The organism is Acidovorax sp. GW823-FHT02H02 (assembly GCF_058797075.1).
On the sequence record NZ_JBXAJH010000014.1, the window covers coordinates 1 to 56,760 of the forward strand.

Here is a 56,760-nt window from a genome sequence, read left to right on the forward strand (position 1 = left end):
GTGTGAAAGTAGGTCATCGTCAGGCTCTTACAGCCCAGTAACGCCCCGCTCAAATTTTGAGTGGGGCGTTTCTGCTTTCAGCGCCGCTATCGCCGCCCGCCGCGAATCAATTCAAACCTTCTGTGCATGCCCAGTCCGGCAAAGGGGCAGCGGCCAGCAACAAGTGGGTTCTGTATTCGATGAGCGTGGCGTGGAAAAGCTAGCCCCTGCTCGCCTCGCTTCCCCCCGCAAACACCTTCAGTTCTCCCGAGCCGAACGCCTTCCATTCCTCATTGACCGTCAACGGCTCCGTCGCCAGCAATTGCACCTTGTCGGATGGTGTGGTGAGGGGGGCGAAATCAATGCAGAGATCTTCATCCGATAGCTGCGCAATGGCAAAAGGATGCCGCCTCTGCAGGTGATAAAGGTGGGTGGAGGCGTGGGCCCACAGAGCTTCGCCATTGGACAGCAGAAAATTGAAGGTGCCGTGCGCGGCAATTTGCGGTGTCAGCTCCCGCAGCGTGCGGGTGAGTTCGTCAATGCTGGGCATGCCCGCATGCGATTTGGCAAGCTCTTGCAGCAACCAGCAAAACGCATGCTCGCTGTCGGTATTGCCCACCGGGTGAAAATGCGCATGCAGGCGCGGGCGAAACTCCTTCAGATCGCCGTTGTGCGCAAAAACCCAGTAGCGACCCCACAGTTCACGCACAAAAGGATGGCAGTTCTGGAGGCTGACAGGCCCCTGCGTAGCCTTGCGGATATGGGCAATGACGTTGAGGCTCTTGATGGGGTAGTGCCGGATGAGCTCGGCAATGGGTGAATCGGCCGCGCGCAGATGGTCCACGAAATGGCGCAGGCCCCGGTCTTCGAAGAACGCAATGCCCCACCCATCGGCGTGATCGGCGGTATTGCCGCCACGTTGCGCAAATCCCCGAAAGCTGAAGGTGATGTCCGTGGGGGTATTGCTGTTCATTCCAAGCAGCTGGCACATGAGAGGACCCGGTGATGATGTGAAGGCATGCGGTCAGGGTTGCTGAGCCGCGGTGGCCTGGCCTGGCGCACCGCGCAATTGCCATGCCGCAATAAGCGCCAGCAGGCAGAGTCCTGCCAGCATCAGGAAGGTTTCGCCAAACGCTGCGATGCGTGCTGGGCTCGTGGCTGCGGTCGTCAATGAGTCTCCATGCACGCCCAGGCGCCATTCGAGCACGATTCCGCAAAGACCGACTCCTGCAGCGCCCCCCAGCATGCGCACGAAGCCGATGATGCTCGATCCCTGGGAAATGAGCGTCTTGTCCAGCGGCCGCATGGCGCCCAGATTGAGCGAGGGCAGGATGAAGCCCAGCCCGATGCGGCCCAGCACGGCAAACAGCACCAGCGTCCACAGTGCAGACTGCAGCCCCACCAGCTTCATCAGCACAAAGGAAATGCCCAGCAGCGCCAGGCCGGTGCCGACCAGCCAGTGGGTGGGAGCCCTGTCGGCCAGCCGGCCGACCAGAGGAATGGTGACCGCCAGCACGAGGCCAGAGGGCAGCATGATGGTGCCCACATGCGAGGCAGAAAGCTGCAACCCCAGTTGCATGAAAACCGGTAGCAGATACGTGGAGCCAAAGAGCGCAGTGCCGTAGATGAAGGCCACCACACTGCCCATGGCGAACTGACGGTATTCAAAGACCCTCAGGTCCATCAGGGGCTTGTGGCCGCGCCGCGCAATGCGCCGTTGCCACCACAGGAACAGTACCACGAACAGCATGGCAGTGCCCAGCAGCAGGGTCGCCTGGGCGTAAGGCCCGCTGTGCAGCGCCACCAGGCCATTGAGCAGGCACAGCGTGCCCAGGGTACCCAGCGCCAGCCCGCGCCAGTCCAGTGGTTCGCCGCTGCGGTTCGCCGGCATTCCGCCGGGGGCGGTGGTGGGCACGAATTTGTAGGCCAGTGTGATGGAGGCCAGGCAAAACGGCACGACCATGAAAAAAATCGAGCGCCAGCCAAACCAGTCCACCAGCAGGCCTCCCAGGCTGGGCCCGATGGCGGGCGCCAGTACGACCCCCATGCCGAAAATGCCGCTGGCGCGCCCCTGTTCGTGGGGTTGAAAAGCATACAGGATGATCACTGCGGGAATCGGCTGTACCACCCCGGCGGCCAGCCCCTCGGCCACACGGGCGGCGAGCACCAGTCCGAAATCCCCGGCGATGCCGCCGCCAACGCCCCCTGCGAGCAGCAGCACCATGGCGCCTACGTAGGTGGCCCGGTAGCCATACCGTGACAGCAGCCACGGCGTAGTGAGCATCGACACCGTGGTGGCCACCATGAAGCCCGACGTGACCCATTGGGCGCGCTCCTGGCCGAGCGCGAAATAGTGGCTCATGTCCGGAATCGCCACATTGACGATGGTGGACGACATGATGGACGCCATGGTCCCCACCATCACCGAAAGCAGTACCAGCCAGCGGTACCGCTCGCCATGGCGCTCGCGCAGCATGGAGGGCGAGCCGCAGGGCTGTGTCATGGTGCGGTGCTCAGGAGCGTTCGGTCCAGAGTGTGCCGCCGGTGGCCCAGTTTTCGCGCTTGACGTCGGTGATGAGGATATCCACCGATTCGGGCGAGCCGCCCAGGATCTCCACAGAAACACGCGTGATCTCGGCGACCAGCTTTTTCTTCTGCTCGATGGTGCGGCCTTCCATCATTTCAATGTGGTACGTTGGCATGTTCAATGGCTCCTTGCAATGCAATGCCTGATCATATCGGCGCCGCGGGTGGCGGCTGATCGGGGTTCTGTAGGGGCAAGGCCGCGCAAACCGGGCAGATGCACGCACGCCTTCGCAGCGCGTCCGGAACGGCCGCCAGGGCAGCGGCGGACAGGTGCGCCGACATGCACCAGCAGGTTTCGGCAGCTTGCCCGGCCACCACGGCGCACTGGTTGCCTTGCCCGCACAAAGGGCAGATGCTGGTATCAAGGGGTGGCTGGGACATAGGCAGATCATCAGGGCACGGGCCCGAAGGCAAGAAGACCAGTGTAAAGGTGCCGATCCCAAAAGAAAGGCACCCCGCAGGGTGCCCATGTGCATAGAAAATGCAGACTATCGCTTGTCCATAAAGCGCTGGAAGCTATGAATTAACTAGCGAAAACGTGCCAATGCTGCCGGCGCTCTTATGCGGCTGCCTTGAGCTTTAGGCGCCAGGCGTGCAGCAGCGGCTCGGTATAGCCGCTGGGCTGCTCGGTGCCCTTGGTCACCAGCTCCACCGCGGCGCGGTAGGCGTACGAGGTGTCGAAGTGGCCCGCCATGGGCTGGTACAGCGGGTCGCCGGCATTTTGCTGGTCGACCACCGCGGCCATGCGGCGGAAGGTTTCCTGCACCTGCGCCTCGGTCACCACGCCATGCAGCAGCCAGTTGGCCATGTGCTGGCTGCTGATGCGCAGCGTGGCGCGGTCTTCCATCAGGCCCACGTTGTGGATGTCGGGCACCTTGGAGCAACCCACGCCCTGGTCCACCCAGCGTACCACGTAGCCCAGGATGCCCTGGGCGTTGTTGTCCAGCTCCTGCTGCTTCTCGGCGTCGCTCCAGTTGGGGGCGGAGGCCACAGGCACGGTGAGCAGGCCGGTCAGCAGGTTGTCGCGCTCGGCATTGGCGTCGATCTTTTCCAGCGCGATCTGGATGTCGCTCACCTTCACCTGGAGGTAATGCAGCGCATGCAGCGTGGCGCCGGTGGGGCTGGGTACCCAGGCGGTGTTGGCGCCGGCCTGGGGGTGGGCGATCTTTTGCTTGAGCATGTCGGCCATCAGGTCGGGCATGGCCCACATGCCCTTGCCGATCTGTGCCTTGCCGCGCAGGCCGCACGACAGGCCGACCAGCACATTGCTGCGTTCGTAGGCGGGCAGCCAGGCGCTGGTTTTCATGTCGCCCTTGCGCACCATGGGGCCAGCGTGCATGGCGGTGTGCATTTCGTCGCCGGTGCGGTCGAGGAAGCCGGTGTTGATGAAGGCCACGCGGCTGCTGGCGGCGGCGATGCAGGCCTTGAGGTTGACGCTGGTGCGGCGCTCCTCGTCCATGATGCCCAGCTTGACGGTGCTGTCAGGCAGGCCCAGCAACTGCTCCACGCGGCCGAACAATTCGGCGGCAAAGCCCACTTCGGCCGGGCCGTGCATCTTGGGCTTGACGATGTAGACCGAGCCCTTGCGCGAGTTGCGGATGCCGTTCTTGCCGTGGCCTTGCAGGTCGTGCAGTGCGATCGCGGTGGTCACCACCGCGTCCATGATGCCTTCGGGAATCTCGCGCTGCCGGCCCTGGGCGTCGGTCCACAGGATGGCCGGGTTGGTCATCAGATGGCCCACGTTGCGCAGGAACATGAGCGAGCGGCCATGCAGGCGCACTTCGCCCTGGCCGCTGGCGGCCGTGTAGATGCGGTCCGGGTTCAGGCCGCGGGTCACGGTCTTGCCGCCCTTGTCGAACGACTCGGTCAGCGTGGCCTGCAGGATGCCCAGCCAGTTGGCGTAGCCCAGCACCTTGTCGTCGGCATCGACGGCGGCCACCGAGTCTTCGAGGTCGAGGATGGTGGACAGCGCCGCTTCCAGCACCAGGTCGCTCACGCCGGCGGCATCGGTCTGGCCGATGGGCGTGGCGCGGTTGATCTGGATATCGAGGTGCAGGCCGTTGTGCTGCAGCAGCACCGACGAGGGCTGGGCCGAGCTGCCCTGGTAGCCGGTGAACTGGGCCGGGTTCTTCAGGCCCGTGGTGCTGCCGTTCTTCAGGGCCACGACCAGCTGGCCACCCTCCACGCGGTAGCCCGTGGCGTCCTTGTGCGAGCCGGTGGCCAGCGGCGTGCTCTGGTCGAGCACATTGCGGGCGAACTCGATCACCCTGGCGCCGCGCACCGGGTTGTAGCCCTTGCCCTTTTCGGCGCCGTCGGTCTCGGGGATGGCATCGGTGCCATAGAGCGCGTCGTACAGGCTGCCCCAGCGGGCGTTGGCGGCGTTCAGCGCATAGCGCGCGTTCAGGATGGGCACCACCAGCTGGGGGCCAGCCTGGATGGCGAGCTCGTCGTCCACGTTGGTGGTGGTGGCCTGCACGTTGGCGGGCTGGGGCACCAGGTAGCCGATGGTTTCCAGGAACTTGCGGTAGGCCGCCATGTCGGTGATGGGGCCGGGGTGGGCCTTGTGCCAGGTGTCCAGCTCGGTCTGCAGGCGGTCGCGCTCGGCCAGCAGGGCGATGTTGCGCGGGGCCAGGTCGGACACGATGGCGTCAAAGCCTTTCCAGAAGGCGCTGCTCTGCACGCCGGTGCCGGGCAAGACCTTGTCTTCCACGAAGCGGAACAGGGAGGTGGCCACTTGCAGGCCGTGAACAGAGGTGCGTGCGGTCATGGTGCGATGCCTAAGGTAGAGAAATAAAGGGGAAAACCAGCCACTGGGCCCGCTGACGCGAACCATGGAAAGACTGTATTGCAATTGTTTGGTGGCATAAAGCCTTTGAATATCTCGAAACCAATGACTTTTTTGCAAAAATAGCGTGACTGTCTCATGCAAAAACAATAGCTATTAACGCCTGTTGAATAGGCGATAGAGGCATTTTTGACGGAAATTTCTCGATCGCCACCACCCGGTGGCGCGGTCGCTACTTGTCTCCATAATCAGCGCCATGGACAAACTCAAGGCCTTCGAATCCTTTGTGTCGGTGGCCACGCGCGGCAGCCTCACCGCTGCTGCCAAGGCCGAAGGCGTGGCGCCCGCCATCATGGGGCGCCGGCTGGATGCGCTGGAAGAACACCTGGGCGTGAAGCTCCTGGTGCGCACCACGCGGCGCATCAGCCTCACGCACGAGGGCAGCGCCTTTCTGGAGGACTGCCAGCGCCTGCTGTCCGACGTGGCCAATGCCGAGGCCAGCGTGTCGGAAGGTGGGGTGAAGGCCACGGGCCACCTGCGCATCACCGCCCCCGCCGGCTTTGGCCGCCGCCATGTGGCGCCGCTGGTGCCGCGTTTTCGCACGGCGCACCCCGACGTGACGATCTCGCTCAACCTCAGCGACCGCGTGGTGGACCTGGCCGGCGAGGGTTTCGATTGCGCCGTGCGCGTGGGTGACTTGCCCGATTCGTCGTTGGTGAGCGTGCGCATCGCCGACAACCGCCGCCTGTGCGTGGCCACGCCCGCCTATCTGCAGCGCCATGGCACGCCGCGCCATCCCAGCGAGCTGTCGGCGCACGATTGCCTCACGCTGTCGAGCGAGGCCTCGCAGACGCGCGGCTGGGCGTTTCGCATGCCCGCCGAGGGGGGCGGCAGCGAGGTGGTGCACCTCAAGCCGGGCGGGCCGCTCGATTGTTCGGACGGCCAGGTGCTGCACGACTGGTGCCTGGCGGGCTATGGCCTGGCCTGGCGCAGCACCTGGGAGGTGGAGGCGGAAATCGCCGCGGGCCGCCTGGTGGAAGTGCTGGAGGAGTTTGCCGCGCCGCCCAATGGCATCTACGTGGTGTTTCCCCAGCGCAAGCACATGCCGCTACGGGTGCGCCTGTGGATCGATTTCCTCAAGCACAATTACAGCCAGCCCGGTTTCTGGACGGCCGCGTAGCCCCCGAGCCGCCTTTTCTCTGGATCCGCAAGGCTTTCACAAGGAACTGACCCCATGACTCTCGAAGCCGTCCTGGCCGCCCTGCACCTGGTGGCCATACTGACCTTTGTGGTCTTTCTCTCGAGCCAGGCTGCGCTGTGCCGCATTGAATGGCTCAATGCCGCCGTGGTCGAGCGCCTGGTCCGGCTGGATGTGATCTATGCCGTGGCGGGGACGGTGATGATAGCCAGCGGCCTGGCGCGCCTCATCTGGGGCGTCAAGGGCGCGTCATGGTATCTGTCGCAACCGCTGTTTCACCTCAAGATCACCCTCGTTGTGGCCATGGTCGTGTTGTCGTTTGTGCCTTCGCTGGCGTTTCGCCGCTGGCACCGGACGCTCCGCAGCACCGGCGCCCTGCCGGATGCCGCGGAAGTCGCGCGGGTGCGCCGCCTCGTGATGATCCAGTCCCATGTGCTGCCGGTGGTGGCGGTGATTGCCGTCTTCTGGGCGCGCGGCTGGTAGGCTCGCCCAGCACCGGGCGGCGCAGTTCCTGGTTTCAAAAACTGGTGCGCAGCCGGCGTCCCCTGGAGCGTGCGTTACTTCATTCAACCAAGGCTTTGCTGTGAATCGATCCTATCTGGATGGCCGTGTGGGCACATCCATGGCCCCAGTGCGCAGGGGGCCGCAAGTGCCATTGGCCATGGCCGTGCTTTTGCTCCTGTTCGGCGCGGTATGGCTGTGGCATCTGGACAGTGTTGCCCTGAGTCCGCCTGCGGACAACATCGAGCAGCTGACCTGGATGCGATCGCTGGAGTGGGGGTACTACAAGCACCCTCCGCTGCCCACCTGGATCATGTGGGCGTTTGTGCAGTTGGCGGGCTGGTCCGCGTGGTCCAGCTATCTGCTGGGGAGCTTGTTCACGTTGGTCAGTCTCGCCATTTTCAGCGCGCTGCTGCATGACATCCATGGTCGCCACTATGCCTGGGTGGGTCTGTTGGCCGCCCTGGGAATCACGTTCTACAACGGGCGGATGAACTACTACAACCACAACATCGTGCTCATGCTCTGGGTCGCGTTGAGCGCATGGCTGTGGTGGCGCATCCTCACCCGGCCGCAACGGCGCTGGTGGCTGGCGCTGGGGGTGGTTGCCGGGCTGGGAATGCTCAGCAAATACCAGTATGCCGTGGCGGCGGTGTGCGGGCTGTGGCTGTTCGTGCGGCACGGACTGTGGCGCAGTCCGGCCCAGCGCCAGGGATTGCTGATGGCGCTGGCCATTGCGTTGCTGATCTTTTTGCCGCATGCGCTGTGGTTGCTGGAGCAGGAACGTGGGCCGATTGCCTACGCCATGCAGTCATCCCTGGGGGCACAGTTCGGGCCCGGCCAGCGGCTGACCGCCACGGCCCGGTGGTTGCTGGACTGGCTGTTCAACCGGTGCTTGCCCGCCGTCCTGCTGTTGCTGCTGGTGTGGTGGGCACAGCGCCACGTGCGCCGTGAATTGCCTTCACCGTCGGGGCCGCAAGAGCCGCATGGGGCCGCGGTGCTGGGGCAGTCGCTGCTGTGGTGCTGGGGCCTGTTGCCGCCGGCGTTCATGGCGGCCATGGGGGTGCTGTGGGGGGTGGACCTGCAACTGCAGTGGGGCACGGCGTTTGCCCTCTGGACGGTACCGGCCTGCATGGCCGTTTTGGGTTTGCGCGAGGCGACTTTGCGCGCAGGATGGACATTGCCCGTGGCGGGCGTGGCGTTTGTGGCGCTGCAGGGCCTGCTGGTATGGCAGTCGTACGACACCTCCGCTTTTGGCCGCCATCCCCCGCGCTCGGCGCACTGGCGCGAATTTCGGTCCCAGGCGCTGGCGGAGGCGGTGGCACAGCCCGCGCGGCAGGAACTGGGCGGCCCCGTGCGCATCATCAGCGGGCCGGCAGCCGCCAGCGGTGCGGTGGCGCTGTGGCTGCCGGAGCAGCCACGGGTGCTCATTTATGGCGACCCGGCGTTGAGTCCGTGGATCACACCGCGCGAACTGGAGCGCGGGGGCATCCTGGAACTGTGGCCTCCCGGCGAGGGTCCGGCGGATGCGCACCGGGTGCTCGACGGCTGGGGCTGGCGGGTGCGGCCGCCGGCCGCTGTCAGTGGGGGTGGCTCCTGACACGGCGCGCCCTATCGCCAGGCGCCCGGGGCGCCGCCAGCCTCTGGCAGACCCCTGCCGGTGCGCTCGTTCACCAGGCAGGCCGGGCGGCGCTTGACCTCTTCGTGGGTGCGTCCCACGTACTCTGGTGGAATCTCGACCCGACTGCACCAATGGATGAGCCGGTAAAACACGCGTGTCCACCGGGCTTGCAGGCGCGAGTGGTCGTCGTGGGTACGCCGCACGGCGTACACCACGTCGCTGTCTGGCGGCTATTCTGGTAGCGTTTCGGACAGCCTGGAGAAGGAGTGCGGGCCGTCGGCATCCAAGCACCACCTTGCCACGCGCGGCCTCCTTTCGCGGCTGCCATCGTTGACCAGAACTGCCTCGATCCTTGGGCGACAGGGCCTGCAGCGCCGCCAGCCCCTATGGCACGACAGTGGCCAGCTTGCGGCCCTCGTTGTAGGCCGGCATGACGCAGGAGACGGATGGTGTCTGGGCGGCGCGGGCAGCCATGGGAATCCAGCAAGGGTATGGTGCGCATCGCCGGTAGGGCATGGAGATGCGAGGTGGAAACATAAAAAACCCCGCCATGCTGGGCTGGCGGGGTTTGGGGCCGATGGCCGTGAGATCTTATTTCTTGAGGCATTCACTCATGAAGGCCTTGCGTTCATCGCCCTTCTTGCCGGCCGCTTCGGCGTTGCAGGTTTTCATCTTGCCTTGCTGCGTGGCCGGTTTGTTGCTCAGGCAGGTCTTCATGAAGGCCTTGCGTTCATCGCCCTTCATCTCGCCGGCATCCTTGTTGCAGGTCGCCATCCTGGATTGCTGCTTGGTAGGGGCAGGGGTGTTCTCTGCAGCGTGGGCGCTGAAACCCAGCGACAGAGCCAAACCGAGCGCGGTCAGGGAAAGAAGCTTTTGCATGGAATCTCCTGGTGTGAATGCGTTATGGGGGGTCCCGGCGGCATTGCACCATAGAACGTGTCGCGCGACAACGCGGACAAGCCATGAAAACAACCGCGCGAACTGCGACGGAGGGCTGTGCACGTTGATTTCTCGGCGCATGCGGGGTCTTGGCGCCGCTCTGCCCAGCGCCCCGGCGATACAAAACGCCACGAAAGCAGCGTACAAAAAGAATGCTGCGAAACAGGACGCATCAGCAGCGTGCAAGGTACCTGAAACACCAGGGTCCAGAGGCGTCGGTGCAGCCCGATGGGCTGGGGCGGCCTCCGCTCAATCTCCTCGGCAACGGGGGTGGGGCGCCATTCGGCCTGGGGGCACCGCCAGCCTGCGCGCATGCCCGCCGGGGTGCGCTGGCGCGGGTGTTCGATGGTCTGTGCCGGCCGCCCCGTAAAATCCGCCGATGCTCACAGCCAAAAATGAATTGCTCGCAGCGCTTGCTGCCGAGCTGGAAATCCTGTCGCCCGGCGCTGGCGCCAAGGCGGCGTTTGAATCCCCCAAGGTCGCGGCCCATGGCGACTTCGCCTGTACCGCCGCCATGCAGCTGGCCAAGCCGCTCAAGCTCAACCCGCGTGCTCTGGGCGAGCAGCTCAAGACCGCGCTGGAGGCCACGCCTGCCTTCCAGCGCTGGGTGGCCGCCATCGAGATCGCCGGCCCCGGTTTTCTGAACATCCGCCTGCAGCCCGCGGCCAAGCAGGAGGTGGTGCGCGAGGTGCTGGCCGCTGGAGCGCGCTTTGGTTACCAGGCCGATCGGGGCGAAAAGGTGCTGGTCGAGTTCGTCTCGGCCAACCCCACCGGCCCGCTGCATGTGGGCCATGGCCGCCAGGCGGCTTTGGGCGATGCCATCTGCAACCTGTTCGGCACGCAGGGCTGGAAGGTGCACCGTGAGTTCTATTACAACGACGCGGGCGTGCAGATCGACACGCTGACCAAGAGCACGCAGCTGCGCGCCAAGGGCTTCCAACCGGGCGATGACTGCTGGCCCACCGACAGCGACAACCCGCTGGCCAAGAATTTCTACAACGGCGACTACATTGCCGACATCGCCGAGGCCTTCAAGGCCCGGGCCACCGTGAAGGCCGATGACCGCGAGTTCACCGCCAACGGTGATGTGGAGGACTACGACAACATCCGCCAGTTCGCCGTGGCCTACCTGCGCAACGAGCAGGACAAGGACCTGCAGGCTTTCGCCCTGCACTTCGACGAGTATTACCTCGAATCGAGCCTGTACACCAGCGGCCGCGTCGAGGCCACGGTGAACAAGCTCGTCGCCAACGGCAAGACCTACGAGCAGGACGGCGCGCTGTGGCTCAAGAGCACCGACTACGGCGACGACAAGGACCGCGTCATGCGCAAGCAGGACGGCACCTTCACCTACTTCGTGCCCGACGTGGCCTACCACATCGCCAAGTGGGAGCGCGGCTTTACCAAGGTCGTCAACATCCAGGGCACGGACCACCACGGCACCATCGCCCGCGTGCGCGCCGGCCTGCAGGCGGCCGATGTCGGCATTCCCCAGGGCTACCCCGACTATGTGCTGCACACCATGGTGCGCGTGGTCAAGGGCGGCGAGGAGGTCAAGATCAGCAAGCGCGCGGGCAGCTACGTCACGCTGCGCGACCTGATCGAGTGGACCAGCAAGGACGCCGTGCGTTTCTTCCTGCTCAGCCGCAAGCCAGACACCGAGTACACCTTCGATGTGGACCTGGCCGTGGCGCAGAACAACGACAACCCGGTGTACTACGTGCAGTACGCGCATGCGCGCATCTGCTCGGTGCTGCGCGCCTGGCAGGAGGCGGGCGGTGGTGATGTGGCTGCGCTCAAGGATGTGGACTTGTCGGCGCTGGAAGGCCCGCAGGCCCAGGCGCTGATGCTGCAGCTGGCCAAGTACCCCGAGATGCTCACGGCCGCTGCCGAGGGCGAGGCGCCGCACGACGTGACCTTCTACCTGCGCGACCTGGCCGCCAGCTACCACAGCTATTACGATGCCGAGCGCATCCTGGTGGACGACGAGGCCGTGAAGAAGGCGCGCCTGGCCCTCGTCGCCGCCACCGCGCAGGTGTTGCACAATGGCCTGGCCGTGCTGGGCGTATCGGCTCCAGCCAGAATGTAAGCAGTTACTACCATGAAGAAAAAACAGACGGGTGGCACCATCATCGGGTTCATCGTCGGGGTCGTCGTGGGCCTGGGTGCCGCGCTGGCCGTGGCCGTGTATGTGACCAAGGTGCCTGTGCCTTTCCTGAACAAGGGCGGCCTGCGCGGCGTGGACCAGGATGCCGCCGAGGCACAGAAGAACAAGAACTGGGACCCGAACTCGCCGCTCTACGGCAAAAACCCCGCGCGCCCGCCTGCTCCGGCCGCAGCCGCAGCCGCGTCGGCCAGTGCCAACGGCACGGCCCCGGCCGCTGAGGCCACCGCTGCGCGCACACCGGCCAGCAAGCCTGCAACGGCCGAGGCCAAGTCCGCCACGAAAGCTGACGCCAAGCCTGCCGCCTCGGCGGACCCGCTGGGCGACCTGGCCAAGGCCAAGTCGGCGGCGGTCGATCCGTTTGACTATTTCGTGCAGGCCGGGGCGTTCCCTACCCAGTCGGGGGCCGATGCGCAGCGCGCCAAACTGGCCATGCTGGGCTGGGAAGCCCGCGTGAGCGAGCGCGAACAGAATGGCCGCACCATGTACCGCGTGCGCGTGGGGCCGTTTGCCAAGCGCGACGACGCCGAGCAGCTGAAGGAAAAGCTGGAAGGCGCCGGCGTCGAGTCCGCGATGGTGCGTGTCCAGCGCTAGGATGTCCATCGCCATCGTCTGAACTTTTTCGTGGGGGCGTTCTCACACCCCCAGACCAGAACAAGGAGTGTCCACGTCATGAAACGCCGCGAGTTTTCCCTGTCCACCGCTTCGGTGGTTGCCGCTTCCGCCCTGACCCTGCCGCTGGCCACGCCAGCCATGGCGCAGGCGCGCCAGTTCAAGGAGGGCAAGGACTACACCAGGCTCGCCAAGCCCCTGACGCCGGATGCCCCCGCCGGCAAGGTCGATGTGATCGAGTTCTTCTGGTACAGCTGCCCGCACTGCAACTCCTTTGAGCCGGCGCTCGATGCCTGGGTCAAGGCAGCCCCCAAGGATCTGAGCATCCGCCGCATTCCCGTGGCTTTCAATGCCAGCTTCGTACCCCAGCAAAAGCTGTATTTCACGCTCGAAGGCATGGGCAAGCTCGACACCTTGCACGCCAAGGTGTTCCGCGCCATTCACGTCGAAAAACTCAAGCTGGCCAAGGACGAGGACATCTTCGCCTGGGTGGCCCAGCAGGGTGTGGATGCCGCCAAGTTCAAGGAGGTCTACACCTCCTTCACGGTGTCCAGCCAGGTGCGCCGCGCCTCGGCGCTGCAGGAGGGTTATGGCGTGGAAGGCGTTCCTTCGATGGGCGTGGCCGGCCGGTTCTATACCGATGGCACCATGGCCGGCAGCATGCAGACCGTGCTGCAGGTGGTGGAGTATCTGGCGGGCGTGGCGCGCAAGGGCTGATGCCGCATTCGCCACCGTGCGAGAGGCCCGCGTTTGCGGGCTTTTTCATGGGCGCTGGCGCTGTGCGTGGCTACAATGAAGGCAAGATTTGTGCCTCATGAAAAAAAGATACCTCCCGATCCTGCTGCTCTCGGCCCTGGCTTGTGCCCCTGGCGTGGGCCATGCCGAAAAGGCTGATCGCAACAAGCCCATGAACATCGAGTCCGATGCGCTGCGCCACGATGAGCTCAAGCAGACCAGCGTGTTCACGGGCCGGGTGGTCATGACCAAGGGCACCATCGTGCTGCGCGGTGCACAACTGGATGTACGCCAGGATGCCGATGGCTACCAGTACGGCGTGGTGACGGCAGAGCCCGGCAAGCGCGCGTTCTTCCGGCAAAAACGCGACAGCTTGGCCGGCGCCCCGGACGAGTTCATCGAAGGGGAGGGCGAGGTCATCGAATACGACGGCCGTGCTGACAATGTGCGCTTCATCACCCGTGCCGAAATGCGCCGCTACCGGGAATCGGTGGTGACCGATGAGGTCTCGGGCGCCGTCATCGTCTACAACAACCTCACCGATGTGTTCACTGTCGATGGGCAAAAGAAATCGCCCGCCAGCACAGCGGGGGATGCACCCGCCCCCGGCGGGCGCGTGCGCGCCGTGCTGTCGCCCAAGGAGCAACCTCCTGCCGCTACCCCAGCCCCTGCTGCCAGCGGGCCGGTGCTGCGCCCCAGCAACACCCTCGGCGGCGCAAGCAAGTGAGTGCAGCGACCGTGAACACAAGCCCTGACACCCAGGCGGGCAGCCGCCTGGAAGTTGCGCACCTCGAAAAGTCCTATGGCAGCCGCAAGGTCGTCAAGGATGTGTCGCTGGTCGTGCAAAAGGGCGAGGTGGTGGGCTTGCTCGGTCCCAATGGCGCGGGCAAGACCACTTCGTTCTACATGATCGTGGGCCTGGTGCGCTGCGATGGCGGTGACATCCGCATCGATGGCCACTCGGTTGCGGACATGCCCATCCACCGGCGCTCGCGTCTGGGGCTGTCCTATCTGCCGCAAGAGGCGTCGATCTTTCGCAAGCTGAACGTCGAGGAAAACGTGCGCGCCGTGCTGGAGCTGCAGCGGGGCGACGACGGCAAACCGCTCGCCCGGAAGGAGATCGAAGCACGCCTCACAGCCTTGCTGCAGGAGTTGCGCGTGGACCATCTGCGCGATTCGCCGGCCCTGGCCCTGTCGGGCGGCGAGCGCCGCCGGGTCGAGATCGCCCGCGCGCTGGCCACCCAGCCGCGCTTCATCCTGCTCGACGAGCCCTTCGCCGGCATCGACCCGATTGCCGTCATCGAGATCCAGCGCATCATCGGTTTCCTGAAGGCGCGCGGCATCGGTGTGCTGATCACCGACCACAACGTGCGCGAAACGCTGGGCATCTGCGACCACGCCTTCATCATCAGCGACGGCCATGTCCTGGCCCAGGGCACGCCGTCCGAAATCGTTGACAACGCCGAGGTGCGTCGCGTCTATCTCGGCGAACACTTCCGGATGTGAGCATGGCCCCCACGCTTCCTCATTTCGTGTGGTCGCTGCCCCCCCAGGGGCACCGGCCCGCCTTCGGGCGGCCGGGCGACGGGCTGATTGGTGCCCTTGCGTTGGCAGTGGCATGAAGCCCGGCCTTTCGCTGCGCGTTTCGCAGCACCTGTCGCTCACGCCGCAGTTGCAGCAATCGATCCGGTTGTTGCAGCTGTCGACGCTGGAGCTGTCGCAGGAAGTCGAGCAGATGCTCGACGAGAACCCCTTTCTGGAGCGCACGGCCGATGAAGCGCCGCGCGAGGAGTTTGGCCTGGAAGCCGCCGACACGCCCGCACAGGCCGACGACTACAGCGCGGACGACGCTCTTTTTTCAGGGGCTGCCAGCGCAGGCAACACAAGCGCTGAAAACCCAAATGATGCTGAAACGGCCAGCGCCGGTGCGGACGAGCCCGACTGGAGCGGCGACGGCACGGTGGAAATGGCGCCCAATGACGCCGAGTGGGGCGGCGATGCGCCCGCCCGCAACCGCAACGACGCCGAAGGCGACGAGGCCGACGCCACCGAACTGGCCCGCTCGCAGGAATCACTGACGGCCTTCCTGCACCGCCAGGCGCTGGCGCTGCGCCTGTCCGAGCTCGACCGCGCCGCGCTGCGCTTTCTCATCGAATCGCTCAACGATGACGGCTACCTCGAAGAGCCGCTCGAAGAGCTCGCCATCGGCCTGGCCGGGCCCGACGACCTGGAGCAGATCGAAGAACTGGTGCACCGCTTCACGGTGGCCCAGCACCTGCTGCAAAGCCTGGAGCCTGTGGGCGTGGGCGCGCGCGGCCTGGCCGAGTGCCTGACCTTGCAGCTCAAGGCCCTGGCCGCCGACGAAGACAGCGAGATCGACCCCGATACCGTGCAGACCGCGCTGCGCATCTGCCAGCAGCCGCTGGAGATGCTGGCCCGCCGCGACATCCGGCGCCTGACGCAGCTGTGCGGCGATGGCGAAGAGCGCACGCGTGCCGCCATGGCGCTGATCGCCCGCCTGGAGCCGCGCCCCGGCCGCCGCTTTGCCGATGTGGAGCGCAACATCATCGTGCCCGACGTCATCGTGCGCAAATCCGGGCGCGCCAATGGCGGGGGCCAGCAGAACTTCATCGTGCAGCTCAACCCCGACGTCATGCCGCGCCTGCGCGTGCACGACATCTACGCCGGCGCCCTGCGCGGCCACAAGGGTGGCGAGGGCCACCAGGGCATGCAGCAGCGCCTGCAGGAGGCGCGCTGGTTCATCAAGAACATCCAGCAGCGCTTCGACACCATACTGCGCGTCTCGCGTGCCATCGTGGAACGGCAAAAGAACTTCTTCACCCATGGCGAGCTGGCCATGCGCCCGCTGGTGCTGCGCGACATCGCCGACGAGCTGGGGCTGCACGAGTCCACCATCAGCCGCGTGACCACCGCCAAGTACATGGCGACGCCGATCGGCACCTACGAGCTCAAATACTTCTTTGGCTCCGGCCTGGGCACCGAAACCGGCGGCAACGCATCGAGCACGGCGGTGCGCGCGCTGATCAAGCAGTTCGTGGCGGCCGAAAGCCCCGCCAAGCCGCTGTCCGACAGCCAGATCGCCGAAATGCTCAAGGAGCAGGGCATCGAGTGCGCGCGCCGCACCGTGGCCAAGTACCGCGAGGCGCTCAAGATCGCGCCGGCCAATCTGCGCAAGGCGCTGTAGCCTTTGTGGGCGCGCGCGCCTGCCGCAGCGTGCCCTGTTGGCTGTTTTTTCACCCATCACCCCGCTTTCCACGCCATGGCCCGCATCGTCTTCGACCTTCCCGCGCATTTCGGCTTTGCCACCGAGCTGCAGATCTACATCAGCCACGTCAACCAGGGCGGTCACCTGGACAACGCGCAGTTGCTCACCCTGGTGTCCGAAGCGCGGGTGCGCTTTTTTCAGTCCTTGGGCTACCCCGAGGCGGATGTGGGTGGCCTGTCCATCGTGGTGGGCGATATCGTGGCGCAGTACAAGTCCGAAGGTTTCCATGGCGAAACCATGCGGGTGGAGATGGCGCCGGCGGACTTCAACCGCTACGGCTTCGACCTGGTGTTCTGCATGACCGAGACCACCTCGGGCCGCGAAGTGGCGCGCGGCAAGATCGGCATTGTCTTCATCGGCAAGGCCAGCCGCAAGGTCGCCCCCATCCCGGACTCCATCCGCCAGCTGCTGCTGGCCCGCGCGGGTGAGCCCGGTTCCCCCGCCGTGCCCGAGCGCGTATCCTCCCCATCGACATGAACCACCTCCAACTTTTTCTCCCTTGCGCCGCTGGCGTCGAGGGCTACCTGGCCGACGAGGTGCACGCCATCACCGGCCTCACCGGGCAAGACCTGCTGGTGGGCCGGGGAGGTGTGCTGCTGCGCGCCTCGTGGCGCCATGCGCTGCTGCTCAACCTGCACAGCCGCCTGGCCCAGCGTGTGCTGGTACAGCTGGCGCACCGGCCCTACCGTTCCGAGAACGACCTCTATGGCATGGCCAGCGACGTGGCCTGGGAGATCTGGTTCACCACGCGCCAGACCTTCAAGGTCGAGGTGACGGCGCAGCACAGCCCGCTGCAAAGCCTCAATTTTGCGGGCCTCAAGGTCAAGGATGCCGTGGCCGACCGCTTCCGCCACAAGAGCGGCGTGCGGCCCGACGTGAATACGCAGTGGCCCGACGTGCGCATCCACCTGCACCTGACCACCGACGAGGCCACGATCTACATCGACACCTCGGGCGAGCCGCTGTTCAAGCGCGGCTGGCGCGAGGACAAGGGCGACGCCCCGCTGAAGGAAACCCTGGCCGCCGCCATGATCGCCGCCAGCGGCTGGGACCCGCTGGGCGACAACCCCCAGCCCCTGTACGACCCCTGCTGCGGCAGCGGCACCATCGTGGTCGAGGCCGCGCAGATCGCCTGCCGCATCCCGGCCGGCATGCTGCGCCGCTTTGCGTTCGAGAAACTGCTGCCGTTCCAGGCCCATGTCTGGACTGCTATCAAAAACGAGGCTGAAGGCGCCATACAGAAAAGCGCCGTGCCCATTTTTGGCAGTGATGTCGCCTTCCGCATGGTCGATTTTGCCCAGCGCAATGCCGAGCGCGCCGGCGTGGCCGATGCCGTGCAGCTGCGCGGTGGCGATGCCCTGCAGCGCATGCCGCCCTGCGAGCAGCCCGGCGTGATGCTGCTGAACCCGCCCTACGGCGAGCGCATCGCTGCCGCCGGCACGGCGGGCCGCAACGCCAGTGAGCGCGCGGCCGACCGCGCCCAGGGCCTGGCCGTGGGCCGCGAAGAGGCGCACACCGACGATGGTGGCGAGTTCTTCAGCCAGCTCGCCGCGCACTGGAAGAAGAACTACGCCGGCTGGCAGGCCTGGATGCTCACACCCGACCTCAAACTGCCCGGCAAGATGCGCCTGAAGGAATCGCGCCGCGTGCCGATGTGGAACGGCCCCATCGAATGCCGGCTGTTCCGCTTCGACATGGTCAAGGGCTCGGTGCGCGCGCCGCGTGCCGCCGATGGTGCAGCCCCCAAGGCCCATGGCGGCTAAGCCCCATCGCTGCGTGCTGCAGTGGCCCGAACGCGGGCAGAGTGATGCTGACGCGCGCCCGCTGGTGCTGGACACCAACATCGTGCTCGACCTGCTGGTGTTTGCCGACGCCGCCGTGGCGCCCGTGCGCCAGCTGCTGGACGCGCAGCGGCTGCGCTGGGTGGCCACGCCGCCCATGCGCGACGAGCTGGCGCGTGTGCTGGCCTATCCGCAGATCGTGCCGCGGCTGGCTTTTTATGGGCTCACCGCCGGCCAGCTGCTGCAGACCTACGAAGCCCAGGTGCGCTGGGTGGACGTGGCACCGCGCGTGTCCGCCGTGTGCAAGGATGCCGACGACCAGCATTTCATCGACCTGGCCGTGGCCCACCGCGCCATCCTGCTCAGCAAGGACAATGCCGTCCTTTGCATGCAAAAACGGCTGCTGGCGCTGGGTGCGCATGCGGCGACAGCGATTGTTTTTGAAGCAGACGAGCTGCTGGAAATTGCGCCGGGGAGCGCCGCCGCCACGCCTGCTGCCGTGCAGATGGCTTGACTTGCCGCACCGGCTGGCGGCTACACTGGCCGCCTTTGCCCGGGGCCGCGGGCAGCATCCCAGCCCCGAGGCCCCGCCGACTGGAGCCCTGCCATGAACAACACCCCCCACCCAGCACCCGCGGACGCCGCCGCCGCATTGGCCGCCCCGGCCCTGGGCCCCGATGAACTCGACGAGATCGACACCCTGCTGGACGACCTGCGCACGCGCGGCGAGGAGATCCCGCAGTGGGAGTTCTGTGATGGCTTCCTCACGGCGCTGATCTGCAGCCGCCGCCCCATTCCACCCTCGGAATACCTGCCCATGCTGCTGGGCGATGGCTCGGCCATCGACCTGGCCGAAGGGGAGCCCCTGCCGCTGCTGCCGGCGTTTGCCGATGCGGCACAGCAGGCGCGGTTTCTGGAGCTGTGGATGCTGCGCTGGAACGAGGTCGAGGCGCAGCTCGACGCCCCGGTCGAATCGCTGGACGACGACCGCACCTTCCAGCCCGAGGCCATGGACATGCGCGGTGCCGTGGCCAGCCTGCCCGAAGACCAGCGCGCCGAAATGGCCGGCCAGGAGATCCCCTCGTTTGGCCAGGTGTGGGCGCTGGGCTTCATGTTCGCCGTCGAAAACTGGCCCGAGGACTGGGCCGCACCGCGCGACAAGGAAGCCGCCAAGTGGCTCGACGATGCGCTGGACAGCATCGTTGCCCTGACCGAGGACGACACCGGCAAGCCCGAGGTCTGCATGTTCAGCGAGGACGGCCCGCCCAGCACCAGCCAGGCCCGCGTGGAAACCTTCGGCGAAGCCATCTGGGCCGTGTACGACCTGCGCCAGCTCTGGAAAAGCCTGGGCCCGCGCATCGAAACCGTGCGCAAGGTGGCCGAACCCGGCCGCAACGATCCCTGCTGGTGCGGCAGCGGCAAGAAATTCAAGAAGTGCCACGGGGCCTGACGCGGCGCTGCCGTACCGTGCGCGGGTCTCCCTGCGGCGCGAGCACGGCCCTGTTGCGCCCGCCATCCTGGGCTTGGTAGAGGGCCGCGTCGGCACATCGGACCCGTGTTGTGGGGCCGCCATGTGCGGGTGCCGATGCGCACCGTCCTGCGCCCCGGGCCGGGGAAGACTGCCTCATCAGCGATCGTGGGGCGAATCTTCTGGTCCGCGGCCAGGGCGCCTTCACCGTCTGGCGTATGCGGTAGCAGCATGGCGGATTCCTCGCCGCATAGCATGCCATGCAATCGACCGAGCGCGTGTCGACCGCGCAGACTCCGCAAGAGGGATACGCCGCGAGCGGCCATACGCTACCCCTTCCTCAGCAGCTGGATCAGTCGTGTCAGTGCATGCCGTGCCGTGGCCGTACGCACGGCGGCGCGGTGGCCCGGAAAGTGCCGCAGTTCGCTGTATATCTGTCCATCCACGCCCCAGGCCAGCCACACCGTGCCCACGGGCTTCTCGGCGCTGCCGCCCGTGGGCCCGGCCACGCCGGTCACGGCGACGCTGACCTGCGCGCGCGAATGCGCCACGGCGCCCTCGGCCATGGCGCGTGCCACGGGTTCGCTCACGGCGCCATGCGCTTCGATCAGCGCGGCGGGCACGCCCAGCATCTCGGTCTTGGCAGCGTTGGAATAGGTGACGAAACCGCGTTCGAACCACTGGCTGGAGCCCGCCAGGTCGGTGCAGGCGGCGGCGATCATGCCGCCGGTGCAGCTCTCGGCGGTGGCCAGCATCCAGCCGCGCGCCAGCAGCTGGGCGGAAATTTGAGCCAAAGTAGCCTCTGGCGCTTGTGCATCAGGCGCTGGCAGCGCATCTGTGGATCGTGATGACGGGCTCACCAGAAGAACCTCCACAGCGCGATCACCAGCAGGGTGCAGAACGCCGCCACGAAGTCGTCGAACAGGATGCCCCAGCCGCCGCGCCAGCCGAAGCCCTTGAACAGCTGGTCGGCCCAGCCCACGGGCCCGGGCTTGGCGGCATCCAAGTAGCGGAACAGGGCAAACGCCACGGCCTGGCCCCAGAACCCCATGGGCATGGCCAGCCACAGCACCAGCCAGAAGGCCACGACCTCGTCCCAGACGATGCTGCCGGGATCGGACACGCCCATGTGCCGCGCCGTGACGGTGCAGGCCCACCAGCCGACCAGCGTGCCCGCGCCGATCAGCAGGCCGATCTGCTGCGTGCCCAGCCAGTGCTGCAGGACCAGAAAGGCCAGCCAGGCCCACAGGGTGCCCACGGTGCCCGGCGCCTTGGGGCTCAGGCCAGCGCCAAAGCCCAGCGCAATGCAGTGCGCCGGGTGCTGCAGCATGAAAGTGGCGCTGGGCCGCCGTGGCGGCGGTGGCGTGCCGGGGGGGCGCGGCGTGGCATCGGTCACGTCGACCGGGTCAACCGGATCGCGCGGGGCGCCAGGGGGGGAGGGAATCACGCGGGGGCTCCGGGGCGTTGCATCAGGGGTGAGAATGCTAGCAGCCTGCCCCGCAGTCGCCTGTCTGCACGACTGCAGCGCCAGGAGCGTTCTCAGGCGGATGGGGCAGGCGCGGCCTCGGGCAGGCGCACCAGCAGCACCGGCACGGGGGAGGTGCGGGCGATCTGCTCGGCATCGCTGCCCAGGAACATGCGCGCCAGGCCGCGCCGTCCCTGGGTGCCCAGCACGATCAGGCGGGCGTCCCATTGCCGGGCCTCGTCGATCACCAGCGTGGCCACCTGGGCGTCCATGGCTTCCAGCAACCGGGTCTCGGCCTGGATGCCTTGCGCGGTGAGCTGCTCGCAGGCCTTGCGCAGCATGGTGTCAGCACCCTTCAGGGCCACGGGCAGGAAGTCGGTGCGATACACCTCGGGGCGCACGAAGCCAACCGCATGCGTCAGCGGATCGATGATGTGCAGCAGGCGCACCTGCGCACCCACCTTCAGCGCCAGGCCGGCGGCTTCTTTCAGCGCTTGTTCCGAGGTGGGGCTGCCGTCGAAGGGGACCAGGATTTTTTCGTACATGGAGAACTCTTTGTAAAAGTGGAAGGGTGAACTCAGTGGCCTGGCACGCTGACCAGCGCGAGGGCGCGCCAGGCGGCAATCCACTCTTCGTTGGTGGGCTCCACCGCCACGGGCACGTGGCTGGCGGCGTGGGAGATGAGGGGGGCGTTGCGTGCATTGGCATCGCCGTCGAGTGCCACGCCCAGGAAGGCCAGGTCGCGGCAAATGCGCTCGCGGATGGCGGCGTTGTGCTCGCCAATGCCGGCGGTGAAGACCAGCATGTCCAGCCCGCCCAGCACGGCGACCATGGCGCCGATCTCGCGCACGATGCGCCGCACATACAGCGCCAGCGCGGCCTGCACGCGTGCGTTGCCCGCCTCCTGCCGCAGCAGCACGCGCGGGTCGGACGACACGCCCGACAGGCCCAGCAGGCCCGACCCGTGGTACAGCACATGGCCCACCTGTTCGAGCGTGAGCTTTTCGATCTCCATCAGGTACAGCACCGCGCCGGGATCGAGCGCGCCGCAGCGCGTGCCCATCATCAGCCCGTCGAGCGCCGAAAACCCCATGGTGGTGGCCATGCTGCGCAGGCCCTGCATGGCGCACAGGCTGGCGCCGCTGCCCAGGTGGGCCACGATGGTGCGCCCGCGTGCGGCATCGCCATGGCGCTCGGCCAGCGCGACCGACATGAATTCATACGACAGGCCGTGAAAGCCGTAGCGGCGCAGGCCGCGTTCCCAGGCGCCGTAGGGCAGGGGCAGCATTTTTTCGACATCGGGCAGCGTGTGGTGGAACGCCGTGTCAAAGCAGGCCACCTGGGGCAGGCCGGGTGCCGTGGAAAGCAGCGCCTCGATGGCTTCGAGCGCAAACGGCTGGTGCAGTGGCGCCAGCGGGATGTAGGTTTGCAGGTCGGCCAGCACGGCGGCGTCCACGCGCACCGGGTCGAAGTACTTGGCGCCGCCGTGCACCACGCGGTGCGCCACGGCGGCGATGCGGTGGCCGCCCAGCCGGGCCAGCACGCGGGCGCGGATGTGCTCCAGTGCCGCGTGGTAGGGCTGGGCGGCGTCCAGCGCTATCGGGCCGGGCGCGCTGCCCGTCTCGCCAAAGGTGGGCGCGGGGCCGGTGATGCCATCGACCTTGCCGTTCCACAGGGGCTTGCGCGGCAGTGGGCGGGTGCTGGCATCGAACAGCGCGAACTTGATGCTCGACGAGCCGCAGTTGAGCACCAGGATGAGGTCGCTCATGGCGGCAGCACCTTGTAGCGGTGCGCCAGCAGCACGGCCACGGCGCACGAGGCGATGCGGGTTTCGCGCGAGTCGGCGCGGCTGGTGAGCACGATGGGCACGCGCGCGCCCAGCACGATGCCGGCGCTGGCCGCGCTGCCCATGAATTCGAGCTGCTTGGCCAGCATGTTGCCGCTTTCCAGGTCGGGCACCACCAGAATGTCGGCCCGGCCCGCCACCTCGGAGACGATGCCCTTGGTGTGCGCGGCCGCCATCGACACGGCATTGTCGAAGGCCAGCGGCCCGTCGAGCAGGGCGCCGGTGATCTGGCCGCGATCGGCCATCTTGCACAGGGCCGCCGCATCCAGCGTGGCGGGCATGTGCGGGTTGACGGTTTCCACCGCCGCCAGGACGGCCACGCGCGGCTCGGCCACGCCGATGGCATGGGCCAGGTCGATGGCGTTGCGCACGATGTCGGCCTTGTCGTCCAGCGTGGGCGCGATGTTGATGGCGGCGTCGGTGATGATGAAGGGGCGCGGGTAGGCCGGTGTCTGCATCAGGTAGCAGTGGCTGATGCGCCGCTTGGTGCGCAGGCCGGTGCCGCTGGCCACCACGGCAGCCATGAGCTCGTCGGTGTGCAGGCTGCCTTTCATGAGGGCCTCCACACGCCCTTTCGCCACCAGCTCCACCGCGCGTGCGGCGGCCGCATGGCTGTGGGGCACGTCTTCGATGGCGATGCCGGCAATGTCCAGCCCGCTCTCTTGCGCCACCGCCAGGATGCGCGCGCGCGGGCCAATGAGCACGGGCGTGATCAGCCCGGCCGCGCGCGCATCCAGCGCACCCGAAAGGCTGAGCGCGTCGCAGGGGTGCACCACCGCCATGGGGCTTGCGCCCAGCGGGCGCACATGGTCCAGCAGCCGGTGCAGGCCGTCGCCGTTGACGGTCAGGCGCACCTCGGGCAGCGTGGTGCGCGCGCGTTCGATGCGCTCGGTGGGGGCGATCACATCGGCTTCGCCGCTGATCACGGCCACGCCGTCCTGGTTGGTGCAGCTGCAGGCAAGCTTCAGGCGTTTCTTGGCCTCGTCGCGTGCGGTTACCGTCACGCCCACGCGCAGGGTGTCACCCACGCGCACGGGGGCGAGAAATTGGAGCGTCTGCCCCAGGTAGATGGTGCCGGGGCCGGGCAGGCGCGTGCCCAGCACCGCCGAAATCAGGGCGCCGCCCAGCATGCCGTGGGCAATGACGCCCTGAAAGCGCGTGGAGGCGGCGTATTCCGCATCCAGGTGCTGCGGGTTCACGTCGCCCGAGAGCACCGCGAACAGCTGGATGTCTTCGGTGCAGAGCGTGCGCTCGAACGATGCGGTGTCGCCCACCGCGATCTCGTCGAAGGTGCGGTTGCGCACGGTGCCCAGGTCGTTGCCGGCAGCGATCGCGGGGGGGAGAGCGGGCAGGGTGTCTGGCATGGGACTCCGAAGGATGGGAAAGATGGAGATCAGGCCATCTGGCTGATGGTCTTGCGAAAACGCGCCAGAGAGGCGGTGAACAGCACAGCGCCAATGGCCAGTATGGCCAGCCATTGTGGCCAGACCATGTCGAGGCCCGCACCCCGGTACAGGATGGCCTGCGCGGCCGCCACGAAATGCGTGGTGGGCGCGGCCAGCATCACGTATTGCACCAGCTCCGGCATGCTTTCGCGCGGGGTCACGCCGCCCGACAGCATTTGCAGCGGCAGCAGGGTCAGCACCAGCAGCATGCCGAACTGCGGCATGGAGCGGGCCACGGTGGCCAGGAAGATGCCCATGGAGGTGGTGGCAAACAGGTGCAGCGCCGCCAGCCCCATGAACAGCGGCACCGAGCCCTGCACCGGCACCTGGAGGGCGCCCTGCACCACGAACACCAGCGCCACCAATGCCGCCAGCAGCACCACCAGCCCCATGGACCAGACCTTGGCCAGCATGATCTCGCCGGGCGTCACGGGCATGACCAACAGATGCTCGATGGTGCCGTGCTCGCGCTCGCGGATCAGCGCCGCGCCGGTCAGGATGATGGACAGCATGGTGACGTTGTTGATGATCTCCATCAGCGAGCCGAACCAGGCCTGCTCCAGGTTGGGATTGAAGCGCATGCGCACGTTCAGCTCGACCGGCAGCTGCGCATCGCCGCGGTGGCGCTGCACGAATTCGCCCACCTCACCCGCCACGATCTGCTGGATATAGCCGCTGCCGGTGAAGGCCTGGCTCATGCGCGTGGCATCCACATTGAGCTGCACCACAGGGGCCAGCCCGGCCAGCACCTCGCGCTGAAAATTGGGCGGAATGTCGAGCACAAAGGTGTAATTGCCGTTGTCCATGCCGGCATCCATCTCGGCCAGCGTGATCAGGCGCGGGGTGGTGAAGTACGGCGGGTAGAAGCTGGCCACGATGCGCGCCGACAGCGGTGAATCGTCTTCGTCCACGATGGCGATGGCCGCCTTGTGCAGGCTCTCGGGCATGGCCGTGGCGGCCACGTAGATCGACACGGTGAAGGTGTAGGCGATCAGCACCAGCATCATGGGGTCGCGCACCAGGCTCCACAGTTCCTTGATGCCCAGGCGCCAGATGTTGGCAAGGGATGCGGCGTGCATGCTCAGGCCTCCTGCTTGCGCAGCAGCAGTATCGCCGCGCTGACGATCACCGGCGCCGCGATCAGCAAGGGCCAGAACGACGGCAGCAGGCTGCCCAGGTCCAGTGCCTTGCTGAAAACGCCCCGGCTGATGGTCAGGAAATGCGTGGCCGGGAAAATGCGGCCCACGAAGGCGCCCACGCCTTCGAGCGAGGACACCGGGTTGATCAGCCCCGCGTACTGGATGGACGGAATCAGCGTGCCGATCATGGTGACGAACATCGCCGAAATCTGGCTGCGCGTGAAGGTGGAGGCCAGCAGGCCAATGCCCGTGGAAGACACCACGAACACCAGCGCCGCCAGCGCCAGGGTGGCAAAGCTGCCCTTGAGCGGCACGTCAAACACCGTGACGGCCATCGCGGTCATGAGCAGGAAGTTGAACATGGCCAGCACGATGTAGGGCAGCTGCTTGCCCAGCAGGAACTCGGCCCGCGTGACGGGCGTGACGTAGAGGTTGATGATGGAGCCCAGCTCTTTTTCGCGCACCACCGACAGCGCCGTGAGCATGGCCGGTATCAGCATCAGCAGCAGCGGAATCACGGCCGGCACCATGGCTGGCAGGCTCTTCACGTCGGGGTTGTAGCGAAAACGGGTCTCGACCGTGCTGGCCGTCGCCGGCCGCACGCCCAGCCGGTGCCGCGCCTGGTCGGCCAGCCACATCTGGTGCATGGCGCCGATGTAGCCGCGCACGGTTTCCGCACGCATGGGCATGGCGCCGTCCACCCAGGCGGCCACCTGCACCGGGCGCCCATGCTGCAGGTCGCGCGCAAAGCCGGGCGGGATCTCGATGACCAGCGCCAGCTCGCCGCTGCGCATGCGCTGGTCCAGCTCGGCGTGGCTGCGCACGGGCGGCTTTTCGATGAAGTAGCGCGAGCCCGCGAGGTTGAGGGTGTAGTTCTGGCTCAGCGTGGTCTGGTCCTGGTCGAGCACGGCGTAGCTGAGGTCTTCCACGTCCATGCTGATGCCGTAGCCGATGATGAACATCAGCAGGGCGGTGCCGAGCAGCGCCAGCGTGGCGCGCACCGGGTCGCGCCGCAGCTCCAGCGTCTCGCGCCACATGTAGCTCAGGGCGCGGCCCAGGTTGAAGAAGTCCCGGCGGCGCGGCGTGGCGGAGGGCGCGCTGTGCGGTGCGGGTTCGGTGGCGGCGGGTGCGGGCGTGCTTGGGGCGGGCGCGGCCCGCCGGGTGCCCGAGGCATCTTCCAGGTAGGCAATGAAGGCCTGCTCCAGCGAGCCCGCGCCGCGCTGCGCGGCAATGTCTGCCGGCGGCGCGCTGACCAGCACCTTGCCGGCATGCATGAGCGAGATGCGGTCGCAGCGTTCGGCCTCGTTCATGAAGTGGGTGGAGATGAAGATCGTCACACGGTCGCGCCGCGACAGTTCGATCAGCAGGCGCCAGAAATTGTCGCGCGCCACCGGGTCCACGCCCGAGGTGGGTTCGTCCAGGATCAGCAGCTCGGGCTGGTGCACCATGGCCACGGCCAGCGACAGGCGCTGGCGCAGGCCCAGGGGCAGGGCATCGGGCAGGCTGTCGATTTCGTCGTGCAGGCCAAAGCGCTCGACCATGGCCTGCACGCGAGCCTGCACCTGCGCCTCGGGCACATGGAACAGGCGCGCGTGCAGCACCAGGTTCTGCCGCACGGTCTGCTCGCCATACAGCGAAAACGCCTGCGACATGTAGCCCACGCGGCGGCGGGTTTCGATGTCGCGGGGGTCCACCTTCTGGCCGAACAGCCAGGCCTCGCCCTCGCTGGCCGGCAGCAGCCCGGTCAGCATCTTCATGGTGGTGGACTTGCCGCAGCCGTTGGAGCCCAGAAAGCCAAAAATCTCGCCACGGCGGATGCGGAAATCCACCTGGTCCACGGCCACGAAGTCGCCAAAGCGCATGGTCAGGCCCTGCGCCTCGATGGCCACCTGCGTGTTGTCGTCCAGTGCCAGCGGCGTGATCTCCACCGGCTGGTGGCCGCGTTTCTTTTCCTCGGGCAGCAGCGCGATGAAGGCGGCTTCGAGGTTGCGGGTGCCGGTGCGTTGCAGCAGCGCGTGGGGCGTGCCGGTGGCCAGCACCTGGCCGTCGTCCATGGCCACCAGCCAGTCAAAGCGCTGGGCTTCATCCATGTAGGCGGTGGCCACGACCACGCTCATCTGCGGGCGCTCTTGCCGGATGCTGGCGATCAGGTCCCAGAACTGGGCGCGTGCCAGCGGGTCCACGCCAGTGGTGGGCTCGTCCAGGATCAGCAGGTCGGGGTCGTGGATCAGCGCGCAGCACAGGCCGAGCTTTTGCTTCATGCCGCCCGAGAGCTTGCCGGCCGGGCGCGCCAGAAAGGGGTGCAGGCCGGTGCTGTGCGTCAGGTGGTCGATGCGCCGGCGCCGCTCGGCCGCGTCGTGGCCGAACAGGCGGGCGAAGAACTGCAGGTTTTCCTCGACCGAGAGCGTGGGGTACAGGTTTTTCCCCAGGCCCTGGGGCATGTAGGCGATGCGCGGGCAGACCGCATCGCGGTGCCGTTTGCTGCGCATGTCACCGTCCAGCACCTGCAGGCTGCCCTGCTGCAGCGCCCGCGCACCCGCCAGCAAGGCCAGCAGGCTGGACTTGCCCACGCCGTCCGGGCCGATGAGCCCGACCATGCGCTGGGCCGGCAGCTCCAGCTGTATGTCCGCCAGTGCCACGGTGGTGGCATAGCGCAGGCCCACACCGTCCAGACGGGCCACGCAGGGTAAAGCGGCCACGCCTTACTCCGGCAGCTTCACGGCCAGGTGGGCCGGCCACGGGGCCGCCGCATCGAGCTTGAGCCAGGCCATGCCGGGCAGGCCGGTCTTGACCAGCTGGGCATGCTTTTGCAGCAACTCGGGGGCGATCTGCGCCTTGACGCGGAACATCATCTTTTGCCGTTCGCTGGCGGTTTCCACCGTTTTGGGGGTGAATTGCGCGGTGCTGGCCACGAACGAAACCTTGGCCGGAATCACCAGCTGCGGCGCCGCATCGAGCACGATGCGCACCTCGCTGCCCAGGGCCAGCCTGCCGGCCACGGGTTCGGGCAGGAAGAAGGTCATGTAGACATCGGACAGGTCCACCAGATTCAGCACCTTGCCGCCACCGCCGATCACCTCTCCCGGCTGGGCAATGCGGTATTGCACGCGGCCGCTGCGGGGCGCCACGAGCGCGCTGTCGTCAATGTCGGCCTTGATGCGTGCCACGGATGCTTCGGCGGCCGTCACGGCGGCGCGCGCGCTGGCCACCTGGGTGCGTGCGGCGGTGATGGCGGCCTGCGCGGCGTCGGCCTGGGCCTTGGCCGCCACCACGGCGGCCTGCAGGCTGCGTTCGCGGGCGCGGTCGTCGTCCACTTCCTGGTCGGACGATGCGCCTTCGCGCACCAGCGTCTGCGAGCGGGCCAGACGCCGCTGCGCGGCCTCCAGCTCGCTCTGGCGTTGCGCCACCAGGGCCTGCACGGCCTGCCGGTCGCTTTCGCGCACTGCGACCTGGGCCTGGGCGCTGGCCACGGCGGCAACGGCCTGCTGGTGCCGTGCCTGGGCTTCGTCGCGCGAGGCTTCCAGCGTGCTGATCTGCATGTGGGCCAGGGTCTGGCCGGCGGTGACGAATTCGCCCTCTTTCACCACAATGCTCTGCACGCGGCCGCCCAGCTTGGCCGCCACGTCGATCTCGGTGGCTTCAATGCGGCCATTGCCGCTGACAAATCCGTCGCCGGGGCCCTGGGGGCGCAGCATGGACCAGGCGTAGGCGCCGCCGGCCAATACGGCGGCTGCAATGGCCAGGAGGATGAGCCGGTTCTTGAGGGTGGGGTTCATGGTGCTTTAACGAGGGGGCTCAGGGAACGGAGCCTGTGGGTGGCGTGGCCGTGGCCGGCGCGGCCAGCGCGCCACCGCCCAGCGCCGCATACAGGCCGACCTGGCTGGACAGGACGGCGCGGCGCATCTGCACCACCTGCTGCTCGACCACCAGCAGGTCGCGTTGGGCATCGAGCACCTCCAGAAAGGCGGCGGCGCCATGGTCATAGCGCAACTGGGACAGGCGCGCGCGCTCGCTCTGGGCGGCCCGCGCATCCTGGGCAATGGCCAGCTGGCGGGCCAGTGCCTGGCGCGCCACCAGCGCGTCGGACACATCGCGGAAGGCGCCCTGCACAGTTTTCTCGTAGTTGGCCACGGCGATGTCGCGGCGCACCTCGGTCAGCCGAAGGTTGTTGCGCAGGCGCCCGCCGTTGAAGAGGGGCAGCGAAATACTGGGCGAGAACGTCCAGGCCTGGCTGCCGCTGTCGAACAGGTCACCGAGTTCGGCGCTGGCGGTGCCCAGCGAGCCCGTGAGCGCCACGCGCGGGAAAAACGCCGCACGCGCCGCGCCGATCTGCGCCTGGGCTGCGCGCAGCTGGTGCTCGGCCGCCATGATGTCGGGGCGCTGGGCGAGCAGGTCGGAGGGCAGGCCCGCGCGCAGTGGCGGCATCGACAGGCTGTCCAGCCGCACGGCTACGGCGGGCGGTGCCACGGGCGCCCCCACCAGCAGCGCCAGGGCGTTGGCCTGCTGCGCGCGCGCCTGCTCCAGCTGGGCGCCCAGCGCCTGGGCCTGGGTGAGCAGTGTCTGCACCTGGGTCAGGTTCAGCCGCGAGGCCGAGCCCACATCCACGCGGCGCTGGAAGATGCGCAGGCTTTCCTGGCGGCTGGCGATGGCCTGGTGCGCCAGTTCCAGGCGCTCGTCGAGTTCCCGCAGTGCCAGTTCGCTCTGGGCGACCTGCGCGATCAGGCCCAGGGTGACGGCGTGGCGGGCCGCATCGGTGGCCAGGTAGTTTTGCAGTGCCGCATCGTTCAGGCTGCGCACCCGCCCCCAGAAGTCGATTTCCCAGCTGGCCAGGCCCAGGCCCGCCTGGTACTGGCTGCTCAGGAGGGGCTGGCCCGTCAGGTTCAGGTCGGCCGGCACGCGCGAGCGGTCCATGCCCGCCTGGGCGCCGAGGGTGGGCAGCAGATCGGCGCGCTGGATGCCATGGGCGGCGCGGGCCTCCTGCACGCGCAGCGCGGTGGCGCGCAGGTCGCGGTTGTTCGCCAGTGCCTGGGCCATCAGGGTTTGCAGGCGCGGGTCGGTGAAATAGTCGCGCCAGCCGGTGGTGGCGGCCGGGGTGCCCTCGTCTGACGCGGGCAGGGCGTAATGCGCGGGCACCGGCAGGGCGGGCGTCTCATGGGGCGGCGCCATCGAGGCGCAGCCGGCTAGCGCCCCGATGGCGGCTGCCAGGGTGACGGCGCGCCGTGCAGTTGGATGACTGGTGTGGTGCGGGTGGCGATCCATGGCTATTTCTGCAGCACATAGGTGCCCGGAGCGTCGCCGACGGGCTTGTAGGCGCCCGACCCTGTGCGTGGGGGCTTGACCGGTGCGCCCGAGCGCGCCTTCAGCCACGCCAGCCAGGCCGGCCACCAGGAGTCGGGTGTTTCCGGTGCAGCGGCCAGCCACGCGTCGGGCGGCAGGTAGTTGCCGCCCGCCGGGCGGGTCAGCATCTGGAAATGCCGGCGCGGGTTGCCGGGCGGGCTGACGATGCCTGCATTGTGGCCGCCACTGGTGAGCACGAAGGTGGTTTCGGAGGGGCTCAGCTGTTGCAGCTTGAAGACCGAACGCCAGGGCGCCACATGGTCGGTGACGGTGCCGACCATGAAGGTGGGCAAGGTGATGTCGCCCAGGGTCACGGGCTTGCCGCCCACCGGGTAGCGGCCTTCGCTGAGGTCGTCGTCGAGGAACAGCCGGCGCAGGTACTGCGAGTGCATGGTGGCCGGCATGCGGGTGGTGTCGGCGTTCCAGGCCATCAGGTCGTTCATGGGGGCCCGCTCTCCCAGCAGGTATTCGTTGACCAGGCGCGACCACAGCAGGTCGTAGGAGCGCAGCATCTGGAACGCGCCGGCCATCTGGGCCCCGGTGAGGTAGCCGGTCTGGGCCATTTGCGCTTCCAGCAGGCTGATCTGGCTGTTATCGATGAACAGGGCCAGTTCGCCCGGCTCGGTGAAGTCGGTCTGCGCCGCGAAGAGCGTCATGGAGGCCAGGCGCTCGTCCCCGTCGCGCGCCATGGCGGCGGCCGCAATCGCCAGCAGCGTGCCCCCCAGGCAGTAGCCGGCGGCGTGCACCTTGGCCTGGGGCACGATGGTGTTGACGGCGTTCAGTGCGGCGTGAAAGCCCTGGTCCAGGTAATCGTCCATGCCCAGATCACGGTCCTCGGCGCCCGGGTTCACCCAGGAGATGCAGAACACCGTGTGCCCCTGGTCCACCAGATATTTGATGAGCGAGTTGTGGGGCGACAGGTCGAGGATGTAGTACTTCATGATCCACGCCGGCACGATCAGGATCGGCTCGGGGTGCACGGCTGGGGTGGTGGGCGTGTACTGGATCAGTTCCATCACGCGGTTCTTCAGCACCACCTTGCCGGGCGTGATGCCCACGTCGCGGCCGACCACGAAGTTCTCGGCGCCAGCGGGTGGTGCGCCTGCGGTGTGGCGCCGGGCGTCCTCCAGCAGATGGAGCGCGCCACGCGCCAGGTTGGCGCCGCCTTGCGCGAGCGTGCGGTTCAGCACCACGGGATTGGTGGCCAGCTGGTTGCCGGGCGAGAAAATGTCCAGGAACTGCCGGGCCGCGAAGGCCACCATGTCTTCGTGATGCTTGTCCACACCCCAGACGCCGTGCGTTGCGGCGGCCCACCATTGCTCGGTGAGCACAAAGGACTGGTGCATGAGGTTGAACGGCCACTGCTGCCACGCGGGGTCGGCAAAGCGCCGGTCCTGGGCAGGGGTCGCCACGGCATGGCGGGTTTCCCTGTCGGGGCCGGCCGCCATCCGCGCCTGGGCATAGGCGGCCATCTCCTGCCCCTGGCGCAGCGCCAGGTGCGCCAGGTCCATGCACTTGCCTGGCGAGGCGGCCAGATGCAGGGCCCAGTCACTGCCCGCCATCAGGGCGGAGGCGTGGGACAGCGACGCAACGCTGCGGGCCAGTGCCGCATGGATGGCGGGGTCGAGCCTCTCGGCCATGGACAGGGGGGCATTGGCAGGGGTTGGCATGTCGGGAGTCTCCGGTGAAGAGCGGGCCAAGGGTGCTGGGATACTTTACGAAGTGGCGGCGCGCGTGAATTGACATGTGTCAATTTGTGGCGGATTGCCGACGGGACGGCCGCTGTCGGCGCACCAGCATAGGCAGGGACCAAGACACAACGATGTCCCCTGCCGAACGCGCCGTTGCGCGAGGCCCTGCGGCGCGGGTGTAGGGGGTGGGTGCCGGGATGTGAATCCGGCCGCGAATTCAGCCGGTCGCGAAGTGATCGAAGGAGGCGTAGCGCCGTGCGACCGGCTGCCCTTGCGCATCCACCAGCCGCAGGCCCGGCGCGGCCTCGATGCGACCGATGCGCGTGACGGGCGTGTCGCTGGCCAGGGCTGCGGCGGCCACCGCAGCGCGCCGGGCCTGCGGGGCGGTGAACGCCAGTTCGTAGTCGTCACCGCCCGCCAGCGTGCACTGGCGAATCAGTTCAGGGCCAAATTGGCAGATGGGGCTTGATGGAGAGGCGCTGGCAGCTATTAGATTGGAAGTGATGTGGGTGTCGAGGCACGCCCCGACACCCGACGCTTTCAGGATGTGCGACAGGTCGCCCAGCAGCCCGTCGCTCACATCCAGGGCACTGCTGGCCACGCCGCGCAGGGCCTGGCCCAGGGCCACGCGGGGTGTGGGCTGCTCCAGCCGCAGGCGGCTGGCGGCCAGCACCTCGGGGGGCAGGGTGATATGCCCCTGCAGCGCCTCCAGCGCCAGGCGGGCGTCGCCCAGCGTGCCGCTCACATAGATGTCGTCGCCGGGCCGTGCGCCGCTGCGCAGCAGGGCCTGGCCGGCTGGCACTTCGCCGAACACGGTGATGCAGATATTGAGCGGGCCCTGCGTGGTGTCGCCACCCACCAGCTCGCAACCCTGCGCATCGGCCAGCGCCAGCAACCCGCTGGAGAAACCTGCCAGCCAGGCCTCATCCACGCGGGGCAGCGCCAGCGCCAGCGTGAAAGCCAGCGGGCGCGCGCCGCAGGCCGCCAGGTCCGACAGGTTCACGGCCAGCGCCTTGTGGCCCAGGCGTTCGGGGGCTACGTCGGCAAAGAAATGCCGGCCCTCCACCAGCATGTCGCTGGACACGGCCAGCTGCATGCCCGGCGCGGGCGCCAGCAGCGCGCAGTCGTCGCCCACGCCGAGCGCGGCGCGGTGCACGGGCCGCGTGAAATAGCGTGCGATCAGGTCGAATTCACCCATGGGTGAGGATTGTGCGGTGTATCGAGTGCAGAGCCGCCGCGCAAGGGCCGCCAGTGCGCGGTACGGGCGCTGGCGGCGTCCCCCTGGGGGAGGGCGCCGAAGGCGACTCAGGGGGGATCAGTTCGTGCCACGAAAGCGCAGCGCGGCCTGGCGGCTGACTTCGGCCAGCAACTGCTCTTCGCGCTGGCGCTCGCGCAGCCAGCGGGCGTCGTTGTGGCCGGCTTCGGCCTCGGTGCGCAGCATGTGCATGGCGTTCGACGCGCCTTGCATGGCGGCGTGTCCGGCGATCTGGTCCATGGTCATGCGGATATGGTCGCGCAGCGGCATGTGGCTGCCGGTGGCCGGGTCCACATACACGGCGTCCATGCCAAAGCGGCAGGCCTGAAAGCGGTTGTAGGTGTAGACGAGGTAGTCGTCCTCCTGGGGCATGAACGGCTGCTCGGCCAGGAACCAGGCGCCCAGCGACTGCACGAAACCGGCCAGCGCGGCGGCGCGCTCGATCGTCAGCGGGGTGTCGAACACGCGGATCTCGATGGTGCCGAACTCGGGCTTGGGGCGGATGTCCCAGTAAAAGTCCTTCATGCTCTTGACCACGCCGGTGCGGGTCATCTTGTTGAAATAGGCCGTGAAATCGTCCCAGGTCAGTGCAAACGGCGCACGGCCCGACAGCGGAAACGCAAACACCGAGTTGAGCCGTGCCGAATCGAACGCCGTGTCCTGCCCCTGCACGTAGGGGCTGGACGCCGACAGCGCAATGAAGTGCGGGATGTAGCGCGACATGCGGTGCAGCATCAGCAGCGCCGCGTCGGCATCGGGACAGCCGATGTGCACATGCTGACCAAAGATGGTGAACTGCTTGGAGAGGTAGCCATACAGCTGCGACAGTTCCTGAAAGCGCGGTTTGTCGTAGATGCGCCGCTCATGCCACTGCTGGAACGGGTGCGTGCCGCCACCCACCACGGCAATGTTGAGCTTGTCGGCGCTCTTGACCAGGGCCTCGCGGATGGGACTGAGCTGCCCCAGCACCTCGCTGGCCGAATGGCAGATGCCGGTGGAGATCTCGATCATGCTGTTGGTCATCTCGGGGACCACGCTGCCGGGCAGCGGCACCTTGCGCATCAGGCGCAGCATGTCTTCGGCGTAGGGCGCCAGATCGTAGTCGTGGGTGTTGACCAGCTGCAGTTCCAGCTCGACGCCCAGCGTCAGCGGCTCGGAATGGTGAAATGCTTCAAGACTCACTGCTGTCTCCATGGCCACCGCGCGCGAGCGGGGCCCAGGGTTTGGAACTCTCGCCCGCACGGTAGATGGCCACCGTGGCGATCACGGCACCCAGCACTTCCATGAGCAGGATGGCCGGCAGCGCCACGCGGGCGATCAGATGGCCCGTGGAGGGCGATGCCACCACGAACTGCGACGCGATCAGCAGCGCGATGGACGACATGGGCGTCATGGCGCAGCCCACCCACAGGGCCTGGCGCCAGCTGGCGCCGCTGCCCACATTGCCCAGTCCCACGCCCACGGCCTTGGCCACCAGGCGCACGGCGATCAACGCCAGCACCACGCCGGCCACGGGGCCGCTCCAGTCAGCCTGCGCCGCCACCGTGGACACCAGCACGAACATCAGCATGGTGAGCAGCGACGAGGCATTGCCCAACTGGCGCGGCCAGGCCCAGGGGCGCGGATTGAGCTGCTTGAGCAGCATGCCGCCCAGCAGCGCCGCCAGGGGGGCAGAGCCGCCCATGTGCGCGGCCACGGCCGTGGCCGCGGCGATCAGGGCCAGCAGCAGCATGGAGGTGTTCTCGCTGGTGGGGTTCATGAAGCGCAGGGCCATGCGCAGCACCAGCGACAACACGGCCGCCACGATGATCGACACGCCCAGCACCACCACCACGGGATACATGGTGTCGAACAGCGTGACGCTTTGGCGGTTGATCTGCTCTGCGCGGGCGCTGCCCAGCGTCAGCGCATACAGGGTGGACAGGGTGGCGAGCACGATGGCGCGTTCGGTCACCGGGCCGGCTGCGCGGGTGTCTGCCACCACGCGCGTGAGCACGGCGGGCGAAGCCGCCAGCGCCACCAGGGCCAGGGGGGCGGCCACATGCGCGGGCATGTCGAGCCACACCAGCACCCAATAGACGGCAAAGTAGGTCAGTGCCGATTCGGCGATGCTCTGCACCAGCACCATGGGGTTGTGGCGAAACCAGCGCAGCGGAATGCGTCCACCGCATTCGAACAGCACGATGGAGATGCCGAGCTCCAGCAGAAACAGCCCGATGCCCTGCAATGGCCACACTGCCCCACTGAAGCCCGCCAGGCCGGCGACGGTGCCGACCAGGGAATAGCCCACCACCTTGGGCAGACCCGTGTGGCGCTGGGTGAGGTAGCCCACCATGGCGGCCACCGCCAGCAGCAGCGACCACTGCACCGTGGGCAGCCCCGCCGAAGGGCGCAGCCATTGGGCCCAGAAGCTCAGGATTTCATTCATGTCATAAGTCCTCTCCATCAGACGGGCAGCGCCCGGTGGACGGGAAGAAAAGGCAGGGCGCCAGCTGGCGCCGCGGTCCTTCCCGGCGGTTGCCTGAATTTACCTGCGCAAACGCGAGGCCTCTGTAGGACAGGGGCGTTCATGCTGGCGCAGACCAGTCACGCCCGAATCAGGCGGCCCGGCGTTCAGGGACGAAAAAGCTCAGAGGCGCCTTGCGCAGGCGGCGCCGCATCGCTGCATAGATGCGTGAACGGTCTACACCGCTCACGTTGTGGGCACGCAATGCCAGGCGAAAAGCCAGGTAAAAACTCACACTGACATTGAGGGCGCCCAGCAGGGGAAGGGTGGCAACGGCCCACCAGAACGCACTTTGGTGAAAGATGTCCCAGCCCAGTGCCGCCGTGGCCGCACCCAGCTGGCCCGAAGACAGTGTGACATGGCGCACATCCAGCCCCAGCCCGAAAAACCCTGCAAACGCCGGGACCAGGCCGAGCATGAAGCCCAGCGAGATGTTGGCGGCCAAGCCCGACAGGTTTTCGCGCAGGAAGCGCGCCCAGCGCGCGGCGCGTTCCTGGCCCAGGCGGGCGGTGATGCGCGGGTTGTAGCGCACGGCCGAGTCGAGCCGGTGCAGCACGAACCAGTTTTCGGTCCAGCCGGCGATGATGCTGGACGCGAACAGCAGCACGCCCGTGAAGGCGGCAAACAGCAGCGAGGGTCCCAGCAGGTGCAGGGACTCCAGCACCTGGCCCGCCTCGTCCGCACTGATGGCGGGAGAGCCCTTGGCCCAGGCGATCAGCAGTGCCAGGGCCAGAACCAGCGGGTACACCACCAGCACATTGCCCAGCACGGCCGCCACCTGCGAGCGCACCAGGTGGGTGACTTCGTCCACGAACGACTCGATGGCCTCGCCCGAAGCCAGTTCCTTGAGCTTGGCCGCCATGGCAGGTGCCGTCATTGCCGGCTGCTTGGTCGCCACGGTGAAATGCAGCAGCTGCACCAGCACAAAGCTCACCGCATAGTTCACACCGGCCCAGAAGCCGCCCCAGAACGCCGACAGGGCCAGCGCATACAGGCCAAACTTGGCCAGCGTGGTCAAGGCCATCACGGCGCCCCCACCGGCGGCTTTTTTCACCATCGAGCGGTACTCGGCCGCCGTGCGCGTGATGTAGTGCTCGCCCGTCTCGGCGCTGCGCTCGGCCACCTTGGCCGCCAGCAGCGAGGAGTTGGAGGCCAGCAGCGCCCGCAGGCTGCGCCGCTCCTGCCCCACCTCCACCAGGTGCGCCAGAAGGCGGGCCGCCGTGGCGGCGGGCTGGGGAGACAGCAGGCACTCGAGCAGCTCCCGCACCCGCAGGATGCGCGCGCGCAGCTGCCGCAGCCGGAACACCAGGTCCACGGAAATGCCGTTGTCCTCGAAGTGGGTGTACACGGTGGCCGCGGCGGCCCGGCAGGCTTCCAGGCGCTCGCGCAGGCGCTGGGCGGCCTCCTGCAGCCGGTCGGGTGTGCGCAGCGCGTGCAGTACCTCTACACGCAGGCTCTCCACGTCGCGAATCAGCGCATGAAAGGGCTGTGCTTCGCGGGCCGATTCACTCATGCGCAGGCGCAAGCCGGGCGCAAAACCAGTCGAAAGAATCTGCCCCGCGCAGTAGGTGATGGCGTCGAGCAGCGCATGCTGCCAGCGCGACGCACCCTGGGGGCTTTGCGGCATCAGCAGGGCCGCCAGTCGGTTCAGCAGGGTTTCGTCCAGCGCGCCGAGCCACTTGGCATCGAAAGCGCTGGGCAGAGCCAGTACGAAGAGTTCCGAGGCGTCAATGGTTTCGGGGCTGTGCGGCAGCAGCTGGTTGCGCAGTCGCTCGGCCGCTTCGCTGAGCACGGCCGTGTCCTTGGCGAAGCCAAAATCGGCCAGCAGCGTGGTGATGTCCACGGACTCCACGAGGGCGGCCCACCAGGCCTGCAGCCGGGGCTGTACGTCAGGGCGCGCCTCGACCGCTTCCAGGAACAGCTGTACGCGCGCCGTGGCGCCCGGCGCCGAATCGCGCGCGCCGCGCACCCAGTTCAGCAGGTCGATCAGCCACAGGTGGCGCTGTGCCATTCCTGCCTGCGGGTCCAGCGCCGCCAGCAGCCCTGCCAGCTCGGTGGCTGGCCGCTTCAATGCAGCACCCTGCCGGCCAGCGGTTGCCCCGAGGCCCCGGGATGGGTGGCCTCCAGCACAAACAAGGGTACCGGGCAGCTGAACGGCTCGCCGTCAACAGCTACGCAATGGAAGGTGCCATGCATGGTGCCGCTGGCGGTGCGCAGGCCGCATCCGCTGGTGTACTGGAACGACTGCCCGGGCTGGAGCAAAGGCTGCTGGCCCACCACGCCGAGGCCCTTGACTTCTTCCGTGTGGCCCCTGGCATCACTGATGACCCAGTGGCGCGAGATCAGTTGTGCGGGCGTATCGCCCGTATTGGTGATGGTGATGGTGTAGGCAAAGCTGAAGACGCCGGAGTCCGGGGAGGATTGTTCTGGCAGGTACTCAGGCTGCACCTGCACGTCAAACTGGTACTTGGACATGGACGGATGGTAACTGCGACAATCGCGCCATGAGCCGTACTTTTCGCATTGCCCCTTCGATCCTCTCTGCCGATTTCGCCCGCCTGGGTGAAGAGGTGCGCAGCGTCATTGCCGCCGGTGCCGACTGGATCCACTTTGACGTGATGGACAACCATTACGTGCCCAATCTCACCTTCGGCCCCATGGTCTGCCAGGCGCTCAAGCCGCATGCGAGGACGGCCGCCGGCGTGGCGGTGCCCGTGGACGTGCACCTGATGATCCAGCCCGTGGATGCCCTGGCCGCGGCGTTTGCCGAGGCGGGCGCAGACTACATCAGCTTTCACCCCGATGCCTCGGGCCATGTGCACCGCAGCATCCAGGCCATTCGCAGCAAGGGCGTGAAACCGGGCCTGGTGTTCAACCCGGCCGAGCCGCTGGATGTGCTGGATTGGGTGATCGATGACATCGACCTCATCCTGATCATGAGCGTGAACCCCGGCTTTGGCGGCCAGAGCTTCATCGATTCGGCCCTGCGCAAGATCGAAGCCGTGCGCAAGCGCATCGACGCATCGGGCAAGGACATCCGCCTGGAAGTGGATGGTGGCATTAAGGCGGACAACATCCGCCGCGTGGCCGATGCAGGTGCGGACACCTTTGTGGCGGGGAGTGCGATTTTCGGCAAACCCGATTACCAGGGCGTCATCGACGCCATGCGCGCGCAGCTGGCCTGAGGGCACTACCGGCTTTCATCGCAGGGTTCAGGACGCAGAAGCCAGTTGTTGTTGCACATGCGCCAGCAGCCCGTCACAGGCATCTTCCAGCAGGTCCAGCACATGCTCGAAACCCTGTGCATTGCCATAGTAGGGGTCGGGCACCACGGGGCTGTCATGGCGCAGGCAGAACTCGGTCAGGCGCCGCAGGCGGTGTTGCTGCCCGGGGGGGCAGCGGCGGTGCAGCTCTGACAGGTTGTCGTCATCCATGGCCAGCAGCAGGTCGAAGCGGTAGAAATCACCATCGGTGACCTGGCGCGACCGAAGATCGGCCAGTGCGTAGCCGCGCCGCCAGGCGTGGGCCTGTGCGCGCACGTCGGGTGGTTCGCCCAGGTGTGATCCGTGGGTTCCGGCGGAGTCGATGCGCACGCTTTCGACCAGCCCGGCGCGTGCGACACGCTGGCGAAACACACCGAGTGCGCTGGGGCTGCGGCAAATGTTGCCCATGCAGACGAAGAGAACAGAAAACTGGTTCATTTCCTTGAATGCCCCCGTCGTGTGAGGGCGCGATTGTAGGGGCGCTGCATTCGCCTGTTCCATCGAAATGTCACGGCTTGAGGCGCAAAACATTTGGAATAAGATGATCGGACAGCATGGCTTGCGGTGTGAAGCGCTGGCCATCCAGCAACGCCGCGTTGGTTCACGGTGAGACCCATGTCTGCAGATAAACGGGGGGCAAGCAAACCATGTTGATCCAGCCGGTGGTGTTGTCCGGCGGTTCGGGCACGCGCCTGTGGCCGCTGTCGCGTGAAAAATACCCCAAGCAATTGCTCGCGCTCATGGGCGACGATTCACTGCTGCAAGCGACCCTGCGTCGGGTGGAGGGGACGCCTGGCGCCGATATCGCACCACCGCTGGTGGTCTGCAACGAGGAATACCGTTTCGTGGTGGCGGAACAATTGCGTGTGATCGGCACGCAAGGCCGCATCGTGCTGGAGCCGGTGGGCCGCAACACCGCTCCGGCGCTGACGCTCGCGGCGCTGGCCGCGCAGTCTGGCGGTGCCGATCCGGTGTTGCTGGTCATGCCCTCGGACCACGTGGTTGCCCAGCCCGCAGTCTTCCAGGAAGGCGTGCGCCACGCCGCGAGGCTTGCGCAGGATGGCGCCATCGTCACTTTCGGCATCACCCCGGATCGCCCCGAAACGGGCTACGGTTATATCCAGGCGGGTGCCTCGGTGGGTGAAGGAGGTGCACGCACCATCACCCGTTTTGTGGAAAAACCCGATCTCGCCACGGCCGAAGGCTATCTGCAGGCGGGCGATTACCTCTGGAACAGCGGCCTGTTCGTGCTGCGTGCTTCCGTTTGGCTCCAAGCGCTGGAGCGGTGCCGTCCCGATATCCTGGCTGCATGCCAGGCGTCGTGGAAAGATGGCGTATCCGACCTGTCGTTTCTGCGGGTCGAGGCCGAGGCATTCGCTGCCTGTCCGAGCGATTCGATTGATTACGCCGTGATGGAGCGATTGGGCGGAGCGCAGTCTCTGCTGGATCTGCCATCGGGTGTGGTGGTGCCGTTGTCGGCAGGCTGGTCCGACGTGGGCGCCTGGGACGCATTGTGGCAAATCCTGCCCAAGGATGCGCAGGGCAATGTGGCGCAAGGGCGGACGCTGATGCAGGACAGCCGCAACACCTTGGCGCTGTCGTCGGGGCGCCTGCTGGCGTGTGTCGGCGTGCAAGGGCTGGTTGTGGTGGAGACGCCTGACGCAGTGCTCGTAGCCGATCAGCGCCACACCCAGGATGTGAAAAAAATCGTCGACCGTCTCAAACGTGACGGCCGAACCGAGGGATTGCTGCACCGCAAGGTATACCGCCCCTGGGGCTGGTACGACGGCGTTGACGCGGGTGAGCGCTTCCAGGTCAAGCGCATTCTGGTCAAGCCTGGCGGCAAGTTGTCGCTGCAGATGCACCACCACCGGGCCGAACACTGGATCGTCGTGCGTGGTACGGCCCGCGTGACCAAGGGCGATGAGGTGTTTCTGCTTTCTGAGAACCAGTCCACCTACATCCCTTTGGGGGTGACGCATCGCCTGGAAAATCCAGGCCAGGTCGATCTGGAGATGATCGAGGTGCAGTCCGGCTCGTATCTGGGGGAGGACGACATCGTGCGGTTCGACGACCTGTATGGGCGCTGATGACCGCGTTGACACCATTGGGCGGGAGCCACCTTGCATGAAGACCGAAAGAAAACCCCAGCATGTACTTGTGACCGGCGCGGCTGGTTTCATTGGCAGCCATGTGGCGGAGCGCCTGCTGGCGCGCGGCGACCGGGTTCTGGGCCTGGACAACCTCAATGATTACTATGATCCGGCGCTCAAGCAGGCCAGGCTCCGGCGACTCGAAGGGTCGCCAGGCTTTCGTTTTGTGCGGCTCGACCTGGCCGATCGCACCGGAATGGCCGAACTCTTTGCCACCGAACGTTTCGACGGCGTCATCCACCTTGCCGCCCAGGCTGGCGTGCGCTACAGCATCACCCATCCCAATGCCTACCTGGACTCCAACCTCACAGGTTTTGGCCATGTGCTGGAGGGGTGCCGCGCCCAGGGTGTCGCGCACCTGGTGTATGCGTCCAGCTCCAGCGTCTATGGCGGCAACACCAAGATGCCGTTTGCCGAAACCGACGCCGTCGACCACCCCGTGAGCCTGTATGCCGCCACCAAGAAAGCCAATGAGCTCATGGCCCATACCTACAGCCATCTCTATGGTTTTCCAACCACCGGGCTGCGCTTTTTCACGGTCTATGGCCCCTGGGGGCGGCCCGACATGGCTTACCACCTCTTTGCCCGTGCCATCCTCGCCGGCGAACCCATTTCAGTTTTCAACCACGGGGACATGCGGCGCGATTTCACCTACATCGATGACATCACCGAGGGCGTGTTGCGCGTACTGGATAAACCTGCTACCCCAGAACGCATGGGTGCAGCCCCTTACCGTGTCTTCAACATCGGTAACAGCGAGCCTGTGCCACTGCTCGATTTCATCCGTTGCATAGAAAACGCGCTCGGCAAGGCGGCTGTCCGGCAGCTGCTTCCCATGCAGCCCGGGGATGTGCCGGCAACCTATGCCAGCACCCAGGCACTGCGGGACTGGGTGGGTTTTGCGCCGTCGACGCCGCTGGCGGAAGGCATAGAGAACTTCGTGCGTTGGTACCGGGCGTATTACCGCTGCGCTTGAGTCTGCCGGCCAAGGGTTGCGAACGGGGGCGTTCGGGCGTTGTCCTCCGGAGGGGCACGGGGTTTGCCGTCAAGATGTAACGGCCCTGCGGGTATGGCTTCCAGGTTGGGAGCAGGTTTTTTGCGGTCAAAAAGGCATTTACGCGTGACATTCGTTCGGGGTATGCTGCAGCGAGGCTAGGTTATTCGGACTGTGGCCGTGCAAATGATGTAAGGGGTTGTGTCATGCAGAAATACGTTTCGACGCTCCTGGATTCCATGGTTCGCGCGGTGGCAATGGCCGCATTGGCAATGGCGGTGGCTGGCTGTGCGAGTTGGGCGGGAGCAGGCCATCCGGCAGCACCGGCCAAGGCATCCGCTCCGGATTACAACTACATCGTGGGGCCTGGCGATACGCTCAATATCATCGTCTGGCGCAATCCCGAGCTGTCGCAAGTGGTGCCCGTGCGTCCTGACGGGCAGGTGTCCACGCCGCTGGTTGACGGGCTCGTTGCGCAGGGTAAAACATCGGTGCAGATCGCCCGGGACGTTGAAAAGGAACTCGGTAAATACGTGCGTGATCCGGTCGTCACAGTCATCGTGACGGGGTTCGTCGGTCCCTACAGTGAACAGATCCGCGTGGTGGGAGAGGCCGCCAAGCCGCAGTTCCTGCCCTACAAGCAAAAAATGACGGTCCTCGATGTGATGATCGCCGTGGGCGGCTTGACCGATTTTGCGGATGGCAACCGCGCAACCCTCGTGCGCTCGGCCGAGGGCAGCAAGCGCTACAACGTGCGCCTGAATGATTTGATCAAACATGGCGATATCGGCGCCAATGTGGAAGTGCTTCCCGGCGATATCCTCATCATCCCCCAAGGGTGGTTCTGACTTGCCTGAGTAAGGACTGGTGCCGGCGAGGCGCCCGGCGAACAGGACATGTGTGGAGGGGGATCGAATGGATGAGTTGCTAGGCCAGATCACCACAGCCGTTCGCGGCATGTGGATCTATCGCCGTTTAGCCATGCTGATCACCTGGCTGGTTGCTGCGGTGGGGGTGGGCGCGGTGCTCATGATGCCGGATCACTACCAGGCTTCGGCGCGCGTATTTGTCGATACGCAATCCATCCTGCGACCCCTCATGACGGGCATTGCCGTGCAGCCGAACATCGAGCAGCAGGTGGCCATGCTCAGCCGCACGCTCCTGAGTCGGCCGACCGTGGAGCGATTGGTCCGCACCGTTGACCTGGATCTGGGCGCGAATTCCAAGGCGGCCAAGGATGCGGTGGTCGACACCGTGACCAAATCCATCAGCATCCAGACCACGGGGCGGGACAACCTCTACACGTTGTCCTATCGCGACCAGAACCCCGAGAAAGCGCAGCGCGTCGTGCAGGCATTGCTGACCATCTTCGTCGAATCCAGCCTGGGTGCATCGCGCCAGGATTCGGACAGTGCGCGGCGTTTTCTGGACGAGCAGATCAAGAGCTATGAAGCCAAATTGACGGACGCCGAAGGTCGCCTCAAGGCATTCAAGCTGCGCAACATCGAATTGCAGTCCCAGAGCGGCCTGGACTCTGCGGGGCGGGCCGCAGAAATCGGCAACCTTCTCAGTCAGGCCAGGCTGGAACTGCGCGAGGCCGAGAGCGCGCGCGCGGCGGCAAGTCGCCAGTTGGAAATGCTGCGCGCGCAAACTGGCGAGTCACTCCTCGGTTCTGCGGTCGGCATACAGACGCCTGAACTGGACGCACGCCTTTATGAGCAGAAGCGCAATTTGGATACGCTGCTTCAGCGCTACACCGACGAGCACCCTGATGTGGCCAACACGCGCAGATTGATCGGGGAGCTTGAAACGCAAAAGCGTCGCGAAATGGAAGAGCTGCGGCGCAAAGCCCAGGCGGCGCCCGGATCGCCGGCAGTTCAAACCAACCCGGCGGCGGTGGAGCTCAGCCGCATCTACTCTGCCGCCGAGGTTCAAGTGGCTTCGCTGCGCGCGCGGGTGGTCGAGTACGAGTCACGCGCCAACCGTGTTCAGCAGCAACTCAAGGTGGCTCCGCAGTTGGAGGCAGAGTTGGCGCAGCTCAACCGGGACTATCAGATCAATCAAAAGAACTACGCTGATCTGGTGTCGCGCCGTGAGTCGGCCATGATGTCGGGGCAGCTGGAAAACACATCCAATGTGGCCGAATTTCGCGTCATCGACCCGCCGCGCGTGGCTCCCAAGCCCGTTGCGCCCAATCGGGTGCTGCTGATGCCAATCACCTTGCTGGTGGCCTTGGGTGCGGGGCTGGGCATGGCGTTTCTCATGAGCCAGATCAGGCCGGTGTTCTTCGATGGGGTTGCCTTGCGCCAGTTGACCCAGCTGCCGTTGCTGGGGGTGGTGGATCTGATCCCCAGTGACGATTTCCGCCAGCGCGAGTCGAGAAGTCTCAAACGCTTCATCATGGCCTTGCTGGCGCTCGTTTTCCTCTACGCGGGCGGCATGCTTGCGCTGTCCTACCTGTCGGGCCTTCTGGGGTGACATGCCATCATGACAAGTTCCATTGAAAAAGCGGCCCAGCGGCTAGAGCAATTGCGCAAGGCGGGGGCGCCCATGCCAGGCAACGGCGTGCCATCTGAAGGGCCTGCCGCGCCGGGCACCTTGCCGCAGTTCACACCAACGGACTCGCCCGCAGAAGATGTGGCCGTCGATGTGCAGCGCAGCGAGCCGGCTTCCAGGCCGGGGTCCAAGAGCGTGCATATCGATTTGACGGCCTTGGCTGCGGCAGGCTTTGTCACGCCTCATGCGCCTCGATCCGCCACGACGGACCAGTTTCGTGTCATCAAACGGCCACTCCTGGAAAATGCAACGGGCAAAGGTGCATCGGTGGTGGCCAATGGCAACCTCATCATGGTCACCAGTTCGTTGCCCGGAGAAGGCAAGACCTTCACTGCCATCAACCTGGCCATGAGTCTGGCCATGGAGCTGAACCACACGGTGATGCTGGTGGATGCCGATGTCGCACGCCAGTCCGTCATGAAAACGCTGGGTTTGCAGCCAGCACCCGGGCTGCTGGACTTGTTGCTGGACGACAAGATCGGACTGCCCGACGTACTGTTGCGCACCAACATTGACAATTTCACGCTGTTGCCGACGGGGCTGCCGAACCCGCGTGCGACCGAATTGCTGGCCAGTGATGCCATGGTCGCCCTGCTCAACGACATGGGCAAACGCTACAGTGACCGCATCATCGTTTTCGATTCGCCTCCCTTGCTGCTGACCACCGAAGCGCGGGTGCTGGCCAGTCACATGGGCCAGGTCGTCATCGTGGTGCAGGCAGAGAAAACGCTCCAGTCCCAGGTCCAGTATGCCCTGTCCACCATCGAAGCCTGCCCCATCAGGCTCATGGTGCTGAACCAGGCGCGCAGCCGTGGCCTGGGTGCCTATGGTTATGGATACGGTCATGGCTTTGGTTACGACCAGAACGTCGGCGAGCCCAGGCCAGCCAACGCCGTGGCATGACTTAAAAGGAGAACGCGCGTGAACCTGTCGCAGCGGCGCACCGCAAGTATTTCCCTTCGCCGCGCCTCGTTGGTGCTGGCAATGGGGCCGATACTTCTGCCTGGCACGGCCACGGCGCAACAGGAAGATGCGCAGGCAGCAGCACGCCAACCCAGCCTGGTCTTTGAGCCGCGGGTTTCGGTGCAGCACACCATCACCAACAATGCCCGGCTGAATGCCACCGGCATCAGCGACCAGGTGACGGAGGTGATTCCAGGGTTTCAGCTGATCAGCAACACGGCCCGTGTCAAAGGGTTTGTCGATTACTCGCTGCACGATACCTATTACGCACGGGAGTCAGGCTTTAATCAGATCCGGCACAGTCTGAATGCCCGCGCTGTCGTCGAGGCGATCGAGCAATGGGCCTTTATCGATGTGTCCGGCGTCGTCGCTTCACAGCCCATATCGGCTTTTGGTGCGCCGGTGGATGGTTCTCCCGCCAACCCCAACACTTCTCAAACTTCGAGTTTCCGCTTGTCGCCGTACCTGCGAGGTCGTCTCGGGTCCGCGGTGGATTACGAGGCGCGTTATAGCGTGCAAGACACGCAGACCAAGACAGGCAGTCGTTCCGATGTCACGGCACAAGACTGGCTCTTGCATCTGGGCAACAGGGGAAGCGGTAAATTACTGGGCTGGTCCGCAGATGCCACCCATCAGGTCGTCGATTATTCGCTCGGTCGGAGTATCGAAACCACGGCGCTGCGGGCGCGGGTGAGTTGGGCTGTCACGCCGCAATGGGTTCTCACAGGGATTGGTGGAACCGAATCTACCAATCAGCTCTCGCCGACACAGGAGTCTCACCGCATCTCGGGTTTTGGCGTCAACTGGCAGCCATCGGAGCGCTCGCGACTGTCTTTTGAACGTGAGAGCCGTTACTTCGGTGAATCCCACAACGCTGCACTGGAGCACCGCACCGGGCGCACCGTCTGGCGCTACACCGATGTCAAGGCCATTTCCAACGGGTTGGGCGCGCAGTCGGCGTCGCTGGGGTCTCTGTTCGATCTGCTGGAGGGCTTCTACACCCCCCTGGAGCCTGACCCCATTCGGCGTACACAGCTCGTACTGGCAGAAATTGAACGCTTGGGTTTGCCTGCCAACGTCCAGGTTTTTCAGGATTTCCTCCGGTCATCGACCGCGTTGCGGCGGGTGCAGCAACTTTCCCTGGCACTGCTGGGTCAGCGCAGCACCATCACGCTGGCCGTTTCGCGTTCGGATACGCGTTCAATTGGCGGTGTGCTCCAGCTGGGCGATGATTTCGACGCCAATTCCCGCATTCGCCAGCACGGCTGGAACCTGTGGCTTGCGCACCGTCTCACGCCAAATTCCTCGGTCCATGCGAATCTGGGAGTGCAGCGCAGTGAAGGCAGTTTGCCAGGGCTGGAAACCCGGGTGCGCTCACTCGTGTTGGGCTGGAATACGCTGTTGGCCCCTCGCACCAGTGGGGGGCTCCAGATACGCCGCATTGTGTCTGATGGCGTCACCAGCCCCTACCGCGAATCGGCCATCGTCGGAACGATCACACACCGGTTTTGATCCATGTATGAAGCGTTCTATGGGTTGAACAGCAAACCCTTCCAGCTCAATCCCGATCCCGGCTTCTATTTCAGTAGCAAGCAGCACCAGCGTGCACGCGCATATTTGGAATATGGCGTGATGCGCTGCGAGGGGTTCATCGTGATTACGGGGGAGGTCGGGGCGGGCAAGACCACGATTGTCCGCGGTCTGATCGACAGCCTGGATCCTGAAACCGTCGTGGCAGCCCATCTGGTGAGCACGCAGTTGGGTGCCGAAGATACCTTGCGTTTGGTGGGCGCCGCTTTCGGGATCCATGTGCGGGGTGTCTCCAAAGCAGACCTGCTGCTGGCACTGGAGGCCTTTTTCGTCGCCCAGACGCTGCAAGGAAAACGATGCCTGCTGATCGTTGATGAAGCGCAGAACCTTCAGCCGCAGGCGGTGGAAGAGCTGCGCATGCTGTCGAATTTCCAGAATGGCCAGGACGCACTGCTGCAGACTTTTCTGGTGGGCCAGCCCGAGTTCCGCGAAATCCTGCAAAGCCCTGGCATGGTGCAACTGCGCCAGCGCGTGACTGCCACATGCCACCTGGGGCCCCTGGAGGCGGATGAAACCCGTGAATACATCCAGCATCGCCTGAAATGTGCGGGTGCCAGCGACAAGCCTACCTTCGACCCCGCAATATTCGATGGCATCTACCGCTACACAGGCGGAATTCCGCGGCGCATCAATACCTTGTTTGACCGCATCCTGTTGCAGGGTTTCCTGACGGACCGAACACACATTGATCAGGAGCTGGTCGACGAGATCATTCAAGAAGTTCAATCTGAAATGCTGGTGTCGTCCAAGGCCGCATCCCCGTGGGAAATGCCATTGAGAGCTGCGACCCGCAGCGCTGCACACGAAGAACTGGTGGATGGCGAACTGGAATCGGAGACCTTGGGCCTGGATCTGGAGAGTTCTCTCGCGGACAGCATGTCCCAGCAACTTGCGCACATGACGACCGAACAACTGAGTGCACATTTGTTGCGGATAGAGCGCAGCGTATTGCGCCAGGAGCGCGTGATCCTGGAAATCTTGGTGAATCTGCAAAAGCTGGTGGTTGCAAGTCGGCATTCGCGCTCAGACAGCGCCTCCGGCTAGAACAGGGAGTCCACCGCCATGCGCAGCATGCCCTCCATCACCAACGCGCTGACCATCGACGTTGAGGACTACTTTCAGGTGTCGGCTTTCGCACCCTATATTGAACGCAGTGAATGGGACTTGCGTGAATGCCGGGTGGAGCGCAACGTGGACCGCATACTGGCCTTGCTGCAAGAGAACAACGCCCATGCCACTTTCTTCACGCTGGGCTGGATTGCCGAGCGGTATCCGGCTCTGGTGCGCCGCATCGTGGACGGTGGACATGAGCTGGCCAGCCATGGCTACGGCCATGAGCGTGTGAGTGATTTGTCCGAGGAGGCGTTCTTCAACGACATCCACCACGCCAAAGGCCTGCTGGAAGATATCGCAGGTGTCCGTGTGCAGGGGTACCGTGCACCCAGCTTTTCCATCGGTTCCGGAAATTTGTGGGCGCTAGACACGCTGCAGCGCGCGGGCTACCGCTACAGCTCCAGCATTTACCCCATCCGGCACGACCATTATGGAATGCCGGATGCACCGCGGTTTGCCTATCAGGTACGCGACGGACTGATGGAGGTGCCGCCGACCACCCTGCGCATTTTCCACCGCAACTTGCCTTCGAGTGGCGGGGGGTACTTTCGCCTCCTCCCCTACGCGTTGTCGCGCTGGATGCTGCGTGAGGTGCATCGCCAGGACCATTCACCGGCCGTTTTTTATTTTCATCCTTGGGAAGTGGATGTCGAACAGCCGCGCGTCCAGGGCATCAGTTTCAAGACCCACTTCAGACACTATGTGAACATCGGTCGCATGGAGCGGCGGCTGGGCCACCTGCTGCGGGACTTTCACTGGGGTCGCATGGACCACATTTTTCTTTCCCCGCAAGCGCAAGCGCAAGAGGTGCCCCTTGTCTGACGTTGCCGCCAGGCTCTCCATTGGCCGCCTGGACGTGCACAGCGCCTCTGACGCTGCACGTTGGGACGCGTTTGTGCTGGGTTGTCCGCAAGCCACTTTTTTCCACCGCGCCGGCTGGCAGACGCTGATTCGCGAGGTGTTTCGCCACGACACCTACTTTCTCTACGCACAGGTCGGAGAAAGCATCCGGGGGATATTGCCGCTGGGACATGTCAGGAGCCGCCTGTTCGGCAATGCACTCACCAGCCTGCCTTTTGCTGTTTATGGAGGCGTTGCTGCGCTGGACGAGGAAGCAGCGGCTGCGCTGGAGCGGGAGGCCGAGCAACTGGCCCAGCGCCTGGGTGTGGACCACCTGGAGTTGCGCCATGTGCAGCGCCGGCACACGGACTGGCCGCTGCAAGAACTGTATGTGACGTTTCGCAAGTCCATTGCACCGAAAGAAGAGGACAACCTGCTGGCCATCCCGCGCAAGCAGCGCGCCATGGTGCGCAAAGGCATCAAGAATGGGTTGACGTCCCATATCGACACCACCGTAGATCGGTTTTTTGCGCTCTATGCCGACAATGTGCACCGCCATGGAACGCCCGCTTTTCCCAAGGCCTACTTCAGCGGGTTGCGTCGCGTTTTTGGGTCTGATTGCGAGGTGCTCACCGTGTGCGCGCCCGATGGCCGCCCCATCAGCAGCGTGCTGAGCTTCTATTTCCGCGACGAGGTGCTGCCCTACTACGCCGGTGACGACGAGGCGGCCAGGGAGCTGGCCGCCAACGATTTCAAGTATTGGGAGCTGATGCGCCTGGCCTGCGCCCGGGGTCTGAAGGTGTTCGACTATGGGCGCAGCAAGCAGGGCACGGGTTCGTACGCGTTCAAGAAGAACTGGGGCTTTGAACCCACCCCGCTGCACTACGAATACCGGCTGTACAAGAGCGACAGCGTGCCCCAGAACAACCCCGCGAACGCCAAGTACCGCTGGCTGATCGCCGCATGGCGGCGCATGCCCATTGGACTGGCCAACTGGCTCGGGCCAAAAATCGTGCGCAACCTTGGCTGAGCACCACCCACGCATCACCGCCATGGGCAACATCCTCTACCTGGTGCACAGATTGCCGTACCCACCCAACAAGGGTGACAAGGTGCGCTCGTACCACCTGCTGCGCCACTTGCAGCAGAACCACCGCGTTTTTCTGGGCACCTTCATCGACGACCCGGACGATGTGCAGCACCTGCCCGCACTGCGGGCCATGTGTCCAGACCTGCACGTGGAGCACATTCATTCACGTAGCGCCAAGGTCAAAAGCCTCCGCGGTCTCCTGTCGCGGGAAGCGCTCACACTGGCCTACTACCGCAACCCCGGTATGCGGCGCTGGGTGGAGCAGACAACAGCGGGGCACAAGCTGCAGGCCAGCGTGGTGTTTTCCTCGGCCATGGCGCAGTATGCGCAGCCACTGTTGCCGCAGGTGCCCATGCTGGTGGACTTTGTCGACGTGGACTCTGCCAAATGGACCCAGTACGCCCCCGCACACCGCTGGCCCCTTTCCACGCTGTACCGCATGGAGGGAAGGCGCTTGCTCGCCTACGAGCGTGCGATGGCCATGCTGGCGCGTCGCTCGTACTTCGTGACGTCCAATGAGACCGCTTTGTTCTTGTCCCAGGCGCCGGAATGCGAGGGGCGTGTGCAGTCCATGGGCAACGGGGTGGACGCCGATTTTTTCATGCCAGACCCCCGGCGGCCCAACCCCTTTCAGGCCAATGAGCAGGCGGTGGTGTTCACCGGCGCCATGGACTACTGGCCCAACATCGACGGCGTCAGCTGGTTCGTGACCGACGTGCTGCCGCTGTTGCGCACGCGCTGGCCGCAGGCGCGCTTCTACATCGTTGGCCGCAGTCCCTCACCGCAAGTGCAGGCGCTGGCTTGTGGGCATGTGGTTGTCACCGGAACCGTGCCGGACGTGCGGCCCTATTTGCAATACGCCAGTGCGGTGGTGGCGCCGTTGCGGGTTGCGCGTGGCATTCAAAACAAAATTCTGGAAGCCATGGCCATGCAAAGGCCTGTGGTCACGGTCAGCAGCTGTGCGGATGCCATCGGCGCCACCGCGGGGCAGGGGCTGCTGCGCGCAGACTCGCCAGAAGAATTTGTGCAGGCCTTGCAGCCGCTGCTGGAGTCCCCTTACAACGCCGTCGCATTGGGGCACCAGGCCCGCCGCTACGTGGCGCAGGAATGCAGCTGGCAGGCACATCTGAGTGGCATCGACCATTGCCTGGCCGGTATGCGTGCCCAGCATTCCCGCGATGTCGTCGCATGAGAGGCCGAACGTGACTGGCCGCACCCAACTCATTCCCGGCCATTGGCGTCGGCCCCTGGCTGCGCTGGTATTGCTGCATGCAGTCATCCTGATCGCCTACTGGCATTCGGCCTGGGGCATGGCGATGATCTGGGCGCGTTCCGACACCTACGCGCATGGTTTTGTGGTGCCCATCATTTCGCTCTGGCTGGTTTGGCGCCAACGCGCGGTGCTCGCACCCATGGTTCCCCGCCCTGGGCGGTTGGCCTGGTTGCTGATGGCGGGCGCTGCGGCGCTCTGGCTGGCCGGTGATCTGGTGGCCGTGAATGCCGCCACGCAACTGGCGTTGGTAACGCTGATCGTGCTGTCCGTACCTGCAGTGTGCGGTTGGCGCGTCGCCAGAGCACTGGCGTTTCCTTTGGGTTTTCTTTTCTTTGCTGTGCCCATCGGGGATTTCCTGTTGCCACGCCTGATGGAGTGGACCGCCGACTTCACCGTGATGGCCCTGCGTGCGAGCGGAATTCCGGTCTACCGGGAAGGCCTGCAATTCATCGTTCCCTCAGGAGCCTGGTCGGTCGTGGAGGCGTGCAGCGGAATTCGCTATCTGATCGCTTCAGTGACCGTGGGCTGCCTGTTCGCGTACCTCAGCTACCAAGGTACGCGCAAGCGCATGGTGTTCATGGTGGTGGCCATCCTGGTCCCGCTGGTGGCCAATTGGGTGCGCGCCTATCTGATCGTGATGCTGGGGCACCTCTCGGGCAACACCATCGCGACAGGGGTGGATCACCTCGTGTACGGGTGGTTGTTTTTCGGGATCGTGATCGGCGTGATGTTCCTCATCGGGGCGCGCTGGGTGGACCCAGCGCCATCCGCTTCTCAGGCAATGGTTCCCGCTGGCCGGGTTGAAGGAAGCATCCCGAAAGGAACGCCGTGGCTTGCGTTGGTGCTCGCTTTTTCTGTGGTGCTGGCGCCGCATGGCCTGCTGGCCGCAATGGACCTGGGCACACAGGCCAAGCCTGTTCAGCTGGTCGCGCCTGTAGTTGCAGCTCCTTGGCATGCCACGGCGATGCCACCCAGCCACTGGCTGCCGGCTTTTGAACATGCCTCTGACACGCTGGACATGGGCCTGACCGATGGTCAGAACCAGCCGCTGGGACTGCATGTCAGCTATTACCGCCAGCAAGACTACCAGCGCAAGCTCGTCAGTTCAGAGAGTGTGCTGGTGAAGAGCCAGGACCCGGTCTGGGCGCGTGTGGCCAGCGGTTCTGTCAATGCGCGGCTTCAAGGTCGGCCCCTGCGTGTGGCAAGTGCCGTGCTGCGCCAGCATGCGCCTGGCACGGTTGCCGATGCGCAGCGGCTGTTGGCTTGGCGCTTTTACTGGGTCCGCGGCACCTTCACCGCCAGCGACTACGCCGGCAAGATCCAGGGTGCTCTGGGGCGCATCAGCGGATGGGGCGATGACGGGGCCCATATCGTGATCTATACACCCTTGTCGGATGCCAAGGAGTCCGAGATCGACGCTTCTGCACGCCTGCAGTCCTATCTGGACAGCCAGGGCGACGCGCTGGTGGCGGCGCTGGAGCAAACGCGAGGGCGCGACTGACCATGTGCGGCATATCCGGACTTTTCGATACCCAGGGTATGCGCGCCTTCTCGCGCGACCTGATCTCACGGATCAATGACGTCCAGGCCCATCGCGGGCCCGACGAAGACGACGTGCACCTGGAGCCCGGTTTGGCACTGGGCCATCGGCGCCTGTCCGTCATCGACCTGGCCACAGGCAAGCAGCCCTTGTTCAATGAAAGCGGCACCGTGGGCATCGTCTTCAACGGCGAGATCTACAACTACCGTGAACTGATGTCCGAGCTCAAGGCCCTGGGCTACCACTTCAGGACACGCAGCGACACCGAGGTGATCGTGCACGCCTGGCAAGCCTGGGGCGAGGCCTGTCTGCAACGGCTGCGGGGCATGTTCGCCTTTGCCCTGTGGGATCGCACCCGGCAAACCCTGTTTCTTGCGCGCGACCGCATGGGCGTCAAGCCCATGCACTACGCCTGGTTGCCCGACGGCAGTTTCATCTTTGGCTCTGAACTCAAGGTGCTGACCGCACACCCGGGCTTTGTGCGTGCTATCGACCCGCTGGCGGTGGAAGACTATTTCTCGTTCGGCTACGTGCCCGATCCACGCTGCATTTTCCGCAATGCCCACAAGCTGCCAGCGGCCCACTCCCTCACGCTGCGCCGCGGCGACTCTGCCCAGGCCCAGCCGGTGCCCTATTGGGATGTGCGTTTCAGCAATGACAACCCCATCGGCCTGGCCGACGCAGCTGCCGAGCTGCGCGAGCGGGTCAGGGAATCGGTGCGGCTGCGCATGATCGCCGATGTGCCTCTGGGGGCCTTCCTCTCCGGCGGGGTGGACTCCAGTGCCGTGGTGGCCACCATGGCCGGTCTTTCGGACACGCCGGTTCACACCTGCGCCATCGGTTTCGACGATCCGCGCTTCAACGAATCCGCCTTTGCCCAGCAGGTGGCGGACCGTTGCCACACCGACCACAAGCTCGAAGTCGTCAGCAGTGAAGACTTCGATCTCATCGACACGCTGGCAGGGCTCTACGATGAGCCTTTTGCCGACAGCTCGGCCATACCCACTTACCGCGTCTGCCAGATGGCGCGCAAGCACGTCACCGTAGCGCTGTCTGGTGACGGCGGGGACGAGAGTCTGGGCGGCTACCGGCGCTACCGCATGCACCAGGGCGAGGAGGCCGTGCGCAACTGCCTGCCGCACGGCTTGCGCCGTCCGCTGTTTGGCGCGCTGGGCCAGATGTACCCCAAGGCCGACTGGGCGCCGCGCCCGCTGCGCGCCAAGACCACCTTGCAGGCCTTGGCCATGGACACGGTGCAGGCCTACCACCACAGCATGTCGCACCTGCGGGCCGATCAGCGCCAGGCACTGTTTTCGTCCGCATTCCAGCGCAGCCTGGGCGGTTACAGCGCGCTCGACGTGTTCCGCCAATACGCCCTGCAGGCCCAGACCGACGATCCGCTGGCCCTGATCCAGTACCTGGACTACAAAACCTGGCTGGTCGGCGACATCAACACCAAGGTGGACCGTGCCAGCATGGCGCACTCGCTCGAAGTGCGCGAGCCCTTGATGGACCATCCACTCGTCGAATGGCTCGCCACGTTGCCCAGCGACTTGAAGATCCGGAACGGAGAGGGCAAATATGTGTTCAAGAAAGCTTTCGAGCCTTTGCTGCCGCACGACGTCCTGTACCGGCCCAAGATGGGGTTTTCGGTGCCATTGGCCAGCTGGCTGCGCGGCCCGCTGGCGCAACGCATGCAGGAATCGGTGCTGAGCCCGCGCATGCTGGCATCGGGCTACTTCAATGCGGGAACGCTGCAGACCCTCATCAACCAACACCTGGGCGGGCATCACGACCATTCGACGGCCTTGTGGATGCTCATCATGTTTGATGCATTTTTGCGGCAAGCGCTGGCGCCGGTCCGATCCGTCGCGCATGCAGCCACCGCCGACGTGGTCGCGGCATGAGCAGCACGCCGCGCCGCCGGCGCATCGTTCATGTGGTGTACAGCTTCGGCGTGGGGGGGCTGGAAAACGTCATCGTTCAGCTGATCAACCGCCTGCCTGCGGAACGGTTTGAGCACGTGGTGCTGTCACTCACCACCATCGGTGATTTCAAGCGCCGCATCACCCAGCCCGACGTGCGCTTCATCGAGCTGCGCAAGCCACCGGGCCACGCCGTGCCGCTCTATCCTCGCATCTACCGTCTGCTGCGTGAGCTCCAACCCGACGTGGTGCACACCTGCAACCTCGCCGCACTGGAGATCACTCCGCTGGCCTGGCTGGCCCGCGTTCCGCTGCGCATCCACGTTGAGCACGGCTGGGATGCACACGACCCCCAGGGGCACAGCATGCGTTATCAGCGCCTGCGCAGGCTGTACAAACCCTTCGTCAGCCATTACGTGGCGGTGTCGAACGACCTGGATGAATACCTGGCGCGGGCCATCCGCGTGCCCACCCGCCGCCGTTCGCTCATTGCCAATGGGGTGGATACCCAAACGTTTGCACCACCACACCATGGGGCGGCGCAATCCGTGCCCGGCTGCCCCTTTGTCCCTGGTCAACACTGGATAGTGGGCACGGTGGGGCGGTTGCAAACGGTCAAAAACCAGCCCTTGCTGGCCCGCGCTTTCGTGAAACTGCTGGAAATCCACCCGGAAGCCAGATCACGCATGCGCCTGGTGGTGGTGGGGGCGGGGCCATTGCAGGCGGAAGTGGAGGCGGTGCTTGCTGCAGCCCATGTCCAGCATCTGGCGTGGTTGGCTGGCGCACGGGATGATGTGGCCGACATCTTGCGCATGCTGGGCTGTTTTGTGCTGCCTTCCCAGGCCGAAGGAACGTCCTGCACCTTGCAAGAAGCCATGGCCAGCGGTCTGCCTGTGGTAGCGACAGCGGTGGGTGGTACCCCCGATGTGGTGGAAGACGGCGTTACCGGACTGCTTGTTCCTTCTGACGATGCCAACGCCATGGCGAACGCTCTGTGGAGTGTTTACACCAACGCGGCCAGAGCACGCTTATTTGGCCAGGCAGCACGTCGGCAGGCATTGAAAAAATGGGGCATTGATGCGATGGTGCATTCCTACCAGCGACTCTTTTCCGGTCAGCAC

General features: G+C 65.7%; 49 protein-coding genes (1 of these 49 only partly in view). 27 read left to right on the forward strand and 22 right to left on the reverse strand.

From position 1 onward, the window contains the following. Nucleotides 1–199 precede the first annotated feature (199 nt). From AC1RDS_RS14985 to AC1RDS_RS15005, 5 genes are all read right to left on the reverse strand, one after another. Nucleotides 200–970: a class II glutamine amidotransferase gene (locus AC1RDS_RS14985; protein WP_287878522.1), complete on the reverse strand. Its 771-nt coding sequence runs from the start codon at nucleotides 968–970 to the stop codon at nucleotides 200–202. A 33-nt stretch (nucleotides 971–1,003) separates the two neighbouring features. Next, nucleotides 1,004–2,482 (reverse strand): DHA2 family efflux MFS transporter permease subunit, encoded by a 1,479-nt coding sequence (locus AC1RDS_RS14990; RefSeq protein WP_287878521.1) that lies wholly within the window; start codon nucleotides 2,480–2,482, stop codon nucleotides 1,004–1,006. A 10-nt stretch (nucleotides 2,483–2,492) separates the two neighbouring features. Next, complete coding sequence (locus AC1RDS_RS14995) at nucleotides 2,493–2,681, reverse strand: 4-oxalocrotonate tautomerase (RefSeq protein WP_092699432.1); 189 nt, start codon at nucleotides 2,679–2,681, stop codon at nucleotides 2,493–2,495. Between the two features lie 31 nt (nucleotides 2,682–2,712). Beyond that, nucleotides 2,713–2,946, reverse strand: a complete 234-nt coding sequence (locus tag AC1RDS_RS15000; RefSeq protein ID WP_092699433.1) for a cysteine-rich CWC family protein — start codon at nucleotides 2,944–2,946, stop codon at nucleotides 2,713–2,715. Between the two features lie 178 nt (nucleotides 2,947–3,124). Continuing rightward, nucleotides 3,125–5,332: a malate synthase G gene (locus tag AC1RDS_RS15005; protein WP_492227118.1), complete on the reverse strand. Its 2,208-nt coding sequence runs from the start codon at nucleotides 5,330–5,332 to the stop codon at nucleotides 3,125–3,127. A gap of 274 nt (nucleotides 5,333–5,606) precedes the next feature. On the opposite strand from AC1RDS_RS15005, the gene AC1RDS_RS15010 reads away from it, so the two are divergent. From AC1RDS_RS15010 to AC1RDS_RS15020, 3 genes are all read left to right on the forward strand, one after another. Further along, on the forward strand, nucleotides 5,607–6,530 hold the full coding sequence (locus AC1RDS_RS15010; RefSeq protein WP_287878516.1) for a LysR family transcriptional regulator: 924 nt from the start codon (nucleotides 5,607–5,609) through the stop codon (nucleotides 6,528–6,530). A 54-nt stretch (nucleotides 6,531–6,584) separates the two neighbouring features. After that, nucleotides 6,585–7,031, forward strand: coding sequence for a DUF2214 family protein (locus AC1RDS_RS15015; RefSeq protein ID WP_287878513.1), 447 nt, complete (start codon nucleotides 6,585–6,587; stop codon nucleotides 7,029–7,031). Nucleotides 7,032–7,209: 178 nt separating this feature from the next. Further along, a complete protein-coding gene (locus tag AC1RDS_RS15020) occupies nucleotides 7,210–8,649 on the forward strand; it encodes an ArnT family glycosyltransferase (protein WP_492227119.1) in 1,440 nt (479 codons plus the stop codon). A 612-nt stretch (nucleotides 8,650–9,261) separates the two neighbouring features. On the opposite strand, the gene AC1RDS_RS15025 is transcribed toward AC1RDS_RS15020, so the two are convergent. Continuing rightward, nucleotides 9,262–9,549 (reverse strand): PsiF family protein, encoded by a 288-nt coding sequence (locus tag AC1RDS_RS15025; RefSeq protein WP_026435417.1) that lies wholly within the window; start codon nucleotides 9,547–9,549, stop codon nucleotides 9,262–9,264. 439 nt (nucleotides 9,550–9,988) lie between these two features. Between AC1RDS_RS15025 and argS the strand changes: the two genes are divergently transcribed. From argS to AC1RDS_RS15075, 10 genes are all read left to right on the forward strand, one after another. Further along, nucleotides 9,989–11,698 carry an arginine--tRNA ligase gene (gene argS / locus AC1RDS_RS15030; protein WP_092699444.1) on the forward strand — a complete coding sequence of 570 codons (1,710 nt, stop codon included), beginning with the start codon at nucleotides 9,989–9,991 and terminating at the stop codon, nucleotides 11,696–11,698. A gap of 12 nt (nucleotides 11,699–11,710) precedes the next feature. Next, entirely contained in the window at nucleotides 11,711–12,367 is a 657-nt protein-coding gene (locus AC1RDS_RS15035) for an SPOR domain-containing protein (RefSeq protein ID WP_492227120.1), read from the forward strand. Nucleotides 12,368–12,445: 78 nt separating this feature from the next. After that, the gene (locus AC1RDS_RS15040) at nucleotides 12,446–13,102 is read left to right on the forward strand and encodes a thiol:disulfide interchange protein DsbA/DsbL (protein WP_092699448.1); all 657 of its coding nucleotides are present in this window, start codon (nucleotides 12,446–12,448) and stop codon (nucleotides 13,100–13,102) included. Between the two features lie 97 nt (nucleotides 13,103–13,199). Then, nucleotides 13,200–13,847: a lipopolysaccharide transport periplasmic protein LptA gene (lptA, locus tag AC1RDS_RS15045; protein WP_287878502.1), complete on the forward strand. Its 648-nt coding sequence runs from the start codon at nucleotides 13,200–13,202 to the stop codon at nucleotides 13,845–13,847. Between the two features lie 11 nt (nucleotides 13,848–13,858). Then, nucleotides 13,859–14,626, forward strand: a complete 768-nt coding sequence (lptB, locus tag AC1RDS_RS15050; RefSeq protein WP_425285662.1) for an LPS export ABC transporter ATP-binding protein — start codon at nucleotides 13,859–13,861, stop codon at nucleotides 14,624–14,626. 112 nt (nucleotides 14,627–14,738) lie between these two features. After that, nucleotides 14,739–16,325, forward strand: coding sequence for an RNA polymerase factor sigma-54 (locus AC1RDS_RS15055; RefSeq protein WP_287878501.1), 1,587 nt, complete (start codon nucleotides 14,739–14,741; stop codon nucleotides 16,323–16,325). Nucleotides 16,326–16,400: 75 nt separating this feature from the next. Beyond that, nucleotides 16,401–16,883, forward strand: a complete 483-nt coding sequence (locus tag AC1RDS_RS15060) for an acyl-CoA thioesterase (protein ID WP_287878500.1) — start codon at nucleotides 16,401–16,403, stop codon at nucleotides 16,881–16,883. Further along, nucleotides 16,880–18,169 (forward strand): THUMP domain-containing class I SAM-dependent RNA methyltransferase, encoded by a 1,290-nt coding sequence (locus AC1RDS_RS15065; RefSeq protein WP_287878498.1) that lies wholly within the window; start codon nucleotides 16,880–16,882, stop codon nucleotides 18,167–18,169. Before AC1RDS_RS15060 ends, AC1RDS_RS15065 begins: the two co-directional genes overlap by 4 nt. Then, entirely contained in the window at nucleotides 18,159–18,701 is a 543-nt protein-coding gene (locus AC1RDS_RS15070) for a putative toxin-antitoxin system toxin component, PIN family (RefSeq protein WP_287878495.1), read from the forward strand. Before AC1RDS_RS15065 ends, AC1RDS_RS15070 begins: the two co-directional genes overlap by 11 nt. Before the next feature lie 93 nt (nucleotides 18,702–18,794). Then, nucleotides 18,795–19,637: a YecA/YgfB family protein gene (locus AC1RDS_RS15075; RefSeq protein WP_492227121.1), complete on the forward strand. Its 843-nt coding sequence runs from the start codon at nucleotides 18,795–18,797 to the stop codon at nucleotides 19,635–19,637. Nucleotides 19,638–19,984: 347 nt separating this feature from the next. On the opposite strand, the gene AC1RDS_RS15080 is transcribed toward AC1RDS_RS15075, so the two are convergent. From AC1RDS_RS15080 to apaG, 15 genes are all read right to left on the reverse strand, one after another. Then, nucleotides 19,985–20,449, reverse strand: a complete 465-nt coding sequence (locus AC1RDS_RS15080; RefSeq protein WP_492227122.1) for a CinA family protein — start codon at nucleotides 20,447–20,449, stop codon at nucleotides 19,985–19,987. 62 nt (nucleotides 20,450–20,511) lie between these two features. Then, entirely contained in the window at nucleotides 20,512–20,985 is a 474-nt protein-coding gene (locus tag AC1RDS_RS15085) for a phosphatidylglycerophosphatase A family protein (protein ID WP_492227151.1), read from the reverse strand. A 209-nt stretch (nucleotides 20,986–21,194) separates the two neighbouring features. Further along, nucleotides 21,195–21,665 carry a universal stress protein gene (locus AC1RDS_RS15090; protein ID WP_092699466.1) on the reverse strand — a complete coding sequence of 157 codons (471 nt, stop codon included), beginning with the start codon at nucleotides 21,663–21,665 and terminating at the stop codon, nucleotides 21,195–21,197. A gap of 32 nt (nucleotides 21,666–21,697) precedes the next feature. Then, nucleotides 21,698–22,888, reverse strand: coding sequence for an acetate/propionate family kinase (locus AC1RDS_RS15095; RefSeq protein WP_092699468.1), 1,191 nt, complete (start codon nucleotides 22,886–22,888; stop codon nucleotides 21,698–21,700). Beyond that, nucleotides 22,885–24,330 (reverse strand): bifunctional enoyl-CoA hydratase/phosphate acetyltransferase, encoded by a 1,446-nt coding sequence (locus tag AC1RDS_RS15100; RefSeq protein WP_092699470.1) that lies wholly within the window; start codon nucleotides 24,328–24,330, stop codon nucleotides 22,885–22,887. The genes AC1RDS_RS15095 and AC1RDS_RS15100 overlap by 4 nt, the downstream gene beginning before the upstream one ends. Nucleotides 24,331–24,359: 29 nt before the next feature. Beyond that, entirely contained in the window at nucleotides 24,360–25,490 is a 1,131-nt protein-coding gene (locus AC1RDS_RS15105; RefSeq protein WP_092699472.1) for an ABC transporter permease, read from the reverse strand. 2 nt (nucleotides 25,491–25,492) lie between these two features. Continuing rightward, complete coding sequence (gene rbbA, locus AC1RDS_RS15110) at nucleotides 25,493–28,249, reverse strand: ribosome-associated ATPase/putative transporter RbbA (RefSeq protein WP_092699474.1); 2,757 nt, start codon at nucleotides 28,247–28,249, stop codon at nucleotides 25,493–25,495. Between the two features lie 3 nt (nucleotides 28,250–28,252). Then, nucleotides 28,253–29,326: an HlyD family secretion protein gene (locus AC1RDS_RS15115; RefSeq protein WP_092699476.1), complete on the reverse strand. Its 1,074-nt coding sequence runs from the start codon at nucleotides 29,324–29,326 to the stop codon at nucleotides 28,253–28,255. Between the two features lie 19 nt (nucleotides 29,327–29,345). Continuing rightward, the gene (locus AC1RDS_RS15120) at nucleotides 29,346–30,809 is read right to left on the reverse strand and encodes an efflux transporter outer membrane subunit (RefSeq protein WP_287878478.1); all 1,464 of its coding nucleotides are present in this window, start codon (nucleotides 30,807–30,809) and stop codon (nucleotides 29,346–29,348) included. 2 nt (nucleotides 30,810–30,811) lie between these two features. Beyond that, entirely contained in the window at nucleotides 30,812–32,557 is a 1,746-nt protein-coding gene (locus AC1RDS_RS15125; protein ID WP_287878476.1) for an alpha/beta fold hydrolase, read from the reverse strand. Between the two features lie 238 nt (nucleotides 32,558–32,795). Next, nucleotides 32,796–33,776 (reverse strand): thiamine-phosphate kinase, encoded by a 981-nt coding sequence (gene thiL, locus AC1RDS_RS15130; protein WP_287878473.1) that lies wholly within the window; start codon nucleotides 33,774–33,776, stop codon nucleotides 32,796–32,798. 117 nt (nucleotides 33,777–33,893) lie between these two features. Beyond that, a complete protein-coding gene (locus AC1RDS_RS15135) occupies nucleotides 33,894–35,015 on the reverse strand; it encodes a YbdK family carboxylate-amine ligase (protein WP_092699484.1) in 1,122 nt (373 codons plus the stop codon). Continuing rightward, nucleotides 35,005–36,261, reverse strand: a complete 1,257-nt coding sequence (locus AC1RDS_RS15140) for a cation:proton antiporter domain-containing protein (protein ID WP_092699486.1) — start codon at nucleotides 36,259–36,261, stop codon at nucleotides 35,005–35,007. The genes AC1RDS_RS15135 and AC1RDS_RS15140 overlap by 11 nt, the downstream gene beginning before the upstream one ends. 169 nt (nucleotides 36,262–36,430) lie before the next feature. Continuing rightward, on the reverse strand, nucleotides 36,431–38,350 hold the full coding sequence (locus tag AC1RDS_RS15145; protein WP_492227152.1) for a site-specific recombinase: 1,920 nt from the start codon (nucleotides 38,348–38,350) through the stop codon (nucleotides 36,431–36,433). A gap of 56 nt (nucleotides 38,351–38,406) precedes the next feature. Continuing rightward, nucleotides 38,407–38,814 carry a Co2+/Mg2+ efflux protein ApaG gene (gene apaG / locus AC1RDS_RS15150; RefSeq protein WP_092699488.1) on the reverse strand — a complete coding sequence of 136 codons (408 nt, stop codon included), beginning with the start codon at nucleotides 38,812–38,814 and terminating at the stop codon, nucleotides 38,407–38,409. A gap of 29 nt (nucleotides 38,815–38,843) precedes the next feature. Here apaG and rpe point away from each other — a divergent pair, with 29 nt between their 5' ends. After that, nucleotides 38,844–39,524, forward strand: coding sequence for a ribulose-phosphate 3-epimerase (gene rpe, locus AC1RDS_RS15155; protein WP_092699490.1), 681 nt, complete (start codon nucleotides 38,844–38,846; stop codon nucleotides 39,522–39,524). Between the two features lie 27 nt (nucleotides 39,525–39,551). On the opposite strand, the gene AC1RDS_RS15160 is transcribed toward rpe, so the two are convergent. After that, nucleotides 39,552–40,040, reverse strand: a complete 489-nt coding sequence (locus AC1RDS_RS15160) for a low molecular weight protein-tyrosine-phosphatase (RefSeq protein ID WP_092699492.1) — start codon at nucleotides 40,038–40,040, stop codon at nucleotides 39,552–39,554. A gap of 209 nt (nucleotides 40,041–40,249) precedes the next feature. Here AC1RDS_RS15160 and AC1RDS_RS15165 point away from each other — a divergent pair, with 209 nt between their 5' ends. From AC1RDS_RS15165 to AC1RDS_RS15225, 13 genes are all read left to right on the forward strand, one after another. Next, on the forward strand, nucleotides 40,250–41,692 hold the full coding sequence (locus AC1RDS_RS15165; RefSeq protein ID WP_092699493.1) for a mannose-1-phosphate guanylyltransferase/mannose-6-phosphate isomerase: 1,443 nt from the start codon (nucleotides 40,250–40,252) through the stop codon (nucleotides 41,690–41,692). Nucleotides 41,693–41,729: 37 nt separating this feature from the next. Continuing rightward, on the forward strand, nucleotides 41,730–42,731 hold the full coding sequence (locus AC1RDS_RS15170) for an NAD-dependent epimerase (protein WP_492227123.1): 1,002 nt from the start codon (nucleotides 41,730–41,732) through the stop codon (nucleotides 42,729–42,731). Nucleotides 42,732–42,955: 224 nt separating this feature from the next. Beyond that, a complete protein-coding gene (locus AC1RDS_RS15175; protein ID WP_492227124.1) occupies nucleotides 42,956–43,597 on the forward strand; it encodes an XrtA/PEP-CTERM system exopolysaccharide export protein in 642 nt (213 codons plus the stop codon). Between the two features lie 67 nt (nucleotides 43,598–43,664). Continuing rightward, entirely contained in the window at nucleotides 43,665–45,227 is a 1,563-nt protein-coding gene (locus AC1RDS_RS15180; RefSeq protein WP_092699498.1) for an XrtA system polysaccharide chain length determinant, read from the forward strand. Between the two features lie 9 nt (nucleotides 45,228–45,236). Then, the gene (locus AC1RDS_RS15185; protein ID WP_287878456.1) at nucleotides 45,237–46,208 is read left to right on the forward strand and encodes an XrtA-associated tyrosine autokinase; all 972 of its coding nucleotides are present in this window, start codon (nucleotides 45,237–45,239) and stop codon (nucleotides 46,206–46,208) included. A gap of 18 nt (nucleotides 46,209–46,226) precedes the next feature. Then, complete coding sequence (locus AC1RDS_RS15190; RefSeq protein WP_244273697.1) at nucleotides 46,227–47,780, forward strand: TIGR03016 family PEP-CTERM system-associated outer membrane protein; 1,554 nt, start codon at nucleotides 46,227–46,229, stop codon at nucleotides 47,778–47,780. 3 nt (nucleotides 47,781–47,783) lie between these two features. After that, nucleotides 47,784–48,902, forward strand: a complete 1,119-nt coding sequence (locus AC1RDS_RS15195; RefSeq protein WP_092699504.1) for an XrtA/PEP-CTERM system-associated ATPase — start codon at nucleotides 47,784–47,786, stop codon at nucleotides 48,900–48,902. Between the two features lie 18 nt (nucleotides 48,903–48,920). After that, nucleotides 48,921–49,793, forward strand: a complete 873-nt coding sequence (locus AC1RDS_RS15200; RefSeq protein ID WP_492227125.1) for an XrtA system polysaccharide deacetylase — start codon at nucleotides 48,921–48,923, stop codon at nucleotides 49,791–49,793. Next, complete coding sequence (locus tag AC1RDS_RS15205; protein WP_492227126.1) at nucleotides 49,786–50,841, forward strand: FemAB family XrtA/PEP-CTERM system-associated protein; 1,056 nt, start codon at nucleotides 49,786–49,788, stop codon at nucleotides 50,839–50,841. The genes AC1RDS_RS15200 and AC1RDS_RS15205 overlap by 8 nt, the downstream gene beginning before the upstream one ends. A gap of 22 nt (nucleotides 50,842–50,863) precedes the next feature. Then, entirely contained in the window at nucleotides 50,864–52,093 is a 1,230-nt protein-coding gene (locus AC1RDS_RS15210) for a TIGR03087 family PEP-CTERM/XrtA system glycosyltransferase (protein ID WP_492227153.1), read from the forward strand. Between the two features lie 10 nt (nucleotides 52,094–52,103). Further along, nucleotides 52,104–53,675 (forward strand): exosortase A, encoded by a 1,572-nt coding sequence (xrtA, locus tag AC1RDS_RS15215; RefSeq protein ID WP_244273698.1) that lies wholly within the window; start codon nucleotides 52,104–52,106, stop codon nucleotides 53,673–53,675. Nucleotides 53,676–53,677: 2 nt separating this feature from the next. Beyond that, nucleotides 53,678–55,621 carry an XrtA/PEP-CTERM system amidotransferase gene (locus AC1RDS_RS15220; RefSeq protein ID WP_492227127.1) on the forward strand — a complete coding sequence of 648 codons (1,944 nt, stop codon included), beginning with the start codon at nucleotides 53,678–53,680 and terminating at the stop codon, nucleotides 55,619–55,621. Beyond that, nucleotides 55,618–56,760, forward strand: the 5' portion of a protein-coding gene (locus tag AC1RDS_RS15225) for a TIGR03088 family PEP-CTERM/XrtA system glycosyltransferase (RefSeq protein ID WP_492227128.1). It continues 48 nt past the right edge of the window; only the first 1,143 of its 1,191 coding nucleotides appear in the window; the start codon lies at nucleotides 55,618–55,620; its stop codon lies beyond the right edge, outside the window. The genes AC1RDS_RS15220 and AC1RDS_RS15225 overlap by 4 nt, the downstream gene beginning before the upstream one ends.

What these genes read in the sequence shown, in the direction of transcription:
- apaG (WP_092699488.1), bottom strand. Translation starts at nt 38,814, where the DNA reads ATGTCCAAGTACCAGTTTGACGTGCAGGTGCAGCCTGAGTACCTGCCA.
- AC1RDS_RS15165 (WP_092699493.1), top strand. Translation starts at nt 40,250, where the DNA reads ATGTTGATCCAGCCGGTGGTGTTGTCCGGCGGTTCGGGCACGCGCCTG.
- AC1RDS_RS15085 (WP_492227151.1), bottom strand. Translation starts at nt 20,985, where the DNA reads ATGCTGCAGCACCCGGCGCACTGCATTGCGCTGGGCTTTGGCGCTGGC.
- AC1RDS_RS15070 (WP_287878495.1), top strand. Translation starts at nt 18,159, where the DNA reads ATGGCGGCTAAGCCCCATCGCTGCGTGCTGCAGTGGCCCGAACGCGGG.
- AC1RDS_RS15125 (WP_287878476.1), bottom strand. Translation starts at nt 32,557, where the DNA reads ATGCCAACCCCTGCCAATGCCCCCCTGTCCATGGCCGAGAGGCTCGAC.
- AC1RDS_RS15065 (WP_287878498.1), top strand. Translation starts at nt 16,880, where the DNA reads ATGAACCACCTCCAACTTTTTCTCCCTTGCGCCGCTGGCGTCGAGGGC.
- AC1RDS_RS15095 (WP_092699468.1), bottom strand. Translation starts at nt 22,888, where the DNA reads ATGAGCGACCTCATCCTGGTGCTCAACTGCGGCTCGTCGAGCATCAAG.
- AC1RDS_RS15060 (WP_287878500.1), top strand. Translation starts at nt 16,401, where the DNA reads ATGGCCCGCATCGTCTTCGACCTTCCCGCGCATTTCGGCTTTGCCACC.
- AC1RDS_RS15075 (WP_492227121.1), top strand. Translation starts at nt 18,795, where the DNA reads ATGAACAACACCCCCCACCCAGCACCCGCGGACGCCGCCGCCGCATTG.
- AC1RDS_RS15160 (WP_092699492.1), bottom strand. Translation starts at nt 40,040, where the DNA reads ATGAACCAGTTTTCTGTTCTCTTCGTCTGCATGGGCAACATTTGCCGC.
- AC1RDS_RS15055 (WP_287878501.1), top strand. Translation starts at nt 14,739, where the DNA reads ATGAAGCCCGGCCTTTCGCTGCGCGTTTCGCAGCACCTGTCGCTCACG.
- AC1RDS_RS15145 (WP_492227152.1), bottom strand. Translation starts at nt 38,350, where the DNA reads ATGGCACAGCGCCACCTGTGGCTGATCGACCTGCTGAACTGGGTGCGC.
- AC1RDS_RS15175 (WP_492227124.1), top strand. Translation starts at nt 42,956, where the DNA reads ATGCAGAAATACGTTTCGACGCTCCTGGATTCCATGGTTCGCGCGGTG.
- AC1RDS_RS15120 (WP_287878478.1), bottom strand. Translation starts at nt 30,809, where the DNA reads ATGGATCGCCACCCGCACCACACCAGTCATCCAACTGCACGGCGCGCC.
- AC1RDS_RS15015 (WP_287878513.1), top strand. Translation starts at nt 6,585, where the DNA reads ATGACTCTCGAAGCCGTCCTGGCCGCCCTGCACCTGGTGGCCATACTG.
- AC1RDS_RS15025 (WP_026435417.1), bottom strand. Translation starts at nt 9,549, where the DNA reads ATGCAAAAGCTTCTTTCCCTGACCGCGCTCGGTTTGGCTCTGTCGCTG.
- AC1RDS_RS15185 (WP_287878456.1), top strand. Translation starts at nt 45,237, where the DNA reads ATGACAAGTTCCATTGAAAAAGCGGCCCAGCGGCTAGAGCAATTGCGC.
- thiL (WP_287878473.1), bottom strand. Translation starts at nt 33,776, where the DNA reads ATGGGTGAATTCGACCTGATCGCACGCTATTTCACGCGGCCCGTGCAC.
- AC1RDS_RS14985 (WP_287878522.1), bottom strand. Translation starts at nt 970, where the DNA reads ATGTGCCAGCTGCTTGGAATGAACAGCAATACCCCCACGGACATCACC.
- AC1RDS_RS15040 (WP_092699448.1), top strand. Translation starts at nt 12,446, where the DNA reads ATGAAACGCCGCGAGTTTTCCCTGTCCACCGCTTCGGTGGTTGCCGCT.
- AC1RDS_RS15100 (WP_092699470.1), bottom strand. Translation starts at nt 24,330, where the DNA reads ATGCCAGACACCCTGCCCGCTCTCCCCCCCGCGATCGCTGCCGGCAAC.
- argS (WP_092699444.1), top strand. Translation starts at nt 9,989, where the DNA reads ATGCTCACAGCCAAAAATGAATTGCTCGCAGCGCTTGCTGCCGAGCTG.
- AC1RDS_RS15020 (WP_492227119.1), top strand. Translation starts at nt 7,210, where the DNA reads ATGGCCGTGCTTTTGCTCCTGTTCGGCGCGGTATGGCTGTGGCATCTG.
- lptA (WP_287878502.1), top strand. Translation starts at nt 13,200, where the DNA reads ATGAAAAAAAGATACCTCCCGATCCTGCTGCTCTCGGCCCTGGCTTGT.
- AC1RDS_RS14990 (WP_287878521.1), bottom strand. Translation starts at nt 2,482, where the DNA reads ATGACACAGCCCTGCGGCTCGCCCTCCATGCTGCGCGAGCGCCATGGC.
- AC1RDS_RS15140 (WP_092699486.1), bottom strand. Translation starts at nt 36,261, where the DNA reads ATGAATGAAATCCTGAGCTTCTGGGCCCAATGGCTGCGCCCTTCGGCG.
- AC1RDS_RS15035 (WP_492227120.1), top strand. Translation starts at nt 11,711, where the DNA reads ATGAAGAAAAAACAGACGGGTGGCACCATCATCGGGTTCATCGTCGGG.
- AC1RDS_RS15105 (WP_092699472.1), bottom strand. Translation starts at nt 25,490, where the DNA reads ATGCACGCCGCATCCCTTGCCAACATCTGGCGCCTGGGCATCAAGGAA.
- AC1RDS_RS15170 (WP_492227123.1), top strand. Translation starts at nt 41,730, where the DNA reads ATGAAGACCGAAAGAAAACCCCAGCATGTACTTGTGACCGGCGCGGCT.
- AC1RDS_RS14995 (WP_092699432.1), bottom strand. Translation starts at nt 2,681, where the DNA reads ATGCCAACGTACCACATTGAAATGATGGAAGGCCGCACCATCGAGCAG.
- AC1RDS_RS15115 (WP_092699476.1), bottom strand. Translation starts at nt 29,326, where the DNA reads ATGAACCCCACCCTCAAGAACCGGCTCATCCTCCTGGCCATTGCAGCC.
- AC1RDS_RS15180 (WP_092699498.1), top strand. Translation starts at nt 43,665, where the DNA reads ATGGATGAGTTGCTAGGCCAGATCACCACAGCCGTTCGCGGCATGTGG.
- AC1RDS_RS15210 (WP_492227153.1), top strand. Translation starts at nt 50,864, where the DNA reads ATGGGCAACATCCTCTACCTGGTGCACAGATTGCCGTACCCACCCAAC.
- AC1RDS_RS15200 (WP_492227125.1), top strand. Translation starts at nt 48,921, where the DNA reads ATGCGCAGCATGCCCTCCATCACCAACGCGCTGACCATCGACGTTGAG.
- AC1RDS_RS15010 (WP_287878516.1), top strand. Translation starts at nt 5,607, where the DNA reads ATGGACAAACTCAAGGCCTTCGAATCCTTTGTGTCGGTGGCCACGCGC.
- AC1RDS_RS15195 (WP_092699504.1), top strand. Translation starts at nt 47,784, where the DNA reads ATGTATGAAGCGTTCTATGGGTTGAACAGCAAACCCTTCCAGCTCAAT.
- AC1RDS_RS15005 (WP_492227118.1), bottom strand. Translation starts at nt 5,332, where the DNA reads ATGACCGCACGCACCTCTGTTCACGGCCTGCAAGTGGCCACCTCCCTG.
- AC1RDS_RS15000 (WP_092699433.1), bottom strand. Translation starts at nt 2,946, where the DNA reads ATGTCCCAGCCACCCCTTGATACCAGCATCTGCCCTTTGTGCGGGCAA.
- AC1RDS_RS15090 (WP_092699466.1), bottom strand. Translation starts at nt 21,665, where the DNA reads ATGTACGAAAAAATCCTGGTCCCCTTCGACGGCAGCCCCACCTCGGAA.
- AC1RDS_RS15220 (WP_492227127.1), top strand. Translation starts at nt 53,678, where the DNA reads ATGTGCGGCATATCCGGACTTTTCGATACCCAGGGTATGCGCGCCTTC.
- rpe (WP_092699490.1), top strand. Translation starts at nt 38,844, where the DNA reads ATGAGCCGTACTTTTCGCATTGCCCCTTCGATCCTCTCTGCCGATTTC.